Origin of the sequence: Allomuricauda sp. NFXS6 (assembly GCF_040148835.1) — a bacterium.
In the GTDB taxonomy this organism is placed as follows: domain Bacteria; phylum Bacteroidota; class Bacteroidia; order Flavobacteriales; family Flavobacteriaceae; genus Flagellimonas.
The window spans coordinates 115343-173013 of record NZ_JAGEMG010000006.1 but is presented as its reverse complement, the minus strand read 5'-3'; the positions used below and the strand labels follow the sequence as shown (position 1 = coordinate 173013).

General features: G+C 41.4%; 48 protein-coding genes and 1 tRNA gene (1 of these 49 cut by a window edge). 37 read left to right on the top strand and 12 right to left on the bottom strand.

Annotation, left to right across the window (positions count from 1 at the left end; all coding sequences use genetic code 11):
* Nucleotides 1-7, bottom strand: partial view of a sensor histidine kinase gene (locus J4E06_RS10810; RefSeq protein WP_349523924.1) — the beginning only. It extends 1076 nt beyond the left edge of the window; 7 of the gene's 1083 nt are visible here — the first part of the coding sequence; its start codon is at nucleotides 5-7; its stop codon lies beyond the left edge, outside the window.
* Between the two features lie 454 nt (nucleotides 8-461).
* On the opposite strand from J4E06_RS10810, the gene J4E06_RS10805 reads away from it, so the two are divergent.
* Both J4E06_RS10805 and J4E06_RS10800 read left to right on the top strand, forming a co-directional pair.
* Nucleotides 462-1076, top strand: coding sequence for a nitroreductase family protein (locus J4E06_RS10805; RefSeq protein ID WP_349523923.1), 615 nt, complete (start codon nucleotides 462-464; stop codon nucleotides 1074-1076).
* Nucleotides 1077-1327: 251 nt separating this feature from the next.
* Nucleotides 1328-2944 (top strand): carboxylesterase/lipase family protein, encoded by a 1617-nt coding sequence (locus J4E06_RS10800; protein WP_349523922.1) that lies wholly within the window; start codon nucleotides 1328-1330, stop codon nucleotides 2942-2944.
* A 241-nt stretch (nucleotides 2945-3185) separates the two neighbouring features.
* Here the strand turns inward: J4E06_RS10800 and J4E06_RS10795 are convergent, their stop codons facing one another.
* The 3 genes from J4E06_RS10795 to J4E06_RS10785 are packed head-to-tail and all read right to left on the bottom strand — an operon-like array spanning nucleotide 3186 to nucleotide 6340.
* On the bottom strand, nucleotides 3186-4586 hold the full coding sequence (locus J4E06_RS10795; protein ID WP_349523921.1) for a Gfo/Idh/MocA family protein: 1401 nt from the start codon (nucleotides 4584-4586) through the stop codon (nucleotides 3186-3188).
* 22 nt (nucleotides 4587-4608) lie between these two features.
* Nucleotides 4609-5583, bottom strand: a complete 975-nt coding sequence (locus J4E06_RS10790) for a TolB family protein (protein ID WP_349523920.1) — start codon at nucleotides 5581-5583, stop codon at nucleotides 4609-4611.
* Nucleotides 5584-5638: 55 nt separating this feature from the next.
* Nucleotides 5639-6340, bottom strand: a complete 702-nt coding sequence (locus J4E06_RS10785; RefSeq protein WP_349523919.1) for an arylesterase — start codon at nucleotides 6338-6340, stop codon at nucleotides 5639-5641.
* A gap of 42 nt (nucleotides 6341-6382) precedes the next feature.
* On the opposite strand from J4E06_RS10785, the gene J4E06_RS10780 reads away from it, so the two are divergent.
* From J4E06_RS10780 to J4E06_RS10750, 7 genes are all read left to right on the top strand, one after another.
* On the top strand, nucleotides 6383-7060 hold the full coding sequence (locus J4E06_RS10780; RefSeq protein WP_349523918.1) for an ABC transporter ATP-binding protein: 678 nt from the start codon (nucleotides 6383-6385) through the stop codon (nucleotides 7058-7060).
* A gap of 2 nt (nucleotides 7061-7062) precedes the next feature.
* On the top strand, nucleotides 7063-9600 hold the full coding sequence (locus tag J4E06_RS10775) for an ABC transporter permease (protein WP_349523917.1): 2538 nt from the start codon (nucleotides 7063-7065) through the stop codon (nucleotides 9598-9600).
* A gap of 302 nt (nucleotides 9601-9902) precedes the next feature.
* A complete protein-coding gene (locus J4E06_RS10770) occupies nucleotides 9903-11357 on the top strand; it encodes an efflux transporter outer membrane subunit (RefSeq protein ID WP_349523916.1) in 1455 nt (484 codons plus the stop codon).
* A complete protein-coding gene (locus J4E06_RS10765) occupies nucleotides 11347-12555 on the top strand; it encodes an efflux RND transporter periplasmic adaptor subunit (RefSeq protein ID WP_349523915.1) in 1209 nt (402 codons plus the stop codon). The genes J4E06_RS10770 and J4E06_RS10765 overlap by 11 nt, the downstream gene beginning before the upstream one ends.
* Nucleotides 12556-12563: 8 nt before the next feature.
* Complete coding sequence (locus J4E06_RS10760) at nucleotides 12564-15710, top strand: efflux RND transporter permease subunit (protein ID WP_349523914.1); 3147 nt, start codon at nucleotides 12564-12566, stop codon at nucleotides 15708-15710.
* An 85-nt stretch (nucleotides 15711-15795) separates the two neighbouring features.
* The gene (locus J4E06_RS10755; protein WP_349523913.1) at nucleotides 15796-16638 is read left to right on the top strand and encodes an ATPase; all 843 of its coding nucleotides are present in this window, start codon (nucleotides 15796-15798) and stop codon (nucleotides 16636-16638) included.
* 6 nt (nucleotides 16639-16644) lie between these two features.
* Nucleotides 16645-18015 (top strand): MBL fold metallo-hydrolase RNA specificity domain-containing protein, encoded by a 1371-nt coding sequence (locus J4E06_RS10750; protein ID WP_349523912.1) that lies wholly within the window; start codon nucleotides 16645-16647, stop codon nucleotides 18013-18015.
* A gap of 7 nt (nucleotides 18016-18022) precedes the next feature.
* On the opposite strand, the gene upp is transcribed toward J4E06_RS10750, so the two are convergent.
* Nucleotides 18023-18676 carry a uracil phosphoribosyltransferase gene (upp, locus tag J4E06_RS10745; RefSeq protein ID WP_349523911.1) on the bottom strand — a complete coding sequence of 218 codons (654 nt, stop codon included), beginning with the start codon at nucleotides 18674-18676 and terminating at the stop codon, nucleotides 18023-18025.
* A gap of 178 nt (nucleotides 18677-18854) precedes the next feature.
* Here upp and J4E06_RS10740 point away from each other — a divergent pair, with 178 nt between their 5' ends.
* The 3 genes from J4E06_RS10740 (at nucleotide 18855) to J4E06_RS10730 (ending at nucleotide 21051) form a co-directional block, all read left to right on the top strand.
* On the top strand, nucleotides 18855-19769 hold the full coding sequence (locus tag J4E06_RS10740) for a DnaJ C-terminal domain-containing protein (protein ID WP_349523910.1): 915 nt from the start codon (nucleotides 18855-18857) through the stop codon (nucleotides 19767-19769).
* A 4-nt stretch (nucleotides 19770-19773) separates the two neighbouring features.
* Complete coding sequence (locus tag J4E06_RS10735) at nucleotides 19774-20064, top strand: chaperone modulator CbpM (protein WP_349523909.1); 291 nt, start codon at nucleotides 19774-19776, stop codon at nucleotides 20062-20064.
* Nucleotides 20065-20229: 165 nt separating this feature from the next.
* Nucleotides 20230-21051, top strand: a complete 822-nt coding sequence (locus J4E06_RS10730) for a universal stress protein (RefSeq protein WP_349523908.1) — start codon at nucleotides 20230-20232, stop codon at nucleotides 21049-21051.
* Here the strand turns inward: J4E06_RS10730 and J4E06_RS10725 are convergent, their stop codons facing one another.
* Nucleotides 21052-21459 carry a hypothetical protein gene (locus tag J4E06_RS10725; RefSeq protein ID WP_349523907.1) on the bottom strand — a complete coding sequence of 136 codons (408 nt, stop codon included), beginning with the start codon at nucleotides 21457-21459 and terminating at the stop codon, nucleotides 21052-21054. It abuts the gene before it with no gap.
* A 119-nt stretch (nucleotides 21460-21578) separates the two neighbouring features.
* On the opposite strand from J4E06_RS10725, the gene J4E06_RS10720 reads away from it, so the two are divergent.
* From J4E06_RS10720 to J4E06_RS10670, 11 genes are all read left to right on the top strand, one after another.
* On the top strand, nucleotides 21579-23075 hold the full coding sequence (locus J4E06_RS10720; protein ID WP_349523906.1) for a sensor histidine kinase: 1497 nt from the start codon (nucleotides 21579-21581) through the stop codon (nucleotides 23073-23075).
* Nucleotides 23053-24102, top strand: a complete 1050-nt coding sequence (locus tag J4E06_RS10715; RefSeq protein WP_349523905.1) for a response regulator — start codon at nucleotides 23053-23055, stop codon at nucleotides 24100-24102. Before J4E06_RS10720 ends, J4E06_RS10715 begins: the two co-directional genes overlap by 23 nt.
* 88 nt (nucleotides 24103-24190) lie before the next feature.
* Entirely contained in the window at nucleotides 24191-25024 is an 834-nt protein-coding gene (locus tag J4E06_RS10710) for a universal stress protein (protein WP_349523904.1), read from the top strand.
* 115 nt (nucleotides 25025-25139) lie between these two features.
* Entirely contained in the window at nucleotides 25140-25982 is an 843-nt protein-coding gene (locus J4E06_RS10705; protein ID WP_349523903.1) for a universal stress protein, read from the top strand.
* Nucleotides 25983-25995: 13 nt separating this feature from the next.
* The gene (locus tag J4E06_RS10700) at nucleotides 25996-26811 is read left to right on the top strand and encodes a universal stress protein (protein WP_349523902.1); all 816 of its coding nucleotides are present in this window, start codon (nucleotides 25996-25998) and stop codon (nucleotides 26809-26811) included.
* A 58-nt stretch (nucleotides 26812-26869) separates the two neighbouring features.
* A complete protein-coding gene (locus J4E06_RS10695; protein WP_349523901.1) occupies nucleotides 26870-27721 on the top strand; it encodes a universal stress protein in 852 nt (283 codons plus the stop codon).
* Nucleotides 27722-27736: 15 nt separating this feature from the next.
* Nucleotides 27737-28165, top strand: a complete 429-nt coding sequence (locus J4E06_RS10690) for a hypothetical protein (protein ID WP_349523900.1) — start codon at nucleotides 27737-27739, stop codon at nucleotides 28163-28165.
* Nucleotides 28166-28240: 75 nt separating this feature from the next.
* On the top strand, nucleotides 28241-28672 hold the full coding sequence (locus tag J4E06_RS10685) for a hypothetical protein (protein ID WP_349523899.1): 432 nt from the start codon (nucleotides 28241-28243) through the stop codon (nucleotides 28670-28672).
* 32 nt (nucleotides 28673-28704) lie between these two features.
* Complete coding sequence (locus J4E06_RS10680; protein WP_349523898.1) at nucleotides 28705-29145, top strand: Hsp20/alpha crystallin family protein; 441 nt, start codon at nucleotides 28705-28707, stop codon at nucleotides 29143-29145.
* A gap of 51 nt (nucleotides 29146-29196) precedes the next feature.
* Complete coding sequence (locus tag J4E06_RS10675; RefSeq protein WP_349523897.1) at nucleotides 29197-29640, top strand: hypothetical protein; 444 nt, start codon at nucleotides 29197-29199, stop codon at nucleotides 29638-29640.
* 12 nt (nucleotides 29641-29652) lie between these two features.
* Nucleotides 29653-30660, top strand: coding sequence for a 2-hydroxyacid dehydrogenase (locus J4E06_RS10670; protein ID WP_349523896.1), 1008 nt, complete (start codon nucleotides 29653-29655; stop codon nucleotides 30658-30660).
* Here J4E06_RS10670 and cls read toward each other — a convergent pair.
* The 4 genes from cls to J4E06_RS10650 all read right to left on the bottom strand — a co-directional run bounded on the left by cls (nucleotide 30655) and on the right by J4E06_RS10650 (nucleotide 35166).
* Entirely contained in the window at nucleotides 30655-32061 is a 1407-nt protein-coding gene (gene cls / locus J4E06_RS10665; RefSeq protein ID WP_349523895.1) for a cardiolipin synthase, read from the bottom strand. The two genes, J4E06_RS10670 and cls, sit on opposite strands and share 6 nt — an antisense overlap.
* Nucleotides 32062-32296: 235 nt before the next feature.
* Nucleotides 32297-33625: an MBL fold metallo-hydrolase gene (locus J4E06_RS10660; RefSeq protein ID WP_349523894.1), complete on the bottom strand. Its 1329-nt coding sequence runs from the start codon at nucleotides 33623-33625 to the stop codon at nucleotides 32297-32299.
* A 56-nt stretch (nucleotides 33626-33681) separates the two neighbouring features.
* Nucleotides 33682-34347: a peroxiredoxin gene (locus tag J4E06_RS10655; protein ID WP_349523893.1), complete on the bottom strand. Its 666-nt coding sequence runs from the start codon at nucleotides 34345-34347 to the stop codon at nucleotides 33682-33684.
* A gap of 135 nt (nucleotides 34348-34482) precedes the next feature.
* Nucleotides 34483-35166 carry an aspartate/glutamate racemase family protein gene (locus tag J4E06_RS10650; RefSeq protein WP_349523892.1) on the bottom strand — a complete coding sequence of 228 codons (684 nt, stop codon included), beginning with the start codon at nucleotides 35164-35166 and terminating at the stop codon, nucleotides 34483-34485.
* Nucleotides 35167-35636: 470 nt separating this feature from the next.
* On the opposite strand from J4E06_RS10650, the gene J4E06_RS10645 reads away from it, so the two are divergent.
* From J4E06_RS10645 to J4E06_RS10610, 8 genes are all read left to right on the top strand, one after another.
* The gene (locus J4E06_RS10645) at nucleotides 35637-37277 is read left to right on the top strand and encodes a TldD/PmbA family protein (RefSeq protein ID WP_349523891.1); all 1641 of its coding nucleotides are present in this window, start codon (nucleotides 35637-35639) and stop codon (nucleotides 37275-37277) included.
* Nucleotides 37278-37304: 27 nt separating this feature from the next.
* Nucleotides 37305-38621 carry a TldD/PmbA family protein gene (locus tag J4E06_RS10640; protein WP_349523890.1) on the top strand — a complete coding sequence of 439 codons (1317 nt, stop codon included), beginning with the start codon at nucleotides 37305-37307 and terminating at the stop codon, nucleotides 38619-38621.
* Between the two features lie 90 nt (nucleotides 38622-38711).
* Complete coding sequence (locus tag J4E06_RS10635; RefSeq protein WP_041802089.1) at nucleotides 38712-39332, top strand: DUF4159 domain-containing protein; 621 nt, start codon at nucleotides 38712-38714, stop codon at nucleotides 39330-39332.
* A gap of 10 nt (nucleotides 39333-39342) precedes the next feature.
* On the top strand, nucleotides 39343-40347 hold the full coding sequence (locus J4E06_RS10630; RefSeq protein WP_349523889.1) for an AAA family ATPase: 1005 nt from the start codon (nucleotides 39343-39345) through the stop codon (nucleotides 40345-40347).
* Nucleotides 40347-41246, top strand: a complete 900-nt coding sequence (locus J4E06_RS10625) for a DUF58 domain-containing protein (RefSeq protein WP_349523888.1) — start codon at nucleotides 40347-40349, stop codon at nucleotides 41244-41246. Before J4E06_RS10630 ends, J4E06_RS10625 begins: the two co-directional genes overlap by 1 nt.
* A complete protein-coding gene (locus J4E06_RS10620; protein ID WP_349523887.1) occupies nucleotides 41247-42518 on the top strand; it encodes a BatA domain-containing protein in 1272 nt (423 codons plus the stop codon).
* Nucleotides 42515-44743, top strand: a complete 2229-nt coding sequence (locus J4E06_RS10615) for a tryptophan-rich sensory protein (protein WP_349523886.1) — start codon at nucleotides 42515-42517, stop codon at nucleotides 44741-44743. Before J4E06_RS10620 ends, J4E06_RS10615 begins: the two co-directional genes overlap by 4 nt.
* The gene (locus J4E06_RS10610) at nucleotides 44730-46490 is read left to right on the top strand and encodes a hypothetical protein (RefSeq protein ID WP_349523885.1); all 1761 of its coding nucleotides are present in this window, start codon (nucleotides 44730-44732) and stop codon (nucleotides 46488-46490) included. Before J4E06_RS10615 ends, J4E06_RS10610 begins: the two co-directional genes overlap by 14 nt.
* Before the next feature lie 21 nt (nucleotides 46491-46511).
* On the opposite strand, the gene J4E06_RS10605 is transcribed toward J4E06_RS10610, so the two are convergent.
* Nucleotides 46512-48242 carry an alpha/beta hydrolase-fold protein gene (locus tag J4E06_RS10605; RefSeq protein ID WP_349523884.1) on the bottom strand — a complete coding sequence of 577 codons (1731 nt, stop codon included), beginning with the start codon at nucleotides 48240-48242 and terminating at the stop codon, nucleotides 46512-46514.
* Nucleotides 48243-48361: 119 nt separating this feature from the next.
* Complete coding sequence (gene ppdK / locus J4E06_RS10600; RefSeq protein ID WP_349523883.1) at nucleotides 48362-51082, bottom strand: pyruvate, phosphate dikinase; 2721 nt, start codon at nucleotides 51080-51082, stop codon at nucleotides 48362-48364.
* A 339-nt stretch (nucleotides 51083-51421) separates the two neighbouring features.
* Here ppdK and J4E06_RS10595 point away from each other — a divergent pair, with 339 nt between their 5' ends.
* From J4E06_RS10595 to J4E06_RS10570, 6 genes are all read left to right on the top strand, one after another.
* On the top strand, nucleotides 51422-52024 hold the full coding sequence (locus tag J4E06_RS10595) for a YceI family protein (RefSeq protein ID WP_349523882.1): 603 nt from the start codon (nucleotides 51422-51424) through the stop codon (nucleotides 52022-52024).
* A gap of 35 nt (nucleotides 52025-52059) precedes the next feature.
* Complete coding sequence (locus tag J4E06_RS10590; protein WP_349523881.1) at nucleotides 52060-53322, top strand: hypothetical protein; 1263 nt, start codon at nucleotides 52060-52062, stop codon at nucleotides 53320-53322.
* Between the two features lie 99 nt (nucleotides 53323-53421).
* Nucleotides 53422-54000 (top strand): hypothetical protein, encoded by a 579-nt coding sequence (locus J4E06_RS10585; protein ID WP_349523880.1) that lies wholly within the window; start codon nucleotides 53422-53424, stop codon nucleotides 53998-54000.
* A gap of 139 nt (nucleotides 54001-54139) precedes the next feature.
* On the top strand, nucleotides 54140-55006 hold the full coding sequence (locus J4E06_RS10580) for a sugar phosphate isomerase/epimerase family protein (RefSeq protein WP_349523879.1): 867 nt from the start codon (nucleotides 54140-54142) through the stop codon (nucleotides 55004-55006).
* A gap of 104 nt (nucleotides 55007-55110) precedes the next feature.
* A tRNA-Arg gene (locus tag J4E06_RS10575) sits at nucleotides 55111-55184 on the top strand.
* A 595-nt stretch (nucleotides 55185-55779) separates the two neighbouring features.
* Nucleotides 55780-57585 (top strand): tetratricopeptide repeat protein, encoded by a 1806-nt coding sequence (locus tag J4E06_RS10570; RefSeq protein ID WP_349523878.1) that lies wholly within the window; start codon nucleotides 55780-55782, stop codon nucleotides 57583-57585.
* Nucleotides 57586-57671: the final 86 nt, after the last annotated feature.

The window sequence follows — 57671 nt, the reverse complement described above, 5'->3', positions numbered from 1 at the left end:
TTTTCATTCTACTTTCCCTTTAAGGGAAAAACAGGATAGGTTTGATTTAGATGCGTTATAGGTTCCATATCTGGAATAATAATAAGACATCCAGTCTCTCATACAAATGGCTACAATATAGGGTAAAACTGAAATATGATGAGTATAAATTGAAGTGTATTAATATGACCTTGGTTTATTTAATCTTTGGAATTACAGCAGTTGTCTCCCTAGATAATCAGATTGCGTTATAGATTCTGCAAAAGATGGACGGTCCATTCGTTAATCGACCAATTCAGGGTAATCGTTCTAATTTACAAAAGAACGTAGGGCAAAGAATAATGGGAGGAGTCTGAATATGCGTAAAGTGGTTGGAGGAGTCTTCTAATCCAGACCAAAAAATCAATAGCGTTAAAATAACACGCAATTGAGGTAACTGATGATGGATTATACACGTATACTTGAGAAAACTAAAATTTTATATGATACTGACGACTGAAGAAGACCAAATTAGATTAGGAAACATAGCGGACAACGATTACGAAATTTATGCGCTGCTCAAACAGCGTTACAGTCCAAGAATTTTTAAAGAAGAAAAGATAGATTCCGAACAAATCAAACAATTGTTTGAAGCGGCAAGATGGTCTGCTAGTTCGTTTAACCGACAACCATGGAGATTTGTTTATGCTGAAAAAGGTTCCAAAGAATACGACAAGATGGTGGATTGCCTAAGCGAATTCAACCAATCTTGGGCTGTTAATGCACCAATGTTGATGTTGGCCATTTATAAAGAAAACACAGATGACGGAAAAGAGAACTTCCACGCTTTGCACGACTTGGGTCTATGCTTGGGAAATATGACCGTACAGGCCCAATATATGGACATAGCCCTGCACCATATGGCTGGAGTGGATTGGAAAAAGGCCCAGAAAAGTTTTAATGTCCCCAAAGGCTATCACGTATCTTCAGCAATAGCCTTGGGTTATTATGGAGGCGATATTGAAGATCTCTCAGACGACTTACAGGAGAATGAAACGACAAAACGAACCAGAATCCCGCAAAAGGATTTTGTCTTTAAAGGAAAATGGAAAGACTAAGTATTTTCTCTACAAATGAATTTAATTATGATTTGGCCCCTAAGGTTTTTACCTTGGGGCTTTATTTTTTGACGGCTCTTTACGAAGAACAAGGTTTCATAACACCTTGTTCAAGTTAAGAAACAACTAGTTACGGAGCTAAATGTTATATGGGTAAAATATCCAAAATCAAAATAGTATTTTACTGCGTAGATTCTGGATTACAGGAAAACTAAATTCTCGATACAAAAACAATAACTAAACAAACTAAAATGAAATTAAAAACAACACTCTTTTTATCCCTAGTTGTAATTGGGATGAGTTCTTTGCAGGCACAAACTGAAGTTGTAACCGGAGCAGATGTTGCGGTGACCGATACCGAATCGGGGAAAGTCCGCGGATTTATCCAAAATGGAATTTATACCTACAAAGGGATTCCCTACGCAACCGCAGAACGCTTTATGCCAGCAAAAAAAGTGGAACCTTGGGAAGGGGTAAGAAGTTCAACAATGTACGGCCCGGTTGCTCCCTTAATGACACCGACTACACAGGTTCAGGATGAGCCTGAATTTGTTTTTGATCACGATTGGGGCTACACCAGCGAAGATTGTCTTCGACTCAACATTTGGACCCCGAGCATTGATGATAATAAAAAAAGACCCGTACTTTTTTGGATGCACGGTGGTGGATTTACAGCAGGATCTAGCCAAGAACTGCCATCGTATGATGGAGAAAACCTTAATAATAAGGGAGATGTTGTCGTAGTTTCCATTAATCATAGATTAAACATATTGGGTTTTCTGGATCTATCTGCCTATGATGAGAAATACAAACACACTCCAAACAACAGTATGTTGGACATTGTTTCCGCATTGGATTGGGTAAAAGCCAATATTTCCAACTTTGGCGGGGATCCAAACAATATCACGATTTTTGGTCAGTCAGGGGGAGGGGCCAAAGTAAATACCCTGATGGCCATGCCACGGGCCAAAGGATTGTTCCACAAGGCGATAAATCAAAGTGGTTCGTTCAGGGGAAGTTTGTCCAAAAAGGAGACCACAAGGGCCATTGCAGCCGAGGTGTTGAACCAACTTTCGTTGTCCGAAGACCAAGTGGACAGTCTTCAGACCATCCCGTTTGATAAATTAAGCGCAGCGGGAACCGCAGCCTTGCAAAAAGTAGCCGAGCAAATGAATGCCAAAGGCATTGTTCCTGTGGGGTTGAGTCTCAATTGGGGACCGAGTATGGATGGGAATGTGCTACCACACGATTTAATGTCCGATGAAGCATTCGAACTTTCCAAAGATATTCCCTTGATGTTGGGCACTACCAAGAATGAATTTACGCCATTTATGAACGGTCGTTTTTTCCAAGCATCCGAAGAAGAAGTGATGGCGCATATCAAAGAAACCTACAAGGACAGGGCAGACGATTATGTGGCCGCGGTTAAAAAAGCATATCCAAATGACACCAGACCATCCGATTTATTGGATATTGATGCTACTTTTAGACCTGGAGCCGTTTTCCAGGCCAACAAAAAATCCCAATTGGAGGATGCTGCGCCCGTTTACATGTTTATGTTTACTTGGCAATCCCCAGTTTTTGATGGAAAATACAAAGCGTTGCACTGTATGGAACTTCCATTTGTATTCGATAATGTGGAACGAGCCAGGCAAATGACCGGCGGAGGTGAAAAAGCCCATATACTTGCGGATAAAATGAGCAGTGCTTGGATCAATTTCGCGAAGAAAGGAAACCCGAACCACAATGGGTTACCACAGTGGCCGGAGTACAATCCGGAAAACACATCAACTATGTTTTTTGACAATACCTGTGAGGTAAAGCCACAGCACGACAAAGAATTTTTGGCTTTGATGGCAGATATGTAGAATAATACAATGGGCGACGGAGTTATTACGGAAAATTAATCTGCACATTATATTTGGCGCGTTTTTTCTGTTAACTCCCCAAGAACTAAAAAAAGGATGATTATTCATTTTGCTGATTGCACGGCTTGTGCTGCGCTTCAGACGGAATAATCATCCCCTTTATTTTCAGGTTTGTTTTTGGAATGGAAATATGTTCATTCCATTACCAAACTGTTGTTACTAAAAATGTCCGACATTTTCTTTAAACCAATTTCATTTGTATGGGATCCCAGGTCATTATTTTTTTATCAAAATAACTGGTGTTGCAAGCTAGTGCAGGAGCCGCTGCCCTAAAACCAAATTCAGCATCTTCCACCACTTTTTTTCCTGATCTAATTGCATCAAAGAAGTTGGTAAAATGCTCCAAATGGGCACTATAGCCCTCAGGCGCTTTATATATTACATCGCCTTTTGGGTGTTTCTTTTGTTGCGCTTCGGTCCATTTGGCATTATAATCGGCTTTCATTCGGTTTTGCATTTCTTCTGGAAAGGTAAACACAGAGTCGTACCCTCCAAAACCGGGGGCTTCCGGCATTTTGCTGTACCCAACGGTGATGTCGTTCCCGTTTATGGTGATGGTTCCTTCAGAACCTATCAATTGAATGATTTCTTGTCCTCCCGTTCCACTAACAAAGTTTACCTGAAGATTTAATTGAAATGCCGGGTGCTCTGTGCTTTTTGGGTATTGCATCACACCGGACATCACATCGGGCATATTTCTACCATCGTTCCAGTAACTAAATTGCCCTGTACTGTAAATATCCTCAGGGCCTTTGGAATTCGTAATAAAATGGGTCCCGCTCAATAAATGGATGTAAAGGTCTCCTGCCACACCTGTTCCAAATTCTTTGTAAGCTCTCCACCAAAAGAATTTTTTGGCATCAAACTCCATTTTGTCGGTTACCTCGATAAAAGTGTCCCAATCCGTGGTTTCCGGGCTGGCATCATCTGGAATGGTATATTGCCAAGCACCGATGGAGCTTTGACGGTCCCAAGCGGCTTTCACCATATTGAGCTCTCCAATCTCTCCGTCGGCTAAAAGCTCCTTGGCTTTGGCGTAGCCAACGCTACTTACTCGTTGGCTGCCTATCTGAACTACTTTGCCCGATTTTTCGGCAGCTTTCATCATAGGGTAGCCTTCCTCAATTTTGTGCATCATCGGTTTCTCCAGGTACACATGCTTTCCTTTGGCCAAAGCATCGAGGGTTATCCTTGAGTGCCAAACATCCGTTGTGCATATCAAGACGGCATCAATATCATCTTGGTTTAGCAGCTCTTTGTAGCTTCTGGTAACAAACAGATCTTTTCCAAACTCTTCTTGGGCTCGCGTTAATCTACCTTTGTACAGATCGCATATGCCCGCAAGTTCGACCCCGGGAACTTGTAGGGCGGTGTTCAGGTCAAAATGCCCTTGCACACCGTATCCGATTACACCGATTCTTACAGTATCGTTATTGGAAAATCCTTTTTCATATCGCAAGATGCGCTCTTCAGCCTTTTCTTGCGCCGCAAAAGATGCGAACGGGGTTGCTGCCGAAGCCAAGGTGGTGGCTCCAATTTGACGTAAAAATTTTCTTCTTTTATTCAAATTATCTTTCTTCATCAATTCTTGATCTTTAATGGTTTTAGTTGACCGAATAGCTCACAAAGGCCAATTTTTTACTGTCAGGACTCCAAGAAGGCACGTTTATGGTACCTTGGCCGCCAAAAAAGACAGGAGTTATATCCTTTATGTCATTCGTTTCAAGATTCATAAGTCTTAGTTTTACTTGTTTGCCAAATAAATGGTCTTGCTTTTGATCGGAAGTATAGGCGATGTACACGATCCATTTTCCATCCGGGGAAGGGTGTGGAAACCAATTCGAGTTTTCATCAAAAGTCAACTGTTCTTGTTTTTTACCATTGGCCAGCATCCGCCAAATCTGCATATGTCCGGATTTATAGGAATTGTAATAAATGTATTTTCCGTCCGGCGAATATTCAGGTCCATCGTCCAGGCCTTCTGCGGTGGTCAATCTTTTTTCCTTTCCGCCATTTACGCTAATGGTGTACACATCATAATTTCCGTTTCGTTCGGCACAATAGGCCAATCTTTTTCCATCCGGTGACCAGCCATGCCAATACGACGGCACTTTTGTGGTAACCTTTTTGGGTGTTCCCCCATCTATGGGCACTACGTAAATAGCAGATTTATAAGATTTTGGGGAGGGGTCTGTCATATCGTTATGGCTAATGGCCAACCATTTACCGTCCGCCGAAATCCCATGGTCATTGTTGCATTGGTCTGCAAAATCAGTATCCAATTGCTCCAAATCTTTCGATTTCAAGTCCAGGGTGTACAGTTTACCTTTGCTATTAAGTATTAGATAATTGTCCGGGTGCCAGTTGGGAGCCTCAAAATGTTCATTGATGGCCAAAACAGTTTCGATGTTTCCGTTTTCAATATCCACGGTTTGGATAAAACTGGTGGTATCTACTTTCTTTTTTTGGGAATAGGACAGTAAAGAAGCTAGAATTCCGCAGAAAAAAAGGAGTACTTTTTTATTGGAATGCTTAGAACAAGCCAAAAAGTATTCCTGAAGATGAATAAATATCTTCATGATATGTTAGTTTAGTTTTGGTGTGCGGTATAAATATACGTTTTGTATATAAAATTTAGAGCATTGGTTTTAAAACCTCCCAGACATTGTTCGCAACCAATTTTTGCCCTTCTATTGTTGGATGAATACCGTCTCCTTGGTTCAGTTCGGGCATCCCGGCCACATTTTCCAATAGAAAAGGAATTAATTTTACATTTTCTGATGCAGCCAGTTCAGGAAATATGCTTTCAAATTTTGATGTGTATTCCGGTCCCATGTTCGGCGGAATCTTCATGCCGGCCAAAATAATTTTTGCTTCGGGCAATTTGCTTTGAACGGTATCTATCATAGCTTGAAGATTCGATTCCGTTTCTGTTAGAGGAACACCTCGGAGCCCATCATTGGCACCCAATTCTATGATAATGATGTCGATATCATCTTCCAGTACCCACTCCAACCTGTTTTTTCCGCTTGCCGTGGTTTCTCCGCTTAGCCCGGCATTGATCACCGTGTAATCCAACTCCAAAGAATCAATTTTTTGTTGGATAAGAGCTGGAAAGGCTTCACTGACCTCCAATCCATAGCCAGCGGTAAGGCTATCACCAAAAAAAAGGATTTTTTTATTGGAACCTTTGGCCTCGGTTACGGCTGTTTCTTCGGTTGTTGAGGTTTCCTCAGTATCTTTTTTAGCGTTCTTTTCTCCACATCCAAGAAGTAGTAATGTCAAAAAATAACAAAACATTAACGGCAAAGTGAAGCTCGGGGTTTTCTTGGTCATGATCTATTTTAGTATTTTGAAAGTTTTAACCAAAAGCGTGTTATGTCAAAGATATTAAAAGTTCAACACCTCTCTAAAACTTATCGAAGTGGTGAACACGACCTCAATGTACTCAACAATGTTTCTTTTGAAGTGGGAGAGGGCGAAAGTTTTGCGATTGTCGGCCCATCTGGTAGTGGAAAAACCACCTTATTGGGACTTTGTGCCGGATTGGATACCACGGATGAAGGCGAAATTTGGCTTTGTGGTCAAAATTTGTTTGAGCTTGATGAAGATGGCAGAGCACGCCTAAGAAACCAGAATGTAGGTTTTGTTTTTCAGGACTTCCAATTGTTGCCTACCTTGACCGCTTTGGAAAACGTAATCGTTCCTTTGGAACTTCGAGGTGTAAAAAATGCGGCAGCTCAGGGTAAGGAACTACTGGATAAGGTCGGATTGTTGGATAGAACAGGACACTATCCTTCACAATTATCAGGCGGAGAGCAACAGCGAGTGGCATTGGCCCGGGCCTTTGCCAATAAACCGGCCATTCTTTTTGCCGATGAGCCTACAGGGAACCTTGATGACGATACGGGTATCAAAATAGAAGACTTGCTTTTTGAACTCAACAAGGAACAAGGTACAGCACTTGTCATTGTGACCCATGATTTGGAGCTGGCCAAAAAAACAGATAAAAGTATTCGCCTAAGGTCTGGCAAAATTGAGCAAACCGTAGGCTAATTATGAAAAAGAACAACACTGGATTTTCTTGGCTGCTTAAAATGGCATGGCGCGATGGCAAAGCAAGCTACGGTAAACTTTTATTATTTGTCTTCTCCATAACCTTGGGAGTGGCCGCAGTCGTAAGCGTCCATTCCTTTAGTGATTTATTAAAAGATAATATTGCCTCGCAGTCCAAAGCACTTTTGGGTGCGGATTACCTTATTGAAAGCGACAAACCTGTCAATGATAGGGTAATGGGCATTATGGATTCTTTGGGCGGGGCCGATGCACGGGAAATCAATTTTATGTCCATGGCGGCCTTTCCGGGAAATAATGGCACCAAGCTAATGGAAGTTAGGGGCGTGGAAGGCGGTTTTCCATTTTATGGAGAATTGGAAACTACCCCCGTTTCCGCAGCAAAAGATTTTAGAAACGGTAGGGCTTTGGTAGATGCAACTACCATGCTACAGCTCAACCTAAAGGTTGGAGACAGTATAAAGTTGGGATCTGTTACCCTTCCCATAGCCGGAGAATTGGAAACAGTTCCAGGAAGCACATCGGTTGTTGGGGCGATTGCACCACCCATTCTAATTCCTTTTCAATTCATCGAATCAACAGGTCTAGTACAGACAGGTAGTCGAATTGAATACAAATATTATTTCAAGGCCGATGAAAGCGAGGATATGGCTATGTTGGATGAAAAAGTTGACCCAATACTGGATGCCGAAGAAGCCGATTTGGATACCCATCTATCCGAAGCTCGACGCTTGGGAAGGCGCTACGAAAACTTTGGAAAGTTCCTCAATCTGGTTGGTTTTATAGCCTTGCTTTTGGGGTGTGTAGGTATCGCCAGTGGCATGGGGATTTACGTTCAAATGAAGATAAAATCCATTGCCGTGCTCAAATGCTTGGGTGCTTCAAAACGACAGAGCTACCTTATTTTCTTCCTTCAGATAGCCTGTATGGGGATTGTTGGCGGATTGCTGGGTACAGTAATCGGGTATTTACTGCAACAATTGTTTCCCGTATTATTGGGCGATTTATTGCCCGTCGATGTTGATATAACGTTTTCACTTCAAAGCATATTCCTAGGTCTCTCATTGGGATTGGCGATGTCCGTATTGTTCGCACTCTACCCCTTGATGAAGACCTTGTACGTTTCGCCCTTACAGGCCTTGCGTGTGGTACAGGAAACCAAATCCCGATCCAAAAGGGCGACCACGGTAGTTGGTTTGGGCATTGTGTTGTTTGTATTCTCTTTTTCGTTTTGGTTGCTCGGCGACTTTCTTCGTTCCTTGTATTTTGTTGGTGGACTCTTGGTTGTCTTTTTGATTTTGACCGCGGTAGCCCGATTCTTTATGGCCATGTTGAAAAGATTCTTTCCGTATTCGTGGAGTTTTATAGCTCGCCAAAGCCTGAAAAATTTGTTTAGACCACAAAACCAGACCTTGGTGTTGGTGTTGTCCATTGGCATAGGAACATTTTTGATCAGCACGCTTTATTTTACCAAGGACATGCTCTTGGAAAAGGCGGCCATTGAAGATAGCGCCAATAGTGCCAATATGATTTTGATGGACATTCAGAACCAACAAGTAGAAGGGGTTTCCAATACGATCAAGGCTTCAGGTTATCCTGTGATCGATAAAATTCCAATAGTGACAATGCGGGTGGAAACCTTAAAAGACAGACACGTAGAGGATATTAGAAAAGATACCACATCACAAGTGGGAAGATGGATATTGAACCACGAGTTTCGGGTGACCTATCGGGACAGTCTTATTGGTTCTGAACGTATTTTGGAAGGCGATTGGGTAAGCAGTGTCAACTCAGATTCCGATGTTCCTATTTCTGTGAGCAGTGATTTTGCCAATATGGCCAAAGTCACCATCGGGGACTCCGTATCTTTTAATGTACAAGGTAGGATAATGAGTACTGTGGTACAAAGCATTCGCGAAGTAGATTGGAGCAGGTTACAGCCTAACTTCTCCATCGTTTTTCCATCTGGAGTACTGGAAAACGCCCCACAATTTGGGGTAATGACCACAAGAACCACCGATGATCAAGGTTCGGCACAACTACAACAGCAATTGGTGCGTCAATTTCCCAATGTTTCCATTTTGGATTTAAAACGAATCCTTAGTCTGTTGGAAGATATTCTTGGAAAAATCGGTTGGGTCATAAATTTTATGGCTTTCTTCAGCATTTTTGTAGGGGTGGCAGTACTTATGGGAGCCATCTATAGCAGCAAGCACCAACGTGTAAAACAAGGGGCCCTGCTCAGGACTTTAGGTGCTCAAAGTTCCCAAATTTTAAAAATGATTGCCATTGAGTATGCCGTCCTTGGGATTTTAGGGGCTTTTATGGGTGTATTGCTCGCTGTTTTGGGAAGTTCCCTGTTGGCTTATATGTTGTTTGAAACTGCCTTTGCACCATCATGGGTTCCTTTCTTAATTATTCTTCCTTCCATTACCCTATTGGTTTTTGCTTTGGGGGTCGCAAACAGCATAAGTATTGTTAGAAATTCCCCACTTTCGGTTTTGAAGAAGGAGAAAGAGTAGTGGGCCTATAGTGGGCCTACTATATTTATCCTTATCATTGTCCATATCTCAAATCCATAAATCCTATTATGGGGATTGGATTGGAAAAAGAAGCTTTCCAAACACTTGGACCTTAAACAAAATGGGTAATCTTCTCCTTGGGAGAGTTGCTTAAATCCGTTCAAAACTTGCTTTTCAGGGTAATTTTTGCTGTTTAGGGGCTTGGGATTGTTGTTTGAGCAGTTTTTTTTTCAAATCGCCTTGAAATTCACGAAATTATAAGGAATGTTTTTTTGTTAAACTTAGTTTATCAAATCAAGGAAATGAGAAAGAGCAAAATTGAGGAGTGTCTTATAAGCGTCGAAAACAGAAAGAGCGTTGCGGTTTTGTTTCTTTTTTCAATTTTAGGATTGCTCTGTTTCAATTGCTCTCCAAAATATTCGGATTTATCCCCACCCTTGGATGAATTTGAGGATTTCACGGCAAAAGGAGATTCTTTGGTGCAGGATAAATGGTGGGAAGCCTTTCAAGATGAAGAATTGAACAGCTTGATAGATACGGCCATGCAATCCAATCTAAACTTGGCGGCCACTTGGCAACAATTTTTGTCGACCAGGGCCACGGTCAGGTCCCAAGCCTCCAATAAATGGCCGTCCATTGAAGCTTCGGCCCAGACGGCAAGAACACTTCCAGAGCCGGATTTCGTTGGTGGTGAGAATACACAGTTGGGCTTTTTGTCAAGTTACGAACTCGATTTATGGGGGCGTATCGGCACCGCCGTTAATGCTGAAAAATTTAGGTCAGAAGCCTCCTATTTTGACTATCAGACACTTTCACTGTCACTGTCGGCAGAAATAGCCTCGACCTGGTACCAATTGTTAGCAGCCAAAAAACAATTACAAATCACCGAAGACCAAATCAAAACCAATGAAGCTATCATCAAACTCATCCGTTCGCGCTTTGTAGGGGGACAAATACGGGCAGTGGATATTTTAAGGCAGGCCCAATTGCTGGAAAGTACCAAGGAACAGAAGATAATTTTTGAAACCAATATCCAACTCATAGAAAATCAGCTGTCGGTACTGTTGGGCAAACAGCCACAAATTCAACTCGATATTGTAGAGGCCGAAATGGCAACTGTGCCCGAGTTGCCCGAGACCGGATTACCTCTGGATTTGGTCAGGCGAAGACCTGATTTAAAACAATCTTTTGCGCTTTTGGTTGCGGCCGATAGGGATATGGCCTCCGCAGTGCAGAGCAAATACCCAAGAATCACCCTAAGCGGTCGTGGACAGCTTCGTTCCAATAATTTTGATAACCTTTTTGACAATTGGGCATATTCCTTGGCAGGAAACATTTTGGCACCGCTTTTTTATGGAGGACAATTAAAAGCTGAAGTGGATAGAACCACAGCGATTAAAGAACAACGATTGTACGAGTACGGACAGGCCACATTGGTCGCTTTTAGGGAGGTAGAGGATGCGTTGGTACAAGATATAAAGCAAACCGAAAGATTGGAAAACATTGGGAGGCAACTAGAACTGGCGGAGAAAAGTAACAAACAGCTTAGGGTAGAATTTCTTAATGGTTTCAGTCCATATTTGGATGTACTGCTGGGTCTGGATCAAGAACAACAATTACGAAGAGACTATGTTACGGCACAACTGCAGCATATCCAAATAAGGATAGCATTATACCGGGCCTTGGCCGGAGGTTTTGAAACCGGAAGGGAATTGGATGATTGGAACAGTAAACTGAACGAACTATATGAACAATAAAAAGGTAATTTGGATTTGTTTGGCCATTCTTCTAGGGGGGATTTTGGTGACAACACTCATTTTTTCCACCGAACCCGAAGCACAGCAAGAGGGCGCTACCATCGAGACCGCTATTTTGGTTGATGTGGTCACAGCTGAAAAAGGTACTTTTGCCCCAACCATTGTGGCTACGGGAACCGTACAACCGGTAGAGGATGTGGTTTTGAGCCCTTTAGTGCCTGGACAGATCATACGCAGGGATCCGGCATTTACCCCAGGTGGTTTTGTGAAAAAAGGAGAAGTATTGTTACAAATAGATCCGGCGGATTACCAAAACACCCTGGAACTCCGAAAAAGCGAACTTTTGCAATCCGAAACAACCCTTGCCACCGAAATGGGAAGGCAGCAAATTGCTGAACAAGACTTGCAGCTGATCAATAATGACTCCCTATTTGGAGACAACCCACTTTCCGATAATGAAACACAATTGGTATTGCGCAAACCACAGTTAAATGCGGTAAAGGCTACTATTGAAGCTGCCCGCGCATCCGTGAACCAAGCAGAGTTGAATTTGGAACGTACGACCATTAGAGCACCATTTGACGCCCATATTCTAAGCCAAAACGTTACGGTAGGTTCTCAAGTGGCCCAAGGAGATAATTTAGGAAGAATTGTTGGGACCGATAGTTATTGGGTGACGGCCACCGTACCCGTTTCTCGATTGCAGTGGTTGAAATTTCCAGAATCAAACTCGGAAAAAGGCTCTCTGGTCCATATTGAGAATCCATCGGCATGGACAACAGGAGCTTATCGTACAGGCTATTTAGATCGACAAATAGGGGCTTTGGATGCACAAACCCGATTGGCAAGGGTTTTGGTCAGGGTAGAAGACCCCTTGGCGACATCCAAAGCATTGGAGGGCGCTCCCAAACTAATGATCGGAACTTTTGTCGAAGTAAATATCGAAGCAGATTCCATACCAAATGTGGTTCGTATGGATAGAAATTTGGTCAGGAGCAACCAAACTGCTTGGGTGATGAAAGATGAACTTTTGGAAATCCGGGAACTGGATATCATCCTTACCGACAATGAATATGTCTATGTACAATCGGGATTGGAGGAAGGAGACAAGATAGTGACCACCAACTTGAGCACGGTCACCAATGGGATAGAATTACGTACGAGGTCCGCAGGGACTTCGGAAGAAGAAAATGACTAAAAGTTGCTATGAAGGAGGAAAAAGACACGGATAAAGAAGTTAGAAAAGAAGGTGCCATAGGTTATATGGCACGGAATTCCATTGCTGCCAATTTATTGATGCTGATACTTCTGGGTGGCGGTATATTTACCATGTACACCATTCAAAAGGAGGTATTTCCTGAATTTCAACTTGATTTTGTGGATGTATCCGTTGCCTACCCGGGAGCCTCCCCTGCAGAAGTGGAACAAGGGGTGCTTCAACCCGTGGAGGAAGCTGTGCGAAGCGTTCAAGGCATCAAGGAAATTGTTTCCCAAGCTAATGAAGGTTCGGGCGAGATCAATATTGAACTGGTCGCAGGTTCCGAACGTATGAAAGCCTTTCAGGATATCGACCAGGCCATTAACCGTATTCGAACCTTCCCCGATGACATCGAACGTCCCGAAGTAAGCCTAAGATCTAGGCAGCGGGATGTACTGCAGATAGGTTTATATGGAGAGGCCGATATTTGGACATTGCGGATACTTGCCGAACGGCTTCGAACCATTTTATTGAGCAATCCCGAAATCACCCAAGTCGAACTCAACAACATTCCCGATTTCGAGACGCGAATAGAGATTACGCGGAACAATCTTCAAAAATACAATTTAACCCTCGGCCAAGTAGCCGATATTATTCGGCAAAGCAGTAACGATGTGCCTGCAGGAGCAGTTCAAACACAAAGTGGAGAAATTTTGCTTCGGATGAAGGAGCGAAAACAATGGGCCGACGAATATGGAAACATCACCATTGTTTCGGCACCTTCGGGAGCCAAGGTAAGCCTCAGCGATATCGCGACCATTACCGATGGTTTTGAGGAGACTGGGTTTCATGGCCAATTCAATCAACAAAATTATGTCGAACTTCAAATTTTTAGGGTAGGAGACCAATCTCCTTTGGAAATTGAAGATGCTGCCCTCGGTATATTGGAAGATTTTAAGTTGCCTCCAGGGGTAAACTACCGCACCGACAGCAATAGGGCCTCGGACTATAGGGAACGTTTGTCCTTGCTGACAGAAAACGGTGTGTTGGCAATTCTCATCGTACTTTTGATACTCACCCTGTTCCTGGAATACCGTCTTGCTTTTTGGGTGATGATGGGGATGACCGTCTCCTTTATCGGGGGAATTATTTTTTTACCGCTTATCGGAATAAGCGTCAATATGATTTCGATGTTCGGCTTCCTGGTGGTGCTCGGTATTGTGGTTGATGATGCCATTGTGGTAGGGGAAAATGTCTACGAATACCGGAAAAAAGGGCTGAGTCCCATAAAAGCGGCCATTGCGGGAACCAAAGATGTATCCCGCCCGGTTATCTTCAGTATAACCACAACGATTATTGCCTTTGTGCCCTTGCTTTTTATGCCGGGCGAAACGGGTAAATTTTGGCAACCCTTGCCCGCGGTGGTCATCGTAATATTGGCCGTTTCCTTGCTGGAGGCATTGTTTATTCTACCATCCCACTTGGCACATTTAAAGAAGAATCCAAGCAAGAACAAATGGGTTAAGCAATTGGAGGGTTGGCAACGTACTTTTGCCAACAAGTTCGATGAATTTGTGGATAAGCGGTATCGTCCTGTTTTGGACAAATGTCTTAAACACCGATATATTACATTGACCAGTGCCATCGTCCTGTTATTGATTGTGGGGGGATATGGATACAGCGGTCACATGGGGATGATTATGATGCCCGAAGTGGCGGCCGATGAAATAGAGGCCGGTGTGCGACTACCAGTGGGCACCACCCCCGATCAGGCGGCAAAAGTGGCCCACGATATTTCGGATGCCACCCAAAGAATGTTCGAAGAACATAACCTGTACGAAGTTGCCGAAGGAATAAAAACGAATGTACGGGGACAGAACTTTATCGATGTTGAAATTGTGATGCTTCCACCCGATCAGCGCGATATTACCGCAGCAGAAGTCATTGCGCTTTGGCGGGACAATATTGGCGACATTGAAGGTGTAGATCAAATTACTTTCGAAGCAGAACGTGGACCCGGAGGGGCGCGGCAAGCCATTAGCATTGATTTGAGCCATACGGATATTGAAGTACTTGAAAAAGCAAGTGCAGCCTTTGTTGAGCGGATGGAGGCCTTTTCCAACACGCGTGATGTTACGGACAATTACAACAGCGGGAAGCTGCAGTATGATTTTAATTTGTTGCCCCAAGGCAGGAATTTGGGCCTTACCTCGAACGATGTGGGAAGGCAGGTGAGGAATGGTTTCTTTGGGGCGCTGGCGATGCGACAACTTCGTGGCATGGACGAGGTGGAAGTTCGGGTAAAGCTGCCCATCGAACAACGAAAGGATATCAGAAACCTGGAAAACTTTCTTATTAGAACACAGGATGGGGTAGAAGTCCCCTTGATGGACGTTGTTGAGGTAAAACAACGCGAAGCATTTACCAGTATCAACCGTAGGGATGGCCGTAGAGTGGTGAATGTGGGAATGGATGTGGAACCTGCAAATACGGTAAATAGGGTTATTGCCAAAGTACAAGAAGAAACCTTGCCCCAGCTTAGGGCTGATTTCCCTGGAATTACCTGGACCTTTGAAGGAAGCCAAGCCGATATGCGAGAAAGTACAAGTACCCTGCGTTCAGGGTTTTCCATTGCCATGTTGCTCATATACGCGCTATTGGCCATTGCCTTTGGAAGTTATTCACAACCCTTAATCGTAATGACTGCTATACCTTTTGGAATCGTGGGTGCCGTGATAGGACACATTTTGTTGGGCTATGACCTTTCCTTGGTAAGTTTGATGGGGGTTATCGCTTTGTCGGGGGTGGTGGTGAACGATTCCTTGATCATGATAGATTATGCCAATAAACGACGAAAAGAAGGTGACCCCATTTACAAATCCATCCACGAAGCGGGACTGCGCAGGTTTCGTCCTATTATCCTGACCACAATGACCACCTTTGGGGGACTTGCCCCTATTATCCTGGAAACATCAAGTCAGGCCTTTTACTTGATACCTATGGCCATTTCGCTGGGATTTGGTATCGTCTTCGCGACGGCAATCATTTTGGTGATTGTGCCTTGTCTTTATTTGGTCTTGGAAGATATTAAGCTATCCATCCAAAAGGGAAGAACAGTGAAGGAGGTAGATGTATCGGAGAACGCAATTTCTTAACCGCTATCTTTACAAAGTGTTTCTTTGATATCCGATTTTAATCAAAATCCAGGGTGAGAACTAAAAGGTTGCTTATTTTAGTAGTATGGCAATTAGGGAATTTCATATTACCAAATCAACTGGTGATCAGGTTAGGTTTTCTGTTGAAAAGCTAAAGAAATCGCTTCTACATAGTGGAGCCAGTGATGATATGGTTCAAGAGATTGTGCAACGTGTCCAAGACGAACTCTATCCCGGTATTTCCACTCGGGAAATTTACAATCGGGCCTTTGCCCTTTTAAAGAAGAAGGAGTCGGTCTACGCATCAAAATACAAACTAAAAAAAGCAATTTACGAACTAGGGCCTACGGGTTTTCCTTTTGAAAAATTTATCAGCGGTATTTTGTATTACTCTGGTTACGAAACTAAAGTGGGCGAGATGCTTCAGGGCACCTGCGTTTCACATGAAATTGATGTACTTGCCACCAAAAACAGCACCTTGAATGTGATTGAATGTAAATTCCACGGAGATGATGGGATTAAATGTAGTGTAAAAGTTCCCCTCTACATCAACTCAAGGTATAAGGATGTTAAGGCTCCATTGAATTCACAAAAAGAAAAGACATTTAAAACTACTGAGGGTTGGGTAGTGACCAACACGCGATTTACTCAAGATGCCCTCGAATATGGAACATGTGTAGGGCTATATCTTTTGAGCTGGGATTATCCAAATGGCGATGGGCTTAAGGAGCGGATAGACAGATTGCGCCTGTATCCTATCACGGTATCCACACTATTGTCGAGCAGGGAGAAGGATTTCTTATTGGAACGGGACATTGTACTGTGTAGGCAATTGATAAAAAATAGTTTCTTGCTGGACCATTTGGGGGTTTCCAATGGCCGAAAACAAAGAATTCTAAAGGAAATGAAATCACTTTGCAATTTGTAAATGAATATGAAAAAACTGAAAATTCATTTTTTGGGTGCCTCAGGAACTGTGACCGGTTCAAAATTTTACCTGGAGACCGAGGAAGTCAAAATTTTGGTTGACTGTGGTTTGTTTCAGGGCGTAAAGGAATTGCGCCAACAAAATTGGAAAAGTCTTCCCATAAATGTTTCAGAAATAGATTATGTACTGCTTACCCATGGACATTTAGACCATTGCGGATACCTGCCCCTTTTGGTTCGTCAAGGATTCAGGGGGAAGATTCTGGGAACGGGACCAACCTTGGAAATTGCAAGAATTATCCTTGAAGACAGCGCCAAAATACAAGAGGAAGAAGCGGAGAGGGCCAATGAGGAACACTATAGTAAACATAATCCTGCTTTGCCTTTATACACCAAAGAAGAGGCTGCCTTTGCTCTGAAGTTTTTTGAAAGGGTAGAAGAAGGGGATAACCTTATACTTTCGGATAACTGTTCAGCAACATTTTTATACAACGGCCATATTATCGGTTCCACCTATATCGAAATCGACCTTCATGGAAAACGGTTTGTGTTTTCGGGAGATGTTGGTCGACAAGAGGACGAATTGCTCAACGCTCCGAAACAACCCGAGTGGGCCGATTATTTATTTGTAGAGAGTACCTATGGGGACAGGCAGCACCCAGATGAGGACGTAGGACATATTTTAACCGGACTCGTGAAGGATAGCTTGCACAATAAAGGAACCTTGATTATCCCTTCTTTTGCCGTGGAACGTTTACAATCCCTTATGTACCAACTCTGGAAGCTTTATAAAAAGAACAGGATCCCGAATATTCCCATTTTTGTGGATAGTCCCATGGGGAACAATGTATTGGAGGTATTTGAGCAATTTCCAAGTTGGCACAAACTTACTTTGGAGGAATATCACAATATGTGCAACCATATTTCGATAGTGAGCTCGTATGCCGAAACATGGGAAACCATTGATGACCCAAGACCAAAAATTGTTATTGCGGGCAGCGGTATGGTTACTGGCGGCCGTGTCCTTACTTACATAAAGCAATTGGGAGATATGGCGTCAACCACTATTCTACTGGTGGGGTTCCAGGCAGAGGAGACCCGTGGCAGAAAATTGTTGGAAGGTACAACCGAGCTCAAGATTTACGGGAAAAATATTCCCATTAAGGCAAAGGTCAACCATTTGGAAAGCCTATCGGCCCATGCTGACCAACCGGAACTATTGACATGGATGGATTCCATAAAAAACATTCCCGAAAAAGTGTTTTTGGTTCATGGCGAAAAGGCGGCTATGGAAGTTTTTAAAGATAAAATTCATGAAAAATATGGTTGGAACTGTCATGTTCCCGCGATGCACGAAGTGGTTGAGGTTCTCCTCTGAAATCATATCATAATTTTACACCATAGCTTAGGTCCCCGGCATCGCCAAGACCAGGAACAATGTATCCCTTGCTCGTAAGTTCTTCATCAACAGCGGCAATCCACAAATGGGTATCTTCTGGAAAATCCTGTTTAACTTTTGCAACTCCGGGCTTGGAACCGATAACAGAAATAATGTGGATTTGTTTTGGGGTTCCATGACTTTTAAGGGCATCGAGTACATTTTCCAATGTTTTTCCCGTGGCCAACATCGGGTCTGTCAATACTAACACCTTATCATCAAGCGAGGGTGCCGCAAAATATTTCACGATTACCTCAAAATCATCATCATTGTTGGGATGATGACGGTATGCCGAAATAAATGCATTTTCTGCACCATCAAAATAACTTAAAATACCATGGTGGAGCGGAAGCCCTGCCCGTAAAACGGAGCAGAGCACCAATTTGTCCGCGCACAGAAATGATTTTTTTGTTCCAAGTGGAGTTTTGACCGCTGTTTCCTCATAATCGAGGGATTTGCTCAATTCGTAGGCAAGTACTTCCCCAATACGCTCAATATTACGTCGAAACCGCATGGCATCCTTTTGTATTTCCACATCCCTGATTTCTGAAATAAAAGTGTTGAGGATGGAATTGGCGTGGTCAAATTGATGGATGATCATATGCTGTGAATTGGTCCGGATTAAAGGTAATTCTTGTTGGGAAGATATAAAAATGAAAACCCTTAGCTTTTAATATGGGGCTGTACACTGATAAAGGTCATTGGAAAAAAAGAAGATTTTTAGCGAAATTTGAGGGTATAGTTCAAGGTTAAACGAATTCAGACCACGGTATCGTCTTATGGATTTTATAGATTATTACAAAGTGTTGGGGGTGGACAAAAAAGCATCCATCGACGAAATAAAAAAAGCCTATCGCAAGTTGGCCAGAAAGCATCATCCCGATCTAAATCCCAACGATGAGGAAGCGGAAAAGCGCTTCAAGCGTGTCAATGAGGCGAACGAAGTACTCTCCGACCCAGAGAAAAGGAAAAAATATGATGAGTACGGCAAGGATTGGCAACATGCGGAGGAGTTCGAGAAAGCAAAACGTTCTAGGTCACAACAAGGACGACAAGGAGATTATTCTGGCTACACCTATAGTCGTTCTGGCGGTTCTGCCCAAGATTTTTCAGATTTTTTTGAATCGATGTTCGGAGGTGGTGGGGCTGGATTTGGTTCCAGAGGACAACGGGTTCGTTTTAGGGGTCAGGACTACAATGCGGAACTACAGCTGTCGCTTATGGATGTCTACTCGACCCAAAAGCAAACACTTACCGTTAATGGTAAAAATATTCGCTTGACCATTCCTGCCGGTATCGAAGATGGGCAGACCATCAAAATTAAAGGGCACGGAGGCCCAGGTGTAGAGGGTGGTCCGTCAGGTGACCTGTACATCACTTTTTCCATTATCAACAATACGGCTTTTAAACGCGATGGGGCCAACCTATACAAAACTGTTGAAATCCCCTTGGTAAAGGCAGTGCTTGGAGGAGAAATCCAAGTGGATACGCTAACGGGAAAAGTAAAATTGAAAGTAGCCCCTGGAACGGAGAATGGAACCAAGGTAAAACTAAAAGGAAAAGGGTTTCCGAAATACAAGAAGGAAGGTCAGTTTGGAGATTTGTACCTTACCTATACCGTTAAAATGCCAAAGAACTTGACCCCCGAGCAAAAATCGCTGTTTGAATCCTTGGAGAAAACCAACTTAACATAGTGACATGAAAGAGGAACATTACATATCGATAAAAACGTTTTGTGAGCGACATGGCGTCAGGGAATCTTTTGTTTACTCCATGTACGAGTACGAAATTTTACAGGTAGAATACGATGAGGACGATGGTAAACTACATGTAGAAGATTTGCCGCTTTTGGAAAAAATGGTGCGCCTGCACAACGAGCTCAATATAAACCCTGAAGGTATCCAAGCCGTTCACCATTTGTTGAGCCAAGTGGAAAGCCTGCAACAAGAAGTGACATCATTAAAAAAGAAGCTGGACACCTTGGAATAGCTCCATCAACAGTTCTAGATATGACCGAGGTCATAGGAATACCAGCACGCCTATTTTATTTTTAACCTAAAATAATAGAAATGGCCATGATCCATGGAACAGGAGCTATGGAACCATCTTTTCAACTTTATGTAGCAGGCTATTTTTATTTAAACTTTGGATGACATGAAAAAAATATTGGTACCCGTCGATTTTTCGAAACATTCGGAATATGCCCTAGAGGTGGCTTCAAAAATTGCAAAGCAACATGGAGCTGGAATTGTATTGCTCCATATGATCGGTATATCGGACTCTGTTTTGGCCAATTCGGAGATCGCAGAGGAAGCCGAGGCCAAATATTATCTAAACCTGGCCAAAGAAAAAATCAAACAGTATACGGAAAAAGAGTATCTGAAAAAGATTCCTTTAGAAGCAATTATCCAGAATTATAAAGACTTTGAGGAGGTCAATAATGTAGCAAGGGAGAAAAATTGCGATTTGGTCGTAATGGGATCGCATGGGACCAGTGGTTTAAGTGAACTGTTTGTGGGGTCCAATACAGAAAAGGTGGTTCGCACCTCAGATGTTCCCGTAATCGTGATCAAAAAACCTCATGAAGATTTTACGATCAAAAAAATAGTAATGGCCAGTGATTTTGCTAAGGAAAGTATTTCCGTTTACAAGAAAGCAGATGCATTTGCCAAATTATACAAGGCCAGTTTGGAGGTCGTATATATCAATACCACCGGGGCAAACTTTATAGGGTATGATATTGTTGAGAAAAGAATGGAAGCCTTCAAAAAAGAATTGGGCAATGATGTTCAGATCAACTTTTACAGCCACCCAAGTTTAGAACGGGGAATCTTTAAATATTGCCACGAGAAGGATGCCGATCTGTTGGTCGTTCCAACCCATGGAAGAAAAGGTTTGGCCCATTTTGTGGTGGGAAGTTTGGCGGAAAATATCTCCAACCACGCAAAAATGCCCGTGATGACCATCAAACTCTGATTATGTATTAAAGAGCAATTGCAAGCGCCCCAACAAAATCAACTCAGATTTGTTGCTGCCCGCAAAGGCAGTGGCAATGGCTCGAGAAGTAGACATGGCCAAATCCTTGATTTGTGGGGTGAACAGAATTTTGTAATCGGTGTAAAAGGCTTCAAACTCCTCATAAATTTGGTCACTGTCCTTACCGTATTCCAATAACCAATCAAAGACAGAGATAATTTGAAAAGCGGAATCGGTGCCGTACTCATCTTCAATATCGTCCACCTCCAACCAATGGTCGCGAACCGTTTCGTTGAGTTTTTCCACTTCTTTCATATGGATACTATGGTCTGCCATAGCCATGGCGTAGAACAGTTTTCCTAAACTTTGGTATAATTCGTTTCCGAGCTTTTTTTTAGATTCCAACATTTTCATAAATTTTAATGCAAGGTTTTAAAGATACCGACCAAATTTACATTGGGAAATGATCAAAATCAGTAAATTTAGATACTGTTTTGGAAAATTTTGAAGAAAACAACATATTAGGCATGTTTTCGGAGGTAATCTCCGAAGGAATCATTATTGTCAATGACCAAAGGCAAATTACCGCCAGTAATAATGCGGCCAATAAAATGTTCGACTACAGGGAAGGGGAACTTTTGGGCGAGTCTTTGGACATTTTGATCCCCGAACGCATTAAGGACAAGCACAGTAAACTGGCCGATAGATTTATGGGCGAGGGCAAGGCAAGGCAGATGGGAAAGGGACTTGATTTAGTAGGTGTCCGCAAGGATGGTGAAGAGTTTCCCTTGGAAATAAGCTTGAACCCTTTTAAGTTGAAAGCGAAAAGGTATGTGTTGGCCCTGATCATGGATATCTCCGAAAAAAAGAAGGCCGAGCAAACCATAGATTATTGGTTTCAAATTTTTGACGAATCCCTAAATGAAATTTTTGTTTTCGATGCGGAATCGTTCATTTTTATCAATGTAAACCGTGGTGCCCAACTGAATTTGGGATATAACATGCAAGAGTTGGGCAAAATGTCGGTGATAGATATAAAACCCGAGGTTACCATGGAAGTTATGAAACGCCTGGTTTCCCCCTTGGTGTCCGGTCGAAAGGAAAAGGTTATTTTTGAAACTGTCCACAAGAGAAAGGATGGTACAGATTATCCGGTGGAGGTGCACCTGCAAACATCTTTTATGGGGAAAAGGCAGGTATGCGTTGCCATTGTTCTGGACATTACCGAACGAAAAAACTATACCGAGCAACTGGAGAATACGGTAGAGGAACGAACCCAGCAATTGCGCGAGGCACTGCAGGCAGAGAAAAAGCTCAACGAACTAAAGACCAAATTCCTTTCCCTGGTATCCCACGAATTTAAGACCCCCCTTACCAGTATCCTTACCTCTACATCCCTGTTGTCCAAGTATAGGGAGGCCGAACAGCAAGAGAAGAGAGACAAACATATTTCCACTATCAAATCCAAGGTGAAATATCTGGACAATATTCTAACCGACTTTTTGTCCATAGAACGTTTGGATCTGGGCAAAGTCAACTATAAGGTGACACCGTTTCCATTGAGTAAGTTGATCAACGAGGTGGTCTATGATTCCAACACGCTCTTAAAAGAAGGCCAGCATATCCAATACCCAGAAAACATTGATGGGCTAGTAGTTGAATTTGATGAAAAAATATTGGGATTGGCACTTTCCAACCTTGTGCACAATGCCATAAAATACTCCCCCGAGCATACGGATATAGATCTCAAGGTTGAACAAGAAAGCGAACAACTTAAAATCAATGTGATCGACCATGGTTGTGGAATACCTCCAGAGGACAGGCCCTTTATCTTTGATAGATATTTTAGGGCGACCAATGTACTTACCGTACAGGGAACGGGAATTGGCCTTAATACTGTACGGCAACATATGCACAACCTCAATGCCAATGTAACCTTTAAAAGTGAATTGGGCAGTGGCTCAACATTCACTTTGTACATACCATTAAATAACAAGGAAAATGAAGAAAATCTTACTGGTTGAGGATGATACCTCGCTACGAGAAAACATTGCAGAACTCTTGGAGTTATCTGGTTTTAGCGTGTATTCGGCATCAAACGGGAGAATAGCGGTCGATATGGCCAAGAAGAACCTTCCGGATTTGGTGCTGTGCGATATAATGATGCCGGAAATGGATGGCTATGGAGTATTGGAACAATTATCATCTGACCAAAATACACGTCACATCCCATTTATTTTTGTTTCCGCCAAAACCGAAAAACAAGATGTGCGAAGGGGGATGAACCTTGGTGCCGATGATTATTTGACCAAGCCTTTTGAAGAAGATGAGCTGTTGACTGCCATTAGGTGCCGATTGGAAAAGGCAGAACAAATGAACGCAATGTTTAAGGAACACCCGAAAGAAGTAAGTGGTGAGCATGAGATACGTTCCCTGAACGAATTGAAAAATTTTTTTGATGATCATGGCAATCTGTTTTCCTTTAAAAAGGATGAAACCATATATAACAAGGGAGAGCATTCCAATATGGTATACCTGATCCTTAAAGGGGTTGTAAAAAGTTGTGGATTGGATGAGGAGGGAAAGGAACTGATAACCTCCATCTACTCCGAGGATGATTTTTTAGGCTTTACTTCATTGACCGATCATTTGCCGTATCAAGAATATACTGTTGCTATGGAAGCTGTGGAACTGGCAGGGATATCCAAAGAAAAGGTGAAAGCAATTTTAGAGGATAACAAAAGTGTTTCCTTGGAACTTATGGATGTAATCGCCGAAAACCTGACCAGTATTAAAAAACAGTTGTTGCAAATGGCTTACAGTTCGGTGCGTAAAAAAACGGCCCAAACACTTTTAGTATTCAGCAAAGCCATTAACAAGGATAAACAAGGGCCCTTAAAAATAGCCAGAAGCGATTTGGCAGGAGTTGCGGGTATCGCGACAGAAAGCCTTATCAGAACCTTGTCGGATTTTAAAAATGAAGGGCTCATTGCTATAGAAAACAGACATATAATGGTGGTTGATAAGGACGCTTTAGAACGGGTGCATTAAAAAATTATGCGTCATAAATAGGGCAAGTGATATTTATCATTCTTTTTTTTTTGATGAATAACCAACTTGCGCCTTTAATTTATGACAAATGAAGAATATTCTGGTCCCAACAGATTTTTCAGAGAATTCCATTCAAGCCTTAAAGTATGCAGAATTACTTTTTAGCACGTTGGAATGTAACTTTTACCTACTTTATGTGGGCTCCCTTTTGGATACAAAAAACGATGTGGAATCCTTTTATGAGACTGATCAATCCGACGATAATACCAAAGAAAGGTTGACGGAACTTGTAAAGGAAATAAGGGAACATAGCACGGAGGCCCATCACTTCTTTTTCCCCCTGCACGAGTACGGTTTTTTTATTCCGACCATCAAAAAGCATTTAGAAGAAAATGATATCGACCTTATTGTTATGGGTACCAAGGGAGCTTCGGGCTTAAAGGAAAAGGTGGTAGGAAGCAATGCTGGGGACGTGATAACCCGGGTGCAATGCAATACCCTGGTAGTTCCAATCCAGGTAGAACTTTCCAAACCAAGGGAAATAGCTTTCCCTACAGATTTTAATATTTTTTATTCCTTGAAGATTCTTCGTCCCATGGAGGAAATGGTCAAATTGGGAAAGGCCCAGTTCAGGATAATGAATGCCTTAAAAGAAGGGGACGGGCTCAACCTGGAGCAGGAAAAGAACAAGGAATACCTTTTGGATTTTATGGATGACACATTCCCTGGAAACTATAGTTTTCATACCATAACCAATCAAAAGGTAAAGGAAGCTATACAATGTTTTGTGGAAAGCAGGGATGTGGATATGATGATCATGGTAGCCAAAAACCTTAATTTTATCCAACAGATTTTGTTCGATTCCATAGTAGAGCGAATCAGTTTTCATACAAAAATACCATTCTACGTCATCCACGAATAAAACTGATTTTCAGTTATTTTTGAGAACTTGTTTTTTGGGAATGTGATGTAAATCATAGTTTACAAATAAGCTGCTACTTAGCTTTGTTACCATAGGATTTTTAAATTCTCAAGCTATGATCAAAGTAGTATTGCCCACCGATTTTTCCGAGAACGCGTTCCATGCCATTTCGTATGCCGTAAAGCTACTGGAGCATTCCACTTGTATATTTTATTTGGTACATGCATACACTCCTCCCATGTATAGGGTAGATTATACCATGGGAAGTCCTGGACAATTAGGGTTGCCAGATGATGAGAGGTATAAGGCCGAAGAGGCGCTGGAGCATACCAGGAAAAAGATAAAAGCAAAGTTCAATGTGTCAAAACACACTTTCGTGACCCATGCGGCCTTTAATAGTTTAGGAGATGAAATCGCATCCATCTCCCAAAAGGAAAACATTGATTTTATCGCCATGGGAACACAGGGCGCCACCGGGGCCAAAGAAATACTTTTTGGTTCCAATACGGTTCGAGTTATTCAAAGATCCAAAATACCCGTTTTGGCCGTTCCAGTCGATTTTGAATACGAGTCACCTAGCAATATTTTGTTCCCAACGGACTACGAAGTGGATTACAAAAAAGCCCATTTGGACTTTTTGCTGAAATTTTCCAAGCTATCGCATTCAAAACTGCATATTATGCACGTAACCTCGCCGGAAGGCTTGGATATGACCCAGAAAAAAAATAAAACTTATTTGGAGGGCAGGCTCTTGGAGCATAAACATAAGTTTTACGATTTGCCCGACCAAGAATTGATAGAGGCCATCAATGGTTTTCAAAAAGACCACCCTGTAGCGTTATTGGCCATGATAAAGAACAAACATTCGTTTTTAGAGCGTCTGTTTGTGGAGCCCATTATCAAAAATATAGGCCTGCATAGCAAGGTTCCCTTTTTAGTCCTTCCGTTTAACCCTTAAGTAAAGACAAGCTATGTTACAAGTTTTAGTGCCCACCGATTTTTCGAACAACTCCTATAATGCGCTGTATTATGCTGCACGTTTGTTCGAGGGAAAGGAATGCAGATTTCATATCGTAAATGTGTGCAGTAAGGAAAACAATCCGGATATGGAAAAGGCCAAATTGGAGTCGGCCCAAGGATTGGATTCCTTGGTACACCGATTGGTCAGGGATGTTGGCGAAAATAATAAGCACACTTTTTACAAAGAATCCCTCTGTTCCGATATGGCCAAAGGGATTGCCGAATATGCCAAGGAGAACAATATGGACCTTACCGTTATCGGCAACAAGGGAAAAGAAGAGATCAAGCACATATTGTTCGGAAACAATGCGATGCAATTGGTTCGTGAAATTACGTGCTGTCCCATATTGATCGTTCCTTTGGAAATTGATTTTAAAAAGGTCGACAAAATTGCATTTACCTCCAATTTCGCTTATCCAATAACAAAGGAAAACATCAGAACACTTCGGTTTTTTAACGGATTGATGGATAGTGTGATCGTTCCCATGAGCATAGAGGAAGAAAAGGTTGTTGAACCTGCCAAGAGGAACAAATTGGACTTTTTGACGGCCGTATCCGAAGATGCAGCAAAAGAAGTTAAACTGCCTCTGCTAGAAGGAAAGGTGAATACCATTTTGGAGTTTGTGGACCTTTGGAATATAGATATGCTCTGCATGATTTATTACCCACATCATTTTTTCTTGGAGTTTATCGGCAAGGGAATTATCAAAGAGCTCAACACTAAATTAAAGGTGCCATTTTTGATTTTGTCCAGTACTCCAAATTGACCAAAATCATAGTATATCATTTGGAGGAAATATAACTTTCGTAAAAACAGAAATCGTCATGGACAAGAGAGTTTTGTTACCCACGGATTATTCAAAAAATGCATTGAACGCCATTAGATATGCATTGGAACTTTACAAAAATGTGAGATGTGATTTTTTCATCCTAAATGCTTTTCACATTTCAGGATATACCCTGGACAGCATGAGGGTGCCCGAATTGGGCGAACCCTATTATGAAGCTGCAAAACAGGAATCGGAGGAAGGTATGGAAAAGTTGATGCAAATGATAAAACTGCATCCCCAAAATGATAAACATGAATTTCATACTATAACGACCTTCAATAGCTTGACAGAGGCCATACGAAATGTAATCGATAAAAAGGATATCGACATCATTGTTATGGGAACCAAGGGGGTCACAGAATCCAAAGCACGGATATTCGGTACCAATACCGTCAACGTTATGGAGCAGATCAAAGAATGCCCTGTTATCGCCGTGCCCAACAATTATATGTTCCAAACACCAAGAGAGATTGTTTTTCCCACAGATTACAAAACTCCTTTTAAGCGTAAGGAAATCGGGGATTTGATAGAAATCTCCAATTTGTACGATGCGAAAATCAATGTGGTTCACATTGATAAGGACAAAGATGGAAAGCTCAATAAAAAAGAGAAGATCAACAAAGATTTGTTACAAGAAATCTTGCAGGGGACTAATTACAAAATACATTTTTTGCCTGCGGACAAAATTAGCAGCGGAATAAACAAATTCATTGATGACCATGGGTGCGATATGATAGCTTTCTTGAACAGAAAACACTTGTTCTTTCGAAGTATCCTATCAAACCCTTTGGTGAAAAAGATTGGGTACGAACCGAAAGTGCCGATTTTAGAACTGAATGATAACTAGAAAAACGATTGAATTATGAAGCGAGTAGGAATATGGCTGGACAAACTAGAGGCCAATATCGTAGTTTTGAAAAATGGAAAAGAAAACCTGACCAACATTCCTTCGGAACTGGATTTCTTTAATCCCAAAGGGGGAGCTCGATCCAAAACCAAATGGGGCCCACAAGATGTTGTGCAGGACAGCAAATACTTGGAAAGAGAGAAACATCAATTGAAGGATTATTTTGAAAAGATTGCCGAGCATATTTCAGATGCGGATCAAATAAACATTTTTGGGCCCGCCGAAGCTCCGGAGAAATTTATGGATGCACTAAAAACAAGGCATTCCCATTTGGCCGATAAGGTTAAAAAGGTGGAAACGGTAGACAGCATGACCGAAAACCAGTTTAAGGCCTTGGTGAAACAATCCTTTGGAATGGATGACCGGTTCCCGGAACAGACTTAGTAACTTGTTGATATGATTTAAATCATTTCACAATAACCCATCAAACCTTACTTTCAGTAATAATTTAATGCCGCAATGATGGTAAGGGATAGACAAATAGAGGTAATGCGTGGGGAACTGCAAAATTGGAAATCCTATTTGCAGTTTATCGAGGGCGAAATGGCTTTTATCCAAAAGCTATTGGATTCCTATGTGTTTGAACCGAGAACTCCCAAGTTGTTCGAGCGGTTGGAAACTTTTAAACAACATTTTACCATTTCCAAGAAGGAAAGGAAATCCCTATCGGCAATCATGGCGAAGCACGAGAACGGTTTAGGAGGCATTTATGAATGTACCCAAGAAGAATGCGACAATCATTATTATGAAAAACACCAGGGCATAAAGGAGAAGTTTACAGATTATATCCAGAGATACATCAAGCTTAAAAAAGAAGTGTACGATTACGCTGGTTCCGTGCTCAAACGAAGAAGTCCTTTTACTGATGTGGATTCTTCCATATCGGATTGATATAGGTCAATTAATCAATAATTTGAATAGTTATGTCACTTGTAAAATTGGATGGAAAGCGATTTCCATGGAATGAGAAACTGATTGATTTTTTCAATCGAGATGCATTTGTTGATGATGATTTTTTCAATTTGGAAAAAAACCATCCATCAATGAATGTAAAAGAACACAAAGATGATTTTGAAATTGAATTAGCCGTACCTGGATTTGACAAGAAAGATTTCGAGATCACTATGAAAGATGATGTATTGGAGGTATCGGCCCAGAAGAGCAAAGAGGAAACCGAAGAGGAAGAAAACTTTACCCGAAGGGAGTTCAACTACAATGCATTTACCAGAAACCTACAATTACCACCTACCGTAGATCAATCCAAAGAGATCAAGGCGGTATACGAAAATGGTATTCTTAAGCTCAAGATCCATAAACTGGAAGTGGCCAAGGAAAACCATAAAAAAGTAATCGAGGTGGTTTGATCAAAATTCGCGGCAGATGAAAAATCATCTGCCGCACAAAGTATTTTAGCGATGGAAACAAAATCAAACAAACGAAGATTTAGGGAGTGGTTCAGTGCTGAGGAATTGCATGAAGAATCAAAAAAATGGTCTTCCGAACTACATTTTGCTCGGGATGAACAAAAGTTCTTGAACCAAATGGTAAAAGACTATACGTTGGACATCATAGATTCAGACATGTTCAAGACCATACAGCCTGTCGTGGAATCGTTGAACAAATCGGAGAAGGATTTGGTAGATCTTTTTAAAAAAGTGCAATTGCACGGGAATCAGCTCCAAATTATGTTGGATCAAGTCAACCAGGAAAAAATGGAGCAGGCCTACTTGGAAACCCATAGCGAACTTGGTAGGGAAGTGGAAGATTTCTTTGTGAAATACAGAGATTCCAAGACCAAAATTTTCGATATCGTTTCCAATGTGATCAAACGGAAGAAACAAAAAAGATTGTTGAATTAAAATGTATTGAAGATGAAAGTACTGGTGTATAGCGCCAAGGATTTTGAAATAAAAAACCTGGAAAAATTAAATGGGAACAAGCACAAACTAAAGTTTGTGCCCGACGTTCTGAACTCAACAACTGCTGTAATGGCAGCTGGGTACGATGCCATTTCCATTTTTTCCAACGACGATGCTTCCTTGGTTGTCTTGGAGATGCTCTGGGATTTGGGGGTAAAGTACATCACGCTGCGATCAACGGGTTACAATAACGTTAGTGTCAAATCTGCTAAACGAATCGGGTTCAAGGTGGCCTATGCACCAGAATATTCACCAAACGCCATTGCAGAGCATACAATTGGGATGTTGCTAGCTTTGAACCGTAAGCTCGTTCAGGCCGATGCCCAAGTGAAGCGATATAATTTTACATTGGACAATTTAATGGGTTTTGACTTGAACGGGAAAACCGTTGGTATATTCGGAACTGGAAGAATTGGTTCTATTTTGGTGAAAATATTCCATGCCTTTGGGTGCAAGGTGGTAGCAACCGATTTAAAACGCAACCATTACCTGGAAAGCCATTACGATTTGGAATACCTTCCTTTGGAAGAATTGTGCAGACGGTCGGATGTTATCAGTATAAATGCGCCCCTCAATTATGAAACGCACCACATTTTTTATGAGCCCTTGTTCATGGCAATGAAAGAGGGAGCCATATTGATCAATACGGCGCGCGGCGGTATCGTAAAAACGGAAGATGTAATCGATGTGTTGAAAAGTGGCCATCTCGGAGGGTATGCCACCGATGTTTATGAGCACGAAAGAGGTGTGTTTTTTAAAGATAACAGTAAAAACGGAATCAATGATGAGGTCCTCAAAGAACTGATAGCTTTGCCAAACGTACTCTTAACACCGCATCAGGCATTTGCTACCAAAGAGGCCTTGTTTAGAATAGCCGAGACCACTATTTATAATTTGGATTGTTGGGAAGAGGGGAAAACCTGCAAAAACGAGTTGGGGTTCGAGGCGGTGACACTATAAAACCGGACTCAACAATTTAGCGAAGCCTTCGATCAATTTTTTGATCCAAGGTCTTTCCTTGTATTTCTCGTAGTCCTCCAAAATGATGGATTTTTCACAATCCTTCAAAAAATCGGATTTCATTTGTTGGCACAGAACACTATCATAAACAAACACCTGTGCCTCATAGTTTTGTTGTAGACTTCTGTTATCGAGGTTTGCCGTGCCAATGCTGGCGATTTCGTCATCACACATCATTACCTTGCTATGCAAAAAGCCATCGTCGTATAAATATATCTTAATGCCCGCTTTTAAATACGACTCAAAATAGGCCCTTACGCACCAATCTACAAGTTTTATATCTGTACTGGTGGACATCAGGATTCTTACATCGACTCCGCTCAATGCAGCGGTCATCAATGCTTGCAATATTGCATGGTTCGGAATAATGTAAGGATTAACTATATAAAGGTATTTTTCCGCACTGTTTATAATTGAAAAATAAACCTGCTCCATTACATCAAAATCGTCATCCGGTCCACTGGGAACTATTTGGAGGGAGGTCCCTATTTTGGGTGCCCTGTAGACTTTGAAAGTAGAGAAATCCACTTTATTTCCACTGGCGAGGTACCAATCGGTCATAAATGTCCTATTTAAAAAATCAACGGCCTCACCTTCAATCTTTAAGTGGGTATCGTGCCATTTGCCCAAAGCGGGGTCTCCCTTTAGGTATTTGTCCGAAATATTGATGCCGCCCGTAAACCCAATTTTGTTATCGATTACGATAATCTTTCTGTGGTTCCTATAGTTTAATGCGGAAAGGAACCTACCAAATTTGAAGGGTAGAAATTGAGCTGTCTCCACCCCGATCTTTTTAAGTTTTCTGAGATATTTTTTACTTAACGAGTAGCTGCCAATACCATCGTATAGAAGTCGGATGGTGACATCCTCGGCTATTTTCCGTTCAAAAACCTCCAAAAGTTTATCTGCCAAGAGGCCATCCTCAAAAATGTAGTATTGTAGATGGATATGTTCTTTGGCCTCCTCAAGTGCATGAAAAATACTTTCAAAAGTATTCTTTCCATCTTTCAACAAGTCCAAATTATTATAGCAAGTAACAGGACACTTGGATGTTTTATTTATTAAAAAAGTTATTTTTTGTTTGTTCCCAGAAATTTCGGGATGGCAAGTTACATGTTCCAGTTTGTTTATGGGCCCAAACTGATTCTTCAAAGAGAACATTTTACTTTTTCTTCTGTTTCGTCCAAATAGGATATATAAAAGACCGCCTGCCACGGGTATGGTGAAAATGGCCAACAGCCAAGCCAAGGTCTTGCTGGGTCTCACACCATTTAACAACAAACTTATCACCATGACCAGGGCAATTAGAATGTATACCGAAACGAGAATGGGAACGAGCATCTATTTTTTGATACTTATTGAAATCTATTTACAAGTTAGTAAAAGTATTTGGTGGAGAACGTAGATTCCGATCATAATCTTACAACACATAAAAAGAGGGTGAATTCTAAAAAGTATTGAAATGCGTCATTCCGAATTTATTTCAGAATCTCATCGTGCTGGTAAACATATAATTATGAGAACCTGAAACAAGTTCAGGTTGACGACAGTTGATTTTTAGACACCCTCGTGTTTTTTAAATAAAATCCTTAATGTTTTCACCGAGGTCGTAGACTTGAACGTTGTCAGTATTGCTTTCAATGATACTGGTTCCGGCCGTACTACGGTATCCACCGGCACAGTGCACAATAATCGGCTTGTCTTTGGGTATTTGCGACAATGATGAACGAAGATGATTTAGGGGGATTGTCAGCGCATTTTCAAAGAATTTGCCCTCGGCTACTTCGCTATCGTTTCGGATATCCACAACAGTATAGCTGTCGGGATTGGTTTTAAAATCCGTAAGATCAAGTTTGTCACTTTCCACAACGGCGGTTTCATCCAGTGTCAAAACCAGTTTTACTTGTTTCTCATATCCTATTTTCGCAACCCTTTCCAAAATGTTTTCAATATCATCTGGTTTTTTAATAACGATGCTAAAAGGCTCTTCAGGATTTACTATAGCGCCTAACCAAGTTTCAAACTTTGAGTCTTCCGAGACGGCCATAATATTGATGCTCCCTGGCAGGTGCCCTTTTTTAAATTCTGTTTCGTCCCTGACATCCACAATTAATCCATTGATACTTGTATTTAATTGTAGAGGCACTTTTGCAATGGAGGTTCTTAGATTTTCTGGACCTCGTCTATTGGTATCCACATCAAATCCAAAATAAGATGGGATAAAGGGTTGGCTATCCAAAAGAGTGTCTACAAACTCTTCTTTTGATTGAGGCTTAAAGGCCCAGTTTCCCATTCTTTCGTTGCCGAGGGTACTGCTATTGTCGGAACTCAGATTTTTTCCGCATAAGGAACCAGCACCATGTGCAGGGTATACCAAGGCTCCATCGGGTAGATCCTTGAATTTATTCTGGATGGTATCATACATCATTTCTGCCAGTTCTTGACGCTTTGCCGTCATATTACCGGCTTTTTCACGTAAATCTGGTCGTCCAACGTCGCCAATAAAAAGGGTGTCCCCTGTAAAGAGTGCTGTTTTTCCGTCTTTTTCGGCTACAACGGTAATACTGTCCGGAGAGTGTCCTGGAGTATTTAAGGCAGAAATTTTGATATCCCCGACCATAATACTTTGCCCTTCATCAAAAGGTTCATATTCATAGTCGGCACCCAAATCCTTACTATGATAAATGGGAGCTCCGGTTTCTTTATGTATTTGCAAATGGGAACTCACAAAGTCGGCATGTGGATGGGTTTCAATGACAGCTACTATTTTTGCATTATGTTCTTGTGCATACACATAGTACTGCATAGGATTCCTTTCTGGATCTATAACGGCCATTTCACCATTGTCCACAATCGCATAGGAATAGTGAGCTAAAGGTTTATATTCAAACTGTTTTATTTCCATAAATTAGGGTTTAAAGGGCACCTTGGAACAAGGCGCCCTGTATTCAACATTATTTTTTAGATTTCTTTCTTGGCAAGGTACCAATCTACTTTTTCAAGGGTGTCGTCCGCAAGTCTTTCATTAAGCTGATCTAGAGTCTTAGGAGGGGAAACTATAACTTTGTCTCCTTTTTTCCAATCCAAAGGCATGGCAACTTTATACTCATCCGAAGTTTGTAGTGCTTCCAATGCCCTTAGGATTTCATCCATGTTCCTGCCTACATTTAAAGGATAGTACATTATCAATCGGATTTTTTTTGATGGATCGATAAAGAAAACAGCGCGTACTGCTGCAGTTTCACTTTCATTGGGCTGAAGCATTCCATACAATTTGGATACCTTCATGTCCAAATCTGCAATAATTGGGAAATCGAAATATACACCAGTGTTTTCCCTCACATTTTGAACCCATCCCAAGTGGGCGTGGATACTGTCAATACTTAAACCAAGAAGTTCGGTATTTAATGCATCGAATTCGCCTTTTCTTTGCGCGAACCCACTCATTTCCGTAGTACAAACAGGGGTAAAATCTGCAGGGTGGGAGAACATTACGGTCCATTTATCCTTCGCAAATTCCGATAATTTTATTTTCCCCTTTGTGGTTACTGCTTCAAAATCTGGAGCAATATCTCCAATACGGGGCATTTGATTTACTTTCTCGTTTTCTGAATAAGAATTTTCCATAGTATTATAAGTTATATTTATTAATATTTAATTTGTGATAAAAATAACTTATAATTATAATGATGGCAGTAACGAATGTTACATAGTGGCACTTTAACGGATGTTTAACGGATAAAAAGACTTTACTTTAAGGTACTACTTATTAAAGATAAAGTCAACCGCAATTTGCGCATGTAAATTTGTGGTTGCCAAGGTAGGAATGTCAACATCGCCTTTTTGTATTAGCAAAGGTAATTCTGTACAGCCTAAAATTATTCCGTCCGCACCTTTTTCTTTAAGTAATTCAATTTGTTCTATGAAAAACTGTTTGGCAGCATCGGAGAAAGTTCCCTGTGTAAGTTCTTTCGATACATATTCATGCGCTTGGGGAACAAACTCTTCTTCTGGGATTATGGTTTCGATATCATAATTGTTCTTCAAAACTTTGGGAATAAAATTTCCCATCATCGTAGGTTTGTTGCCTAATAAACCGAGCTTTGTAAGTCCCAAACCTTTCGCCTCCTTTCCTGTTGCATCTGCAATGTGCAAAATGGGAATATTAATTTGGGGTTGTACAAAATCATATACCATGTGCGGGGTGTTTGCACAGATAACTATAGCTTCCGCACCAGCAGTTTGCAGCTTTCTAGCGGTATCTAAATATTTTGTATTAATTTTTTTCTTGTTCTGTTCCCTCATCAATTCAATATTGATGCTATGTATAATTAATGGAGGGTTGGCCCAATCACCGATTATTTTTGAGGCCATTTGGTTGATGAGTTTATAATATTCTATGGTCGAATGCCAGGAAGTTCCTCCGATCATTCCTATAGTTTTCATGTTTTCCGTCATTTTCTTCAAAAATTGTCAGCGATATTGTAACAATTTACGGAAAAGTGATAAAAAAATACCGAGTATTGGGTTTTGTTGAAAACTGATATTGCTTTTAAAGGTATCGTGAGATTTAAAAGGAATACTTGATTATTTTTTTCAAATGCCCCCTTTAAAAACCTTTAATCTAAGATTTTTAGGTTAAAATTAACATAAACCTAAAGTCACACTAGTTAATTTTAAAAACTATTGATTTGAGAATTGGATGTCCGTAATCTGTCATAATATCACTAACGTCACCCTGAACTTGATTCAGGGTCACATGAAGATGCTTATATTCAGCAAGATGAGATGTTGAAACAAGTTCAACATGACGCCAAAACACCCATTATGATATTAAACGGACAATCAGTTTGAGAAAATCGTTTTTACGATATTACCATTCTTTATTAACTCAAAATAAATCAAATAACTAACATATGAAAAGAAGAGATTTTGTACAGTACGCCGGTATGGGTGCAGGGGCCATGATGATGCCTTCGCTTCTTTTGGGGAACGACATTCCTGCAGAAGCATTGCTCGAACCGGGTATGGATACCGTACTTAAAAAGAAAATGGCGGACGTTGCCCTGAATACGGCAAAGTCGATGGGTGCTACCTATGCGGACGCCAGAATTGGAAGATACTTGAACCAATATGTATTTACCCGAGAAGACAAAGTTCAAAATGTGGTGAACACCGAATCCTTTGGTGTTGGAATCCGTGTTATTGCCAATGGCACTTGGGGTTTTTCCTCTACCAATGATGTTACAGAGGATGGCATAAAAACGGCAACACAACATGCTGTTTCCATTGCCAAGGCCAACTCCAAGATTCAAAAAGAACCTGTTGTTTTGGCTCCAGTTCAGGGTCATGGGGAGGTATCTTGGAAAACTCCGATAAAAAAGGACTTTAAAGAAGTGCCCATCTCCGAAAAAGTTGATTTGCTTTTAAACGCAAACGCTGCCGCTATGGAAAACGGTGCCAACTTTGTAAACTCGGCACTTTTTATGGTGAATGAGCAAAAATATTTCGCCTCGACCGATGGATCTTACATTGATCAAGATGTACACCGGATTTGGCCAACCTTCAATGTTACGGCCATCGACCGTGCAGCTGGGAAATTCAAAAGCCGTCAGGCACTGAGTGCCCCAATGGGCATGGGATATGAGTATATGGATGGTTTGGAATCCGAAAAATTATCGGGTCCAGAGGGCATTACATTGTATAACAGAAGTTACGATATTGTGGAAGATGCCACCATGGCTGCCAAACAGGCCAAGCAAAAATTGACCGCAAAATCCGTGGAAGCCGGTAAGTACGATTTGGTTCTTGAACCGAACCATCTAGGATTGACGATTCACGAATCGGTTGGACACCCATTGGAACTGGACCGTGTATTGGGTTATGAAGCCAACTACGCAGGCACCAGTTTTGCTACATTGGACAAATGGGAGTCAAAGGACTTTAATTACGGAAGCGACATTGTAAACTTGGTTGCCGACAAGACCCAAGAAGGGTCTTTGGGTGCCGTAGGTTATGATGATGAGGGTGTGAAAACCAAAAAATGGGATTTGGTCAGAAACGGGACCTTGGTGAACTACCAGGCCATCCGTGATCAAGTGCATATGATCGATCAAAACGAATCGCACGGATGCTGTTATGCCCAGAGTTGGGAAGATGTGCAGTTCCAGCGTATGCCCAATGTTTCCTTGGAGCCTGGAAAGGAAAAATATTCCTTGCAGGATATGATCAAGGATGTGGACAAAGGAATTTATATTTTAGGCCGTGGATCGTACTCTATTGACCAGCAACGTTACAACTTCCAGTTTGGAGGAACTTTGTTCTACGAAATCAAGGACGGTGAGATCGTAGGTATGCTCGATGACGTGGCTTACCAATCCAATACCCAGGAATTTTGGAATTCTTGTGTTAAGATCTGTGATAAGGATGACTACAGATTGTTCGGTTCCTTCTTCGATGGTAAAGGGCAGCCTTCACAGGTAAGTGCCGTTTCACACGGTAGCTCCACGTCACGATTCAACGGAGTCAATGTAATTAACACAGGTAGGACCATTTAAGGTTTATTCAAATTAAATAATAAGACAATGGCTATATATACAAGAGAAGAAGCAAAAAAGATTTTGGAAAAGGCGTTGAGTTTTTCCAAGGCCGATGCCTGCGAAATAAACCTAAGTGGAAGTAACAGCGGTAATATCCGATATGCAAGAAATACCGTATCCACTGCAGGATATAGATCAACACAAAGTTTGGCGGTACAATCCAGTTTTGGCAAAAAAGTGGGTACGGCCACCATCGATGAGTTTGATGATGCATCGTTGGAGAAAGTGGTGAGAAGAGCTGAGGAATTGGCTCAATTGTCACCAGAAAACCCTGAGTTTATGTCTCCTTTGGGACCACAGGAATATGATGAAGGGATTACATACAAGGAAGCTACTGCCAATGTAACACCTGAGTACAGAGCTGAGGTGGCCAATAGCAGTATAGTTCCCGCCGCAGCAAAAGATGTGACGGCAGCAGGTTTCTTGGACGATTCGGCGGGGTTTTCGGCCATGATCAATTCCAACGGACTGTTCGCTTACAACCAATCTACAAATGTGGACTTTACCGTAACCATGCGTACCAACGATGGCACAGGTTCCGGTTGGGTGACCAGGGATTACAATGACATCTCCAAGTTTGATGCGGATGAAGCATCAAAAACGGCGATAGACAAAGCAGTAATGTCCAAAGAAGCTCGTGCCATTGAACCTGGAAAGTACACGGTGATTTTGGAACCGGCCGCATCCATCGGCCTACTGCAAAATATGTTCCGATCTTTTGATGCAAGATCTGCCGATGAAGGTAGAAGTTTTATGTCCGCAAAGGATGGAGGAACCAAACTTGGACAGAAAATAGTGGACGAACGCGTTAATATTTGGTCAGACCCCTTGCATCCCGATGTTCCTACATCCACTTGGAACGGGGCAGGGCAACCTTTAAAGAAAACCAGCTGGATAGAAAATGGAGTGGTCAAAAACTTGGCCTACAGCCGTTACTGGGCAGAAAAGCAAGGCGTAGATCCCGTGCCATTCCCAAGTAATGGGATAATGGAAGGAGGGGACGAAAGTCTTGAGGATATGATTAAGGGCACCAAAAAAGGTATTTTGGTGACACGCTTTTGGTACATACGAAGTGTAGACCCACAAACCTTATTGTACACTGGCTTGACCAGAGACGGAACTTTCTATATCGAAAACGGAGAAATCAAGTTTCCTGTCAAAAACTTCAGGTTCAACGAGAGCCCGATTATTATGTTGAATAATTTGGAATCCCTTGGGCAACAAGTACGTGTCGACGGAAACTTAATACCTTATATGAAGATTCGTGACTTTACGTTCACCAGTCTCTCAGATGCGGTATAACCAAATGAATTAGAATAAACTGGTGGTCAGGTTATCCTTGACTGCCAGTTTTTATTTTGGCAAAGATTTTAGCCTACGACCCAAATGGCATTGGACAACGAATTCTTTTTTACACGATTACAGTACGAATCAGGCGATTGGGATGTGGATCAGCGGATGCCCTCCAATTTATTGAATTCCTTGGTCGAGTACACCACGCTAAAGGTGGATACCCAAGAAAAGATAATTACCCTGGCCAGCGACGATATTTTTAAAAGTCCATTCTGTTATATCTCGGGCCATAAATTGGTCCAGTTTACCAAAAAGGAACGCGAAAATTTTGAAAAATACGTGCGCAACGGTGGTTTTGTTTTTGCCGATGACTGTAACCACGATATTGATGGTCTGTTTGCCAAATCATTTGAACGCCAGATGGAAGAAATATTCGGTCCGGGTGAACTACAAAAGATTCCAAATGACCATGAAATCTATACCATTTTCTTTGAGTTTGATGATGGACCGCCCACCACTTCACAAGAACTGAACGGTTGGGGAGACGACCTTGTTCACGATTACCTTAAGGCCATCATAATAAATGGAAGAATTGGTGTGCTTTACAGCAACAAGGACTACGGCTGCGAATGGGATTACGATTTTAGAAACAAACGCTGGTACAAAATAGACAATACCCGATTTGGGGTGAATATTGTGTTATACGCTTTAACCTCTTAACGATACTAATTTGGATAAAGAACTACAACAAATTGCAAGTGAAGTAGAAGGGCTTTCCGAAAAGCTGACTGCCCTCAAAAAAGAAATTGGAAAAGTGATCATAGGTCAAGAAGAAACCGTTTCCCAATTACTGATCACATTTTTAGCAGGCGGACATGCTTTACTAGAAGGGGTTCCGGGATTGGCCAAAACCTTGATGATTCGTACGCTCTCCAACGCCATTGATTTAAAATTCAAACGGATTCAGTTTACGCCCGATTTAATGCCTTCCGATATTATAGGTACAGAAATTTTGGAAGAGGACCATTCCACGGGCAAAAAATTCTTCAAATTCAACAAAGGACCTATCTTTTCTAATATCATTTTGGCAGATGAGATTAACCGAACACCTCCAAAAACGCAAGCGGCACTTTTGGAGGCCATGCAGGAGTTCGAGGTGACCTATGGGGACAAAACGTATTCCTTGGACAGGCCATTTTTCATTTTGGCCACGCAAAACCCCATTGAACAATCGGGAACTTTTGTATTACCGGAGGCACAACAAGATAGATTTCTGCTATACATCAAAATTGGATATCCAACAGATGAGGAGGAAACGCAAATTTTAAAAGCCACTACGGGAACCAAAAAAGCCCAATTGAACAAGGTATTGTCAGGAGACGATATCATGAGATTGCAACAACTGGTTCGAGAAGTTTCCATCAGCGATGGGTTGATTCAATATGTAAGTGATGTAATCCGTGCCACCCGACCCGATACCACTTCGGTAGACTACGTGAAACAATGGGTGGATTGGGGAGCAGGCCCAAGAGCAGGTCAGGCCATGATCTTGACCGCGAAGGCCAATGCACTTTTGGAAGGTAGATTGGCCGTTACACTGGAAGATTTACAAAAAGTATCGTTACCTGTATTAAGGCACAGGGTGCTCGTAAACTTTAGGGCCGATGCCGAAGGAATCACTTCGGATACGGTCACAAAAGAAATACTGAAAGCAGTTCAATTAAGGGATAAATAATGGCATCAAGGGATTACCACGACCTTTTAAAACCTGAAGTCATCAATACCGTATCGGGCCTTAGTCTAATCTCGCGTATTGTGGTGGAAGGATACACTTCCGGTCTGAACCGGAGCAAAAGCGTGGGTCCCGGAATGGAGTTTAGTCAATACCGAGGTTATGAACCTGGGGACGACCTACGACTGCTCGATTGGAAGATGTTGGCCCGGTCGGGTCGCTATTACATCAAGCAATCCGAAGTGGAAAGTCACGTCACCGTTAAGTTTATCGTGGATGCAAGTGCTTCGATGGAGCACGAAGAAGATGGCATTTCCAAATTGGAATTTGCTCGGGTAATGGTGGCTTGTTTGTCACATATGGCTCAAAAACAAGGCGATTCGGTAGGGCTTTTTGCACTCAATGAAGATGATTTTGTGAGCATTTATCCCAAAGCGGACCAAAAACACTTCAACCGATTGTTGTTGGAACTTTTGAAGATATCTACCAAGGGAAAATGGCCCGAACTCTCCATTGCATCCAGAAGAATCCACAATAGGGGAGAAAAGGAGTTGGTATTTTTCCTGACGGATATGTACGAAGATGTTTCCGAACTGTCCGATTTTGTAAAAAACTTGAAGACTGCCAATAACGAGGTTGTAGTACTTCAAATTATGACAGGTAGCGAGATGGATTTTAATTATAAAAAGTCCGTCACTTTTGAAGATTTGGAAACTGGAGCCAAGGTCAAAGTGGATGTAAATAAAGCCAAGGCCGCTTATTTAAAAGCTTTGGACGAAAAAGTAAATCAAACCAAGGAGCAATTGCTATCCCAAGGGGTACATTATCATCTGTTTAGAATGGACAATGACTTGGGTGATGCCTTGCAACTATTTTTAAAAGAACGCATACGATTAGTGTAAATGGTTTTTGCGAATCCGTCATATCTCTGGGCACTTTTGGGACTTTTGGTTCCCTTGGCCATCCATTTGTGGAGCAAGAAGGAGGCGAAGACCATAAAAATTGGAAGTATCCAGTTGTTGGACGAATCCAACTCCAGGCAATCCAGTAGCATTCAATTGAACGAGTGGCTGTTGCTATTGCTACGAATGTTGATTATTGCTTTGATTGTTTTATTGATGGCAGGCCCACAATGGCGCACCAAAGGCAATCAAAAACAAATAACCTATCTCGTGGAGGCTTCTATTGCCAATGAAGCATCTATCAGTTCCGTTTTGGATAGCTTACAAGAGGAATCCCCCGTTTTGCTCTTGAAAAATGGTTTTCCTGAGTGGGAAGTCGATGCCGATTATCAATCGTACAAGGAACAGCCCAACTATTGGCAATTGGTTCAAAAAATGGATTCGTTGCGTTCGGATAGTATTGTGGTTTTTACAAAGGCATTGGTCAAAGGAATCAAATCGATGCGACCCAATACCCAAAAGAAAATCCATTGGGTGGTTATGGAACTTGAGGAAACTCAGGACCAACCTTTGATGGCGTATAAACGAGGTTCAGGTGTAGAATTGATTACCGCTTCAAGCAGCGGAAGAGTGACCAAAATCAATAAAGAGGCATTGGAGGAGGGCTTTGAAATCAACAATGATAGCCTTCGTTTACGTTCCGATGAAGCTATCCGAGTTCCCTTAAAATTAATGGATACGCTCCATATCAATTTGTATGTGACGGACGATTTTGAACGTGAGAGAAAATATATTGAAGCCTCATTCAGGGCGTTATCGGCATTTTTAAAGCGTGAAATCGTTATTCACAAAGAAGATGAATTAAAGAATAACCAAGCTGATTTGAATATTTGGTTGAGCAAAGGGCCAAACAATGATTCCGAAGGGAAATGGTTGGTTTATCAAGAAAATCCGTTAGCCAAGCAATTGATAGAATCATCCCCTCGGAAAAACTTGTTTTATCTAACATCAAAATTGAACCCCAAAAACACGGTCGACCAACACTTGCCCGAACAGTTACTCACCATTTTAGGGCTGGACAATGAATTAAAAGCTTTGGCGGCCAATGTGGATACAAGACAATTGGACGAAGCAGAACTCAAACCGAATTACGTAGAGCCCAAAAGAAAACGGGAAAGCGCCACGTTGCTTGATGTTTCCCTCTGGGTATTCGCGATTCTCGCTGCTCTTATGATTGTGGAACGTTTCATATCAAATTATAAGAAGCAATGATGGGAGCAGCGGCAATACAACAGTTTCGGAAACGCTGGCAGCATTCCAAATATCTGGAAGGGCTGCTCTATGCCATTGGGGTCGGCGCTTTTGTGTACCTGCTGACCCATACCATTTTATTTGGAGTCCTCGGGTTGATAGTGACTTGTGCCATTGCCTTTTGGATTTTAAAACCTTGGAAAATAAGCTCGGAAAATGCCGTAGGTTATATTGATGCCCATATACCCCAAGCGGGATTTAGCAGTGGACTTTTGTTGTCGCCCGCCAATGAGCTTTCCGACCTGTCCAAATTACAGCAATATCGAGTAGCCTTGCAGTTGGAACCTGTTTTGTCCAAATTGAGACCGCCCCACAACCTATTAAAGGCGGCTCTTGTTATGTTTGGATTGATGCTGATGGGATTTGCCGCCAGATTTGTACTGACGAAGTTCGGAAATCAATCAGGAGGAGAATCATCAAATACCGAGCAAATTACTTTTGCTCCGAAAGATAGCTTAACAAACACTACCGAAGTTCCCCAATTGATAGAGACCAATATTACCATTCAATATCCTGGTTATACGGGGAAAGCAACTTTGAACATCGTTGACCCAAATGTCAAGGCTGTGGAAGGTTCAAGAGTCACTTGGAATCTTGAATTTGATGGCAATGTTCGAGAAGTGGAGATGGATTTGATGGGCGAGCACATTGATTTTACAAAGAATCAAGAATCGTATCAGTTGACCAAAAAACTGGAGGCTTCAGGCTTTTACAGTTTTACCTTCAAAGATTTGGATGGGAATGACTATGTAAGCGATTTGTATTCCATGGAAATGGTGACCGATGAACCACCAATGGTTCAAATTGAAGGCTTGGACAACTACACGTATTTTGAGTTTGATGATGACAAACGTTTGATGCTCAGTACCAACATCTCCGATGATTTTGGAATTGATGATGCTTATATTGTTGCTACCGTGAGCAAAGGCTCTGGTGAATCGGTTAAATTCAGGGAGGAAGCTGTCCGTTTTGATAGGGTTATTCCCAAAGGGAATAAACGAATCCAATTACAGCAAGCCCTGGATTTAGACGCGCTTAAAATGGACCCGGGGGATGAACTCTATTTTTATGTGGAGGCGTTGGATCAAAAAACACCAAGAAAGAACATTGGACGTAGCGAGACGTATTTTGCAGTAATCCGCGATACGGTAACCGATGGATTTGCGGTAGAGGGGAACTTGGGCGTGGACTTGATGCCCGATTATTTCAGGAGCCAGAGACAATTGATCATCGATACCGAAAAACTTATTGCTGATAGGCCCAATATTTCCGAAAAAGACTTTAAGTTCAGGAGCAACGAACTGGGCTTTGACCAAAAACAGTTGCGTTTAAAGTATGGACAGTTTATGGGTGACGAAACCGAAATGCAATCCGCTCCAGGACAGGTTTCTTCAACTGATGCAGAAGGGGATGACCACGACCATTCGGGTGAGGAAGTCGAAGAAGACCTTTTGGATGAGTACAGTCATAAACACGATAACGAGAACGAGCATAATCTGGTTGATGAACACAGTTCAGAAGGGGAGGAGGAAGAAGACCCCTTGCACGATTATGTGCACAATCATTCGGACCCGGAAGCATCTACCTTGTTTGAAAAATCATTGAAGGCAAAGCTTCGAGATGCTTTAGACATTATGTGGGATGCTGAACTCCATTTACGCCTTTACGAGCCGGAAAAATCCTTGCCGTATCAATACGATGCCCTCAAAATTATTCAAGACATTAAAAACAGCGCCAGAATATATGTGCACCGCATCGGTTTTGACCCACCTCCGATCAAGGAGGAAAATAGGTTGAGCGGGGATATTGGGGATATTACCAATTTTGATAAAAAGGAAGTGTTTGAATATCAAATGCCCTTTACTTCAACAAGGGAAACCATAGCTCGTTTGGAACATTTGATTTTAGGTGAAAAGCAGTTTAATGACCAAGACAGTGCCCTTTTTATTGAAGCAGGAAATGAACTGGCACCAAAAGCAATTTCGGAACCCATGAAATACTTAAAAGTATTGCAGGGCCTTCGCGACCTTGAAAAGATAGCAAACAGGACCAAAGAGAATTATAAAGAGGTACAAAAAAATCTATTGCAGGTGCTGCCAGATGTGGAGTACAATCCAAAGAAAAAGGCTGAATACCGAGATGAGATCAATTTGTTGTACTTAAAAGAATTGGGTGTTTATGAATGATGGGATGGTGCTTGTGAACCAGAATCTTTTGGTGCCCATGATTTTGGTAGGACTGGTGCTTTGGGCCGTTTTTATCTGGAAAGAATGGTCGCAGCGAGGGGAGAGAAGGTTTTGGGTTAAGTTAATCGTGTCCTTTTTAGCTATTCTCTCCTTAGTGATGATCCTACTAAAGCCAAATGTATGGCAGGAATCAATCAGCGGAAAGGGCATCATTTTGACCGAAGGATATGAAACTTCCCAGTTGGACAGCTTGAAATCCATTTATAAGCGAATACAAACAGAAGACTACATGAAAGGAAGAACATTGTCGATTTTGGACGATGTGGATTCTCTATTTCTTCTAGGTCGAGGTTTGGCACCTTTTGATTTGTGGCAGCTACAGGATAAATCCATCGCCTTTATAGGAGGTAAAAGGGTTGAAGGATGGACGGCTATATCTCATGAAAATAAGATTCCATTTGGAGAAAAGTTATATTTAAATGCCAAACATTCCGATCTAAAAACTGGGCATTGGGCTATTTTGGCCGATAATGGAGGCAACCCTTTGGATTCCGTTCCTTTTGAAGAGGTTGACGAACAACTGATTCAGTTAAATGCAAAACCTAAGGCAAGTGGACAATTTGTATATCGTCTTTTAGAAAAAGATAGTGAAGGTAACATCATATCTGAAGAACCAATTCCCATTCAAGTATTGGAGGGGAAGCCTTTGAAAATATTGATGGTCAATACCTTTCCGACTTTTGAGGCCAAATACCTGAAAAACTTCTTGACGGAGAAGGGGCACGAGCTATTGGCACGCACGCAATTTACCAAAGGTAAATACAAGTTTGAGTACTTCAACGGAGCCTCAAACCCCATTTACGGGTTTATTGTGGAGAATTTGAAAGAATATGATCTATTGGTTATCGATACTGATTCTTATACAGCTCTCGGAAGAAGTTCAAAAGAAGCAATGGAGGAAGCAGTGAAAACCCATGGCCTTGGTGTTTTTGTTCAACCCGATGAGAATTTGTTCAGACTTGCTGAAAGGCAATCTCCGTTTCAGTTTGATCGGGATTTTATTACGGAAATCACTTTGGGAGTGCCTGCCCAAAGCGTACAGAAATATCCTTTAGAATTTAAGAATGATGTACGAACTCAAAGGATTTCGGTTGATTCTGCGCACGTAGCGGCTTATGTTCCGAAGGAAAAGGGTAAAATGGGAACAACATTGCTTCAGAACACTTATCAGTTGTTTTTGGATGGAAAAGAGGAACTTTATGCCGGTATCTGGACTCAAATCCTGAATAATATCGCAAGGGAACAGGAAGCCTTGGCAAAATGGAAAGCGCTCACCCAAACTCCCCGACTTGATGAACCATTTCAATTTGAAGTTCGAAATTCCATAAATGGTATTCGGGTCACAACCGATAAAGAAGCGAATATTCCTTTGCTTCAGGATGGCTTGGTACAAAGTAAATGGAAGGGGGTTGTATACCCGCGAAAAAAGGGATGGAACGAACTTAAGGTTTCCAACGATTCCATAGCTCATTATTCATACTATGTTTTTGATGGGAATCAACATAAAACTATATCCCAGTCCGAAACTTTAAAAGCCAATTTGCGTCAGTTTGGTAGCGAAAACACTTTTGGTGCTTCGGTTTCTGCATCAAAAAAGGCACAGAAACCGATATCCCCGTTTTGGTTTTATGGATTACTTCTGTTGTGCTTGGGTTGGTTGTGGTTAGAGCCTAAACTATCTGGATAATCATTTGTTTCCCCAAACTTGTTATTGATACCTCCAACTGGTCAAATCTGCTCCCTTTGGTGCACTCTCAGCAATACGCTTCATAATTTTGGGCACGTACATGGAGTTGTATCGTAAACGGCTTATGGCATTGGGTTGTTCGGGGTCTCCGTTCCAACAATGTTCTGCACGATCGCCGTACAAAACTTCACCATCATAATAAGGCTCAGTGGTACTTTCCAAAAAGTCTTCCATTAAATAGACCGCGTTGTTCAAATAGTAATTGTCCATATCGCCACAGTAGAGGTGTATTTTACCCTTAAGCTGTGGACCAAGCTTGTCCCAGTCGCGTTCCAAAATATGCCGTAAATCGTAGTTTTCTTTCCAGTATTCGGCCACTTCATGGTCAATGTCACCTGTCATTTTATCCCATATTCGGACTGGATAGCCATCATCACCTTGGGGTGAAAAGGTGGCTTCCCAAATATCCCATTGCTGTCCAGATCTGGATTTATCGCCCAATACCAGTTCCAAATGGTTGCCCTGCCTCAAAGTGGATTGAATATCTCCCAAATAGTTCCTATGAGAAGGAACTTCTAGCTGCTTGTGTTCCGAGTCGTAATAGTAAGCATTATCGTCCTCATAAATATTGGTGAGGCAATAGGCCCTAAAATCGATGGGGTCGGGACAAGCGGCGAAACAACCGTTGTATTCCTCCGGATATTTAACCTGAACGGCCAAAGCTTCCCAACCTCCGGTGGAACCTCCGTATAGAAAGCGTGACCACCCTTCGCCCATTCCACGGAACTGTTTTTCAATTTCTGGAATCAGTTCGTAGGTAATGGCATCACCGTATGGCCCCTGACTGGCAGAGTTCACGGCATAAGAATCATCGTAATAGGGGGTAGGGTGTTGAATTTCTATAATGAGAAAGCGCGGGAAATCCGGTTCATTCCACCTTTTATAAAAGTCGTAGGCTTCTTGTTGTTGAATGATGTTGTAGCCCTCTAGATCAAAACGTGCGGAATATTCCGGTTCTAAATTGGGGTCGGGCGGTGTAGTGCGAAAGCCACCAAAATCACTTGGGAAGTGCCCATGGAAGACCATTAGTGGGTATTTGGCCTCTGGGTGTTCGTTAAAACCTTTGGGCAGTAACACGTGTGCACCCAAATACATATCCCTTCCGTAGAATTCCGATAATTTTTCCGATTTGATTTTTATATGCTTTATCCATTCGGTATCCTCAGGTTCTGGAATGGGTGGAATTTCTTGATTCATTACCAATGAAACATTTTCAATTCCGGTTTCACCAACCGTTATTTTGAACGGTTTACTGTATAAATTACCGGGAGATGTGTTCCAATGTTGTCCTTCACCATTGTCCATGGGCAGTTTTACGGTGTGGCCCGTGGATAAGTTAAATGTTTCATATACGTGCAATAGGGCCTGGGCATTGTATTCCCCTGGTGGAACATTTTCCAGACTTGGGTAGGGATAGCCAAAAACCGATTCATCAAAAGTGATGGATTCCCCGGGCGCCATATTCTCCACATTCATTCCAAAAACAAGCTGGGTATGCAATCCTTCACTAATTTGGAAACGGGGCTCTTTGCTATCGTCCGATGAGAGCATTAGCAGCAATCGTCCGTCTTTACTTTCTGGACTCACAGCTTCATCAAAACTTACAGCTATGCTGAATTTTGATCTCTCAGTGGCTTCGCAGGAAATCAGCAATACGAAACAGCAGCAAATAAGAATGGAAAATTTGGTCATTGTGGTTGAATTTTAGAGGATTAAGATAGTCCATTCCCACCGTAAACAAAAACCCCTGGCTTTTTAGTGGTTTAAAGAACCAGGGATTAAAAAAAATAGAACGGTCAGGTCTTCTTTTTTTATGAAATTGCTGCTTGTGCTGCCGCCACTCGGGCAATAGGCACTCTAAAGGGAGAGCAGCTCACATAGTTCATGCCCACTTTTTGACAGAATGCGACGGAATTGGGTTCACCGCCGTGTTCACCGCAAATACCTATTTTTAGATCGGATTTGGTCTTGCGGCCCAACTGGGTTCCCATTTCCACCAATTGTCCAACACCTTCTTGGTCCAATACCTCAAAAGGGTCATGTTTCAAAATACCTTTTTCAAGATAAATTGGCAGGAACTTTCCGGAGTCATCTCTAGAATACCCGAAAGTCATTTGGGTAAGGTCATTGGTTCCGAAAGAGAAGAAATCCGCATTTTCGGCAATTTTATCTGCAATCAATGTGGCCCTTGGGGTCTCCATCATGGTGCCTACGGAATATTCCACGGTATCTTTACGTTTTTTGAAGACTTCTTGAGCCATTGCATCAATTATTGCCTTTTGTTGGTTAAACTCCTCTACGGTACCTACCAGTGGCACCATAATTTCAGGTTTGACTGTGAGACCTTCTTTCTTCACTTTGAGGGCTGCTTCCAAAATGGCCTGGGTCTGCATTTCTGTGATTTCAGGATAGGTATTTCCCAATCTACATCCACGGTGTCCCATCATGGGGTTGAACTCTTCCAACTCGGCTACTTTACCTTTTACGGCAGCCAAAGAAATATGAAGTTCTTCGGCCAATTCTTTTTGGGTGGCCAATTGATGAGGTACAAATTCATGTAAAGGCGGATCTAGCAATCTAACGGTTACGGGATGGCCTTCCATGGCCCTAAAAATTCCTTCAAAGTCGTTTCGTTGCATGGGAAGTAATTCCTTTAATGCTTGTTTGCGGCCTTTTATGGTGTCTGCCAAGATCATTTCGCGCATGGCTTTAATTCGGTCTACTTCAAAGAACATATGTTCTGTGCGCGTAAGTCCAATACCTTTTGCACCAAAGTTTCGTGCTATCAACGCATCTTTGGGCGTATCGGCATTAGTCCTGACTTCCATTGTGGCGTAATTATCGGATAGTTCCATCAACTCGGCAAATTCCCCGCTCAATACGGGTTCTTTGGTAGCTACTTTACCTTCCAAGATATTTCCGGTGGAACCATTTATTGATATCCAATCGCCTTCGTGATATTCGTGGTCACCTACTTTAAGGGTTCTTGTCTTATAGTTAATCTTTAATGCACCTGCACCGGATACACAGCATTTACCCATACCTCTGGCGACGACCGCGGCATGGGAGGTCATACCCCCACGAGCGGTAACAATCCCCCTGGCAATGTTCATTCCTTCCACATCTTCGGGCGAGGTTTCCACACGAACCAAAATACTGTACTTGAATTTGTCCGCTTCATCTGCAAAGAATACAATTTGTCCAGTGGCCGCACCAGGAGATGCCGGCAAACCTTGGGCAATAACGTTGGCTTCCTGCAAGGCATCTAGATCAAAGATAGGGTGTAACAGTTCGTTTAGTTTGTTGGGCTCTATTCGCATTAAGGCCGTTTTTTCATCTATTAATCCTTCTTTGAGCAAATCCATGCCGATTTTCACCATGGCGGCACCGGTACGTTTTCCGTTACGGGTCTGTAGGATCCAAAGTTTACCTTGTTGAATGGTAAATTCCATATCCTGCATGTCTTGGTAATGGGTTTCCAGTTTATTTTGATATTCAAACAGTTCCTTGTAAATGTCGGGCATCAACTCTTCCAAAGATGGGTAACTTTCTTTACGTTCTTCTTCCTCTACCTGAGCAAGTTTTGCCCAGCGTTGTGACCCCAAGAACGTAATTTGCTGTGGCGTACGGACACCGGCAACCACATCTTCCCCTTGTGCGTTGATTAGATATTCCCCGTTGAACACATTTTCCCCTGTGCCTGCATCCCTGGTGAAGCACACCCCGGTTCCAGAATCGTCACCCATATTGCCGAATACCATAGCTTGGACGTTCACTGCGGTGCCCCAATCTTCAGGATATCCGTTCATTTTTCTGTAGTAAATGGCACGGTCACCGTTCCAGCTATCAAAAACAGCGGCAATGGCGCCCCAAAGTTGATCCCATGGATTGTTAGGGAAAGGTTTTCCGGTCCTTTTTTGAACAATATCCTTAAAGTCATATACCAAATCCTGCAAATCTTGCACGGTAAATTGGGTGTCTTGGTCAATTCTTCGTTTGTCCTTTAAATGGTCAATGATTTCCTCGAATGGATCTAAGTCGTCTTTGGATTCTGGTTTGAGTCCCATCACCACACTACTATACATTTGAATGAAACGGCGGTAGGAATCCCATGCGAAGCGTTCGTTGCCTGTCATTTTAATGATGCCTTTAATGGATTCATCGTTTAAACCAAGGTTGAGGACGGTATCCATCATTCCTGGCATGGAAACCCGTGCACCGGAACGGACAGAAATTAGGAGTGGATTTTCGTCATCGCCAAAAATGGCCCCCATAGTTTCCTCAATGGTTGTTATTGCGTCCCGTACTTCAGGTTCTATTCTATTGATTACGGATTCTTTCCCTTCCTCGTTGTATTGTGCACAAACTTCTGTAGTTATTGTAAAGCCAGGGGGAACAGGAATTCCAATTCGACTCATTTCGGCCAAGTTGGCTCCTTTACCACCGAGCAAGTTTTTCATGTCGCGTCTGCCGTCGGCCTTTTTGTTGCCGAAGGCATATACGCTGGGCTGCTTTTCTATTAATGTTTCCATATGAACATCTATTTAGAGATTGAGATATGTTGAAATCGATATGTAAAAGTAGCAGCTATCTCATCCTCAGAACATGATAAAAATCAGGGTTTTATATGAGGAAAAGTCTTTCCTGTGCATTTCGTTCGTTTTGAAGCTCCTGGAAACATTGTCTCAAGCTGGTTTTTTGACTTTTAGAGGTTGGTAATTTATATGGTGCTATAATGAGTTGATTATCAATAAGTAAAAATATTATTTAGTCTAAATAACTAAATAACAGGATTTTAGGAAAAACCTGACATATATCATCTTTTAGGAAACTTTGATAATGGATCTTTGTCCCAACAAAAACCAAAAACTATGCAATATCATACAACACATCGACAGTCACTTTTAAAAGTGGTTATCCTTTGGATAGCATTTACAATTGTACCACTAACAATTTCCGCACAAAGCTTTTCACTTAATCATGGGGAAGGGGAGGTTACGGTAACTGGAACTTCAACGCTTCATGATTGGGAAGAAGTTGCAGAACAAAAGTCGGGTTCCATCACCGTGGACAACACTGGAGAGTTGCCAAAAATAACTTCCCTGAAGTTTGTCGTGGAAGCAGAGAGTTTAAAGAGTGGCAAAGGAGCTATGGACAAGAATACTTACAAGGCGTTGGAAACCAAAGACCACAAGCAAATTGTATTTGAGTTCAAAAGTATGAAAAGTATTTCACCGATTACCGCTACCTCCAACAAGTACAAGGTGGTAGCTACGGGGAACCTTACCATTGCAGGAAGTACTAACAGCATTGAACTTCCTTTTAACCTAAATATTAATGGGGGCAAGGTGTTGCTGGAAGGTAAGAAAGCTTTGAAAATGACCGATTACAATATTGACCCTCCAAAAGCCCTTTTGGGTACCATTACCACAGGTGATGAAATAGAGGTTCACTATAACACCGTTTGGAAATAATTTAATCTTAATACTCAACTAATAAATCTACAACAATGAGGAAATACACTAAATTCGGATTATTGGCAGCTACATTTCTTGTAGGCCTTATGGGATATTCCCAAAATCGTCAACTGGACAATTTTCGTTCACCTGACAAAAATGGAATAAATGTTTTTGAAGCACCTAAAGACACCGTTAGCACTTTTGATGGAGTTAAAGTAAGGGTCGGAGGGTCATCCACTTTACAATTTCAAGCCGTAGATCATGAGAACTCGGGAGCCGTGGAACTTATTGCTATCGGTGATAACTTTAACTTGGCAACTGCGAACTTGGATTTGGATGTGGCCTTGGCCAAAGGTGTTAGAATGCACTTAAGAACATATTTGTCTTCTCGTCACCACCCAGAACCCTACGTAAAAGGTGGATATTTTCAAGTGGACAACTTGGATTTTATTAGCCCTGGATTCTTGGAAGAAACCATGAAGTATTTGACCATTAAGGTGGGTCACATGGAGAATAACTATGGTGATGCCCACTTTAGAAGAACGGACAACTCCCAAGCAATGCACAACCCCTTTGTTGGCAACTTGATCATGGATGCTTTCACCACAGAGGTAGGTGGCGAGGTCTACTTCAGAAAAAATGGCTTCATCGGAATGTTCGGACTTTCCAACGGTAAGTTGAACCAAGCAGTGACCAACCCAGAAACCACAGGAGCTTCCATTTTGGCCAAATTGGGCTATGATGGACAGATAAATGAAGATTTGAGATTGAGACTTACCGGTTCCATGTACAGCACCAACAAGTCCGGTAGGGTTTACCTATACAGTGCAGACCGTGCGGGATCTAGATATTACTTGGTGATGGAGGATACAGAAGCATCTGCCACAAGCAACTTTAGATCTGGTAGATACAACCCTGGGTTCAACAATGAAATCACTGCCTTTATGATCAACCCATTTGTAAAATACAAAGGATTGGAATTCTTCGGTACCATTGAAACTGCTTCAGGAAGGTCCAATGGTGAAACCGAGGACAGGAAGGCCACTCAATTGGCAGGTGAATTGATCTACAGATTTGGAAACAACGAAAATTTCTATTTGGGTACACGATACAACACGGTAAACTCTGATGATCCATCAGGATCAGAAGTAACCATTGATAGATTCCAATTAGGTGGTGGTATATTCTTGACCAAGAACATTTTGGCCAAAATAGAATATGTTAACCAACAGTATGATGGATACGACACCACAAGCATCTTTAGCGAAGGTGAGTTTAAAGGGGTTTTATTGGAAGCCGTTATCAGCTTCTAAGTATGATGGGAGTTTTAAAAAGACCTAGGGCAGCCATGTTCTAGGTCTTGGATATTAAAATTATTATATTTAACTGTTATGTTAACCTCCATACCACATATGACAAAAATAACATTGGTGGCCTTGTTGCTCATATCATGGTTTTCTTTTGGTGACCCAGAACGGGAAACAAAGGTTCGCGTAGAACCACAGAGCGAAGTCGTGATTGCCGGGACCACCAATGTAAATAATTTTACCTGCAAGTATAATTTGGAGGCGTTGGAAGTGCCCATCCGGTTGAACTATGATGAAAAATCGGAACAGATTCTTTTTAAGAATGCGGAGCTAAAGTTGGTGAATGATTGTTTTGATTGTGGGGGGAGGGCCATCAACAAGGATTTTCAGGAGTTGCTCAAGACCGAAAAATATCCACAAGTTGGTTTGAAACTGATCTATGTGGAACCTCTATCGACCAATCAGAGCAACGTAGGTGTTGGCCTGGAAATTAAAATAGCAGGTGTGTCCCGCACCTATCGAACCGTCTTGCATTGTGAGCAGACCAAGGATATTTGCGTAACGGGAACCTTGGCATTGAAGCTGAGCGACTTTAATTTGGAAGCTCCCAAAAAAATGCTGGGCATGATCAAGGTAGATGACCAAATAAAAGTTCATATAACACTGCAAATGAGTGAGGTTTGATGTGTATCGCTCAGTGCTCGAAGAATCCGTTAGATTGTATTTATTTAACGGATTCTTTGTTTTTCCGCATAGTTCATAAAACCAATAATCAGTATCTTGTGGCTGCATAAATAACCGAAATTAACTACAAACACTTCAGATGAAACGAACTTTATTGACCAAAGGAATACTTGCATTTGCCTTGGTTCTTTTTACAACCACTTTATACGCCCAAGATAAATTTGGGGGTTTAGCTCTATACACGGTAAGAGAGAACATGGGTGAAGATCCCAAAACGACGTTACAAAAAGTTGCCGAAGCCGGATATGCTTATATCGAGGCCGCTGGGTATGAGAATGGAAAGTTTTATGGGATGGAACCGAATGAGTTCAAATCGTATTTAAAAAGTGTTGGACTGACTCCTGTTAGTACACATATGGGCGGAGTAACTTTGGAAAATGCCGACGAACAAATAGCAGATACCAAGGCTGCAGGCTTTGAATACTTCACAATACCAGTGCCACCAATGGGGATGTTCACTTTTGATCGTGAGCGTAGGACCATGGGTATGAAAGGCTCTATGGAAGATTTTGCGAATATCCTTACAACTCTGGGTAAAAAATGTGAGGCTGCAGGATTAAAGCTATTGTACCATAATCACGATTTTGAGTACAAGGACAACAAAGATGGAATCAAGCCAATTGAATATTTGTTGGATAACACAGATCCAAAATATGTAAACTTCCAAATGGACCTATATTGGGTAACAAGAGCAGGCGCAGACCCAGTAGCCTATTTCGAAAAATACCCGGGAAGATTCAAGCTGTGGCATGTAAAGGACATGGACGAAGAGGGGAAATTTGCTCCTGTTGGTGAAGGCACTATTGACTTCAAGAGAATTTTGAATGAAAAAGAAGCTTCCGGAATGGTCAAATATTTTGTTGAGCAAGATATGACTTGGGATAAAAAACCTTTGGAGGTTATTAAAATCAGTCATAAAGGCTTGAAAAATATAGGCTTTCAATAAAGACTAGCGCAACGGTTGTAGAGCACTAGCTATAAAAAAGGCAAGAAATTAAAAAAATATTTTTTACAATCGGTTACATTAGTATCTTTGCACCCGCAAAGTTTGGTCGCGTAGCTCAGCTGGATAGAGCATCTGCCTTCTAAGCAGACGGTCGAAGGTTCGAATCCTTCCGCGATCACAAAACAAAAGCTTCCGTTAAAACGGGGGCTTTTGTTTTTTAAAGTATCCCCCAAGATGTGTAACCAAAGCAACATTCAAATTCTCTATTGCGGTTACCCCAGACAATTTACTTCATGTAACTATCATTAAAACAATTTTTAGGGCAGGGTAAAAAGGATCTCCTTTTATTGAACTTTCAGTGTAAAACGAGTCCACCGATTCTGCAGAGTTTACTTTTTCCGTACACTTAATAGTTTACCTTATATACTCTTTTATTACCCCTATTATAAAGTTCGGATGTACAACCGTGGGTAGCCAAAAATACACGATTGACAAATGAACGCCTTTTAAAAGTAATGGGACAAACTCAAAAAATCCATGCAGTTATACCATGTGTAGCAAATACTAATCACCATTTATCTAATTTTAGGATTTTGAAATAAAGGCTATAAATCGGTACACTATATTGGCAATCATTACATCAACGAAATGAACCAATCACTGTAAAATAATATGAAGTTGTTTTAGAAATTGTACCTAGTTTTGAGCGTAAGGTAAAACTTCCTTGCTGTCAGGAAACATTATAGTTTCTAAAAAAATCAAAATAAGAATCGATGTCATTACAAAGCATAAACAAAAAAACCATAGCAGTTTTACCATTTGTTAATATGAGTAATGATATTAACAATGAATATTTCTGTGATGGTTTGACAGAAGAAATTATAAATGCATTGGCAACCATAAAAGACCTTTCTGTAACCTCTCGTACTTCTTCCTTCTATTTTAAAAACAAAAAGGTTACCTCCGAAGAGATAAGAGAAAAATTAAAGGTGGCTATATTTATAGAAGGTAGTGTAAGGACATCCAAAAATAAAATGCGCATTACAGTGCAAATGATCGATACTTTGGATGACTTCCATTTCTGGTCAGAAACTTTTGATAGAAATCCTGAAAACATTTTTGAAATTCAAGATGAAATTAGTCTGTTTATTGCTGAAAAATTACGCGAACACATCGGGCATCTTGAAATCGAAGATAAGCTAGTAGAAGCTATTGATGTACCTGTAGATATTTATAGAGAATATTTGAAAGGAAGGTACTACATCATGAAGTTGGATTATAAAAACTCTGTAAAGGGTATCAATATCTTAAAAGAAGTAATAAATAAATCACCCAATTTTTCAAACCCCTATTTGGATATAAATCTAGCCTATTTTAATATGGGAACCATGGGACTTTTACCTGCATTTGAAGCCTACGAGAAGGCCCAGCCTTATTTGTTGAAGGCATTAGAGCTAGACCCAAACTCATCAAGGTCACAATTGAATATGGCTTGGATAGAATGTTGGCAAAACTGGAATCTTAAGAAAGCTTACGAACATGCCAATAAGGCTTTGGAAATACAACAAGCAGACGATATTTACTTAACCATTTCTAATTTTTTGACCGTAGAAGGAAAATTAGATGCGGCACTGAATTATCTTGACAAAGCCTTACAGTTAGATCCTTATGCCGCTATAAATCATCATTATAAGGGTTTTTTATACTACTTGCAAGAAGATTATAAAACTGCGATACCTCATCTAAAAAAGGCATTGGATTTGGACCCTAAGTTGCCCTTTCCACCAGTTTACATAGGGATTTGTTTATTAATGTCAGGCAAACCAAATGAAGCTTTGACATATTTCGGTTCACTTGAAGGAGTTTCTGTGAAAGATCTCACCAAATTAGGAGGTGAAACCATGTGTTATGCAAAGCTCAATGAAACGGAAAAATGCAATGAAGGATTAAAAGAACTAGAGACGTATTTAACCACTGCACTTGTAGATAAGGCATTTACATTTTTGATATTAGTAAATACCTTATTAGGTAATTATGAAAAGGCAGTTGATTTAATAACTCAAGCATACGATAACCGGTTGCCATTAATTTTATTATTGAATCCATCACCAATTCTTAAGCCTTTAAAAAATAACAAGAGGTTTAAAGACATCATGCTAAAAGCCATTCCAGATAATGTAAACTACAAACAAAGAAAGAAGTACAAACAGGCTTTACTAGATTCCAACGAAATCAAAAAGTACAGCAAGGAACTAGAGCAAATTATGATAGACTATAAACTGTATTTAAACCCAGATCTATCCTTAAAAGATGTAGCCTCTTACCTAGAACTTCCTGCGAACTATGTATCTCAATTATTAAATTTAGGGTTTCAAAAAAACTTCTCTGAATATGTAAATACCTATAGGGTCAACGAATTTAAAGAGCGCGTTCTTCTAGAAGAAAACAAAGGCATAACTATTATGGCTGTTGCTTATGATAGTGGTTTTAACTCTAAAACAGTATTCAACACATTCTTCAAAAAAATAGAGGGCACCACACCCAATTCATATCTTAAAAAGAATAAGAAGAATTTTTAGAATTGGAAAATTCGAACAAATAAAACTAACTGCAACAACCTATATGCAAAATTGCTTATTCTTTATTTAATCAAAAAAAACCATAA

Bases quoted from the DNA above. Each gene is read 5' to 3' on its own strand.
- J4E06_RS10735 (WP_349523909.1), top strand. From the start codon at position 19,774: ATGAAAGAGGAACATTACATATCGATAAAAACGTTTTGTGAGCGACAT.
- J4E06_RS10800 (WP_349523922.1), top strand. From the start codon at position 1,328: ATGAAATTAAAAACAACACTCTTTTTATCCCTAGTTGTAATTGGGATG.
- J4E06_RS10585 (WP_349523880.1), top strand. From the start codon at position 53,422: ATGACAAAAATAACATTGGTGGCCTTGTTGCTCATATCATGGTTTTCT.
- J4E06_RS10670 (WP_349523896.1), top strand. From the start codon at position 29,653: ATGAAAGTACTGGTGTATAGCGCCAAGGATTTTGAAATAAAAAACCTG.
- J4E06_RS10660 (WP_349523894.1), bottom strand. From the start codon at position 33,625: ATGGAAATAAAACAGTTTGAATATAAACCTTTAGCTCACTATTCCTAT.
- J4E06_RS10760 (WP_349523914.1), top strand. From the start codon at position 12,564: ATGAAGGAGGAAAAAGACACGGATAAAGAAGTTAGAAAAGAAGGTGCC.
- J4E06_RS10785 (WP_349523919.1), bottom strand. From the start codon at position 6,340: ATGACCAAGAAAACCCCGAGCTTCACTTTGCCGTTAATGTTTTGTTAT.
- J4E06_RS10780 (WP_349523918.1), top strand. From the start codon at position 6,383: ATGTCAAAGATATTAAAAGTTCAACACCTCTCTAAAACTTATCGAAGT.
- J4E06_RS10580 (WP_349523879.1), top strand. From the start codon at position 54,140: ATGAAACGAACTTTATTGACCAAAGGAATACTTGCATTTGCCTTGGTT.
- J4E06_RS10705 (WP_349523903.1), top strand. From the start codon at position 25,140: ATGATCAAAGTAGTATTGCCCACCGATTTTTCCGAGAACGCGTTCCAT.
- J4E06_RS10675 (WP_349523897.1), top strand. From the start codon at position 29,197: ATGGAAACAAAATCAAACAAACGAAGATTTAGGGAGTGGTTCAGTGCT.
- J4E06_RS10740 (WP_349523910.1), top strand. From the start codon at position 18,855: ATGGATTTTATAGATTATTACAAAGTGTTGGGGGTGGACAAAAAAGCA.
- J4E06_RS10730 (WP_349523908.1), top strand. From the start codon at position 20,230: ATGAAAAAAATATTGGTACCCGTCGATTTTTCGAAACATTCGGAATAT.
- J4E06_RS10655 (WP_349523893.1), bottom strand. From the start codon at position 34,347: ATGGAAAATTCTTATTCAGAAAACGAGAAAGTAAATCAAATGCCCCGT.
- J4E06_RS10570 (WP_349523878.1), top strand. From the start codon at position 55,780: ATGTCATTACAAAGCATAAACAAAAAAACCATAGCAGTTTTACCATTT.
- J4E06_RS10680 (WP_349523898.1), top strand. From the start codon at position 28,705: ATGTCACTTGTAAAATTGGATGGAAAGCGATTTCCATGGAATGAGAAA.
- ppdK (WP_349523883.1), bottom strand. From the start codon at position 51,082: ATGGAAACATTAATAGAAAAGCAGCCCAGCGTATATGCCTTCGGCAAC.
- J4E06_RS10620 (WP_349523887.1), top strand. From the start codon at position 41,247: ATGGTTTTTGCGAATCCGTCATATCTCTGGGCACTTTTGGGACTTTTG.
- J4E06_RS10755 (WP_349523913.1), top strand. From the start codon at position 15,796: ATGGCAATTAGGGAATTTCATATTACCAAATCAACTGGTGATCAGGTT.
- J4E06_RS10715 (WP_349523905.1), top strand. From the start codon at position 23,053: ATGAAGAAAATCTTACTGGTTGAGGATGATACCTCGCTACGAGAAAAC.
- J4E06_RS10615 (WP_349523886.1), top strand. From the start codon at position 42,515: ATGATGGGAGCAGCGGCAATACAACAGTTTCGGAAACGCTGGCAGCAT.
- J4E06_RS10605 (WP_349523884.1), bottom strand. From the start codon at position 48,242: ATGACCAAATTTTCCATTCTTATTTGCTGCTGTTTCGTATTGCTGATT.
- J4E06_RS10645 (WP_349523891.1), top strand. From the start codon at position 35,637: ATGAAAAGAAGAGATTTTGTACAGTACGCCGGTATGGGTGCAGGGGCC.
- J4E06_RS10710 (WP_349523904.1), top strand. From the start codon at position 24,191: ATGAAGAATATTCTGGTCCCAACAGATTTTTCAGAGAATTCCATTCAA.
- J4E06_RS10595 (WP_349523882.1), top strand. From the start codon at position 51,422: ATGCAATATCATACAACACATCGACAGTCACTTTTAAAAGTGGTTATC.
- J4E06_RS10750 (WP_349523912.1), top strand. From the start codon at position 16,645: ATGAAAAAACTGAAAATTCATTTTTTGGGTGCCTCAGGAACTGTGACC.
- J4E06_RS10720 (WP_349523906.1), top strand. From the start codon at position 21,579: ATGTTTTCGGAGGTAATCTCCGAAGGAATCATTATTGTCAATGACCAA.
- J4E06_RS10765 (WP_349523915.1), top strand. From the start codon at position 11,347: ATGAACAATAAAAAGGTAATTTGGATTTGTTTGGCCATTCTTCTAGGG.
- J4E06_RS10775 (WP_349523917.1), top strand. From the start codon at position 7,063: ATGAAAAAGAACAACACTGGATTTTCTTGGCTGCTTAAAATGGCATGG.
- J4E06_RS10590 (WP_349523881.1), top strand. From the start codon at position 52,060: ATGAGGAAATACACTAAATTCGGATTATTGGCAGCTACATTTCTTGTA.
- J4E06_RS10640 (WP_349523890.1), top strand. From the start codon at position 37,305: ATGGCTATATATACAAGAGAAGAAGCAAAAAAGATTTTGGAAAAGGCG.
- J4E06_RS10805 (WP_349523923.1), top strand. From the start codon at position 462: ATGATACTGACGACTGAAGAAGACCAAATTAGATTAGGAAACATAGCG.
- cls (WP_349523895.1), bottom strand. From the start codon at position 32,061: ATGCTCGTTCCCATTCTCGTTTCGGTATACATTCTAATTGCCCTGGTC.
- J4E06_RS10695 (WP_349523901.1), top strand. From the start codon at position 26,870: ATGGACAAGAGAGTTTTGTTACCCACGGATTATTCAAAAAATGCATTG.
- J4E06_RS10625 (WP_349523888.1), top strand. From the start codon at position 40,347: ATGGCATCAAGGGATTACCACGACCTTTTAAAACCTGAAGTCATCAAT.
- J4E06_RS10795 (WP_349523921.1), bottom strand. From the start codon at position 4,586: ATGAAGAAAGATAATTTGAATAAAAGAAGAAAATTTTTACGTCAAATT.
- J4E06_RS10770 (WP_349523916.1), top strand. From the start codon at position 9,903: ATGAGAAAGAGCAAAATTGAGGAGTGTCTTATAAGCGTCGAAAACAGA.
- J4E06_RS10725 (WP_349523907.1), bottom strand. From the start codon at position 21,459: ATGTTGGAATCTAAAAAAAAGCTCGGAAACGAATTATACCAAAGTTTA.
- J4E06_RS10790 (WP_349523920.1), bottom strand. From the start codon at position 5,583: ATGAAGATATTTATTCATCTTCAGGAATACTTTTTGGCTTGTTCTAAG.
- upp (WP_349523911.1), bottom strand. From the start codon at position 18,676: ATGATCATCCATCAATTTGACCACGCCAATTCCATCCTCAACACTTTT.
- J4E06_RS10690 (WP_349523900.1), top strand. From the start codon at position 27,737: ATGAAGCGAGTAGGAATATGGCTGGACAAACTAGAGGCCAATATCGTA.
- J4E06_RS10685 (WP_349523899.1), top strand. From the start codon at position 28,241: ATGATGGTAAGGGATAGACAAATAGAGGTAATGCGTGGGGAACTGCAA.
- J4E06_RS10650 (WP_349523892.1), bottom strand. From the start codon at position 35,166: ATGAAAACTATAGGAATGATCGGAGGAACTTCCTGGCATTCGACCATA.
- J4E06_RS10700 (WP_349523902.1), top strand. From the start codon at position 25,996: ATGTTACAAGTTTTAGTGCCCACCGATTTTTCGAACAACTCCTATAAT.